At 37.9% G+C, this 57671-nt stretch carries 52 protein-coding genes and 1 tRNA gene (2 of these 53 only partly in view); 11 read left to right on the plus strand and 42 right to left on the minus strand.

Annotated features, from left to right (window positions below; genetic code table 11):
- The 17 genes from ACKXGF_RS11295 to ACKXGF_RS11375 all read right to left on the minus strand — a co-directional run.
- Positions 1–6221: the 5' portion of a Cna B-type domain-containing protein gene (locus ACKXGF_RS11295; RefSeq protein ID WP_411953818.1), read on the minus strand. 2473 nt of this gene lie to the left of the window's left edge; 6221 of the gene's 8694 nt are visible here — the first part of the coding sequence; its start codon is at positions 6219–6221; the stop codon falls past the left edge of the window.
- Between the two features lie 372 nt (positions 6222–6593).
- Positions 6594–11876 carry a SpaA isopeptide-forming pilin-related protein gene (locus ACKXGF_RS11300; protein ID WP_411953819.1) on the minus strand — a complete coding sequence of 1761 codons (5283 nt, stop codon included), beginning with the start codon at positions 11874–11876 and terminating at the stop codon, positions 6594–6596.
- 466 nt (positions 11877–12342) lie between these two features.
- Positions 12343–12714: a DUF2200 domain-containing protein gene (locus tag ACKXGF_RS11305; protein WP_411953820.1), complete on the minus strand. Its 372-nt coding sequence runs from the start codon at positions 12712–12714 to the stop codon at positions 12343–12345.
- A gap of 117 nt (positions 12715–12831) precedes the next feature.
- Positions 12832–13896 (minus strand): pseudaminic acid synthase, encoded by a 1065-nt coding sequence (pseI, locus tag ACKXGF_RS11310; RefSeq protein ID WP_411953821.1) that lies wholly within the window; start codon positions 13894–13896, stop codon positions 12832–12834.
- Positions 13896–14609: a PIG-L deacetylase family protein gene (locus ACKXGF_RS11315; protein WP_411953822.1), complete on the minus strand. Its 714-nt coding sequence runs from the start codon at positions 14607–14609 to the stop codon at positions 13896–13898. The genes pseI and ACKXGF_RS11315 overlap by 1 nt, the downstream gene beginning before the upstream one ends.
- The gene (locus ACKXGF_RS11320) at positions 14602–15297 is read right to left on the minus strand and encodes a methionyl-tRNA formyltransferase (RefSeq protein ID WP_411953823.1); all 696 of its coding nucleotides are present in this window, start codon (positions 15295–15297) and stop codon (positions 14602–14604) included. The genes ACKXGF_RS11315 and ACKXGF_RS11320 overlap by 8 nt, the downstream gene beginning before the upstream one ends.
- Positions 15298–15300: 3 nt before the next feature.
- On the minus strand, positions 15301–15762 hold the full coding sequence (locus ACKXGF_RS11325; protein ID WP_411953824.1) for a GNAT family N-acetyltransferase: 462 nt from the start codon (positions 15760–15762) through the stop codon (positions 15301–15303).
- Between the two features lie 82 nt (positions 15763–15844).
- The gene (locus tag ACKXGF_RS11330) at positions 15845–16810 is read right to left on the minus strand and encodes a hypothetical protein (RefSeq protein WP_411953825.1); all 966 of its coding nucleotides are present in this window, start codon (positions 16808–16810) and stop codon (positions 15845–15847) included.
- A gap of 13 nt (positions 16811–16823) precedes the next feature.
- Positions 16824–17561 (minus strand): cytidylyltransferase domain-containing protein, encoded by a 738-nt coding sequence (locus ACKXGF_RS11335; RefSeq protein WP_411953826.1) that lies wholly within the window; start codon positions 17559–17561, stop codon positions 16824–16826.
- A 7-nt stretch (positions 17562–17568) separates the two neighbouring features.
- The gene (gene pseC / locus ACKXGF_RS11340) at positions 17569–18741 is read right to left on the minus strand and encodes a UDP-4-amino-4,6-dideoxy-N-acetyl-beta-L-altrosamine transaminase (RefSeq protein WP_411953827.1); all 1173 of its coding nucleotides are present in this window, start codon (positions 18739–18741) and stop codon (positions 17569–17571) included.
- A 13-nt stretch (positions 18742–18754) separates the two neighbouring features.
- Complete coding sequence (locus tag ACKXGF_RS11345) at positions 18755–18940, minus strand: hypothetical protein (protein WP_411953828.1); 186 nt, start codon at positions 18938–18940, stop codon at positions 18755–18757.
- A 131-nt stretch (positions 18941–19071) separates the two neighbouring features.
- On the minus strand, positions 19072–20016 hold the full coding sequence (locus ACKXGF_RS11350) for a dTDP-glucose 4,6-dehydratase (RefSeq protein ID WP_411953829.1): 945 nt from the start codon (positions 20014–20016) through the stop codon (positions 19072–19074).
- Positions 20017–20056: 40 nt separating this feature from the next.
- Entirely contained in the window at positions 20057–20545 is a 489-nt protein-coding gene (locus ACKXGF_RS11355; protein WP_411953830.1) for a hypothetical protein, read from the minus strand.
- Positions 20546–20648: 103 nt separating this feature from the next.
- Positions 20649–20918, minus strand: coding sequence for a hypothetical protein (locus ACKXGF_RS11360; protein ID WP_411953831.1), 270 nt, complete (start codon positions 20916–20918; stop codon positions 20649–20651).
- Positions 20919–21464, minus strand: a complete 546-nt coding sequence (locus ACKXGF_RS11365) for a hypothetical protein (RefSeq protein ID WP_411953832.1) — start codon at positions 21462–21464, stop codon at positions 20919–20921. It lies immediately after the preceding gene.
- A gap of 16 nt (positions 21465–21480) precedes the next feature.
- Positions 21481–22842 (minus strand): CDP-glycerol glycerophosphotransferase family protein, encoded by a 1362-nt coding sequence (locus ACKXGF_RS11370; protein WP_411953833.1) that lies wholly within the window; start codon positions 22840–22842, stop codon positions 21481–21483.
- Positions 22843–23022: 180 nt separating this feature from the next.
- Positions 23023–24024, minus strand: a complete 1002-nt coding sequence (locus ACKXGF_RS11375; protein WP_411953834.1) for an SDR family NAD(P)-dependent oxidoreductase — start codon at positions 24022–24024, stop codon at positions 23023–23025.
- Positions 24025–24380: 356 nt separating this feature from the next.
- On the opposite strand from ACKXGF_RS11375, the gene ACKXGF_RS11380 reads away from it, so the two are divergent.
- Positions 24381–24827: a hypothetical protein gene (locus ACKXGF_RS11380; RefSeq protein ID WP_411953835.1), complete on the plus strand. Its 447-nt coding sequence runs from the start codon at positions 24381–24383 to the stop codon at positions 24825–24827.
- Positions 24828–25311: 484 nt separating this feature from the next.
- On the opposite strand, the gene ACKXGF_RS11385 is transcribed toward ACKXGF_RS11380, so the two are convergent.
- Together ACKXGF_RS11385 and ACKXGF_RS11390 are read right to left on the minus strand one after the other, a co-directional pair.
- Complete coding sequence (locus ACKXGF_RS11385) at positions 25312–26580, minus strand: surface carbohydrate biosynthesis protein (protein ID WP_411953836.1); 1269 nt, start codon at positions 26578–26580, stop codon at positions 25312–25314.
- Between the two features lie 89 nt (positions 26581–26669).
- Positions 26670–27356, minus strand: coding sequence for a hypothetical protein (locus tag ACKXGF_RS11390; RefSeq protein ID WP_411953837.1), 687 nt, complete (start codon positions 27354–27356; stop codon positions 26670–26672).
- A gap of 276 nt (positions 27357–27632) precedes the next feature.
- Here ACKXGF_RS11390 and ACKXGF_RS11395 point away from each other — a divergent pair, with 276 nt between their 5' ends.
- The 5 genes from ACKXGF_RS11395 to ACKXGF_RS11415 all read left to right on the plus strand — a co-directional run bounded on the left by ACKXGF_RS11395 (position 27633) and on the right by ACKXGF_RS11415 (position 31136).
- Positions 27633–28670 (plus strand): hypothetical protein, encoded by a 1038-nt coding sequence (locus tag ACKXGF_RS11395; protein WP_411953838.1) that lies wholly within the window; start codon positions 27633–27635, stop codon positions 28668–28670.
- A gap of 7 nt (positions 28671–28677) precedes the next feature.
- Entirely contained in the window at positions 28678–29094 is a 417-nt protein-coding gene (locus ACKXGF_RS11400; protein WP_411953839.1) for a Mov34/MPN/PAD-1 family protein, read from the plus strand.
- A 126-nt stretch (positions 29095–29220) separates the two neighbouring features.
- Positions 29221–29892: a collagen-like protein gene (locus ACKXGF_RS11405; protein WP_411953840.1), complete on the plus strand. Its 672-nt coding sequence runs from the start codon at positions 29221–29223 to the stop codon at positions 29890–29892.
- Positions 29893–30293: 401 nt separating this feature from the next.
- The gene (locus tag ACKXGF_RS11410) at positions 30294–30839 is read left to right on the plus strand and encodes a hypothetical protein (RefSeq protein ID WP_411953841.1); all 546 of its coding nucleotides are present in this window, start codon (positions 30294–30296) and stop codon (positions 30837–30839) included.
- A gap of 18 nt (positions 30840–30857) precedes the next feature.
- Positions 30858–31136: a hypothetical protein gene (locus tag ACKXGF_RS11415; RefSeq protein ID WP_411953842.1), complete on the plus strand. Its 279-nt coding sequence runs from the start codon at positions 30858–30860 to the stop codon at positions 31134–31136.
- Positions 31137–31188: 52 nt separating this feature from the next.
- Here ACKXGF_RS11415 and ACKXGF_RS11420 read toward each other — a convergent pair whose 3' ends face one another.
- From ACKXGF_RS11420 to ACKXGF_RS11430, 3 genes are all read right to left on the minus strand, one after another.
- Complete coding sequence (locus tag ACKXGF_RS11420) at positions 31189–32016, minus strand: NAD(P)-dependent oxidoreductase (RefSeq protein WP_411953843.1); 828 nt, start codon at positions 32014–32016, stop codon at positions 31189–31191.
- 216 nt (positions 32017–32232) lie between these two features.
- Positions 32233–32592 (minus strand): class I SAM-dependent methyltransferase, encoded by a 360-nt coding sequence (locus ACKXGF_RS11425; protein WP_411955584.1) that lies wholly within the window; start codon positions 32590–32592, stop codon positions 32233–32235.
- A gap of 6 nt (positions 32593–32598) precedes the next feature.
- Positions 32599–32841 (minus strand): class I SAM-dependent methyltransferase, encoded by a 243-nt coding sequence (locus ACKXGF_RS11430; RefSeq protein WP_411953844.1) that lies wholly within the window; start codon positions 32839–32841, stop codon positions 32599–32601.
- Positions 32842–33042: 201 nt separating this feature from the next.
- Between ACKXGF_RS11430 and ACKXGF_RS11435 the strand changes: the two genes are divergently transcribed.
- Positions 33043–33396 (plus strand): ASCH domain-containing protein, encoded by a 354-nt coding sequence (locus tag ACKXGF_RS11435; protein ID WP_411953845.1) that lies wholly within the window; start codon positions 33043–33045, stop codon positions 33394–33396.
- A gap of 88 nt (positions 33397–33484) precedes the next feature.
- Here the strand turns inward: ACKXGF_RS11435 and mscL are convergent, their stop codons facing one another.
- The 4 genes from mscL to istA form a co-directional block, all read right to left on the minus strand.
- Positions 33485–33910, minus strand: a complete 426-nt coding sequence (gene mscL / locus ACKXGF_RS11440) for a large conductance mechanosensitive channel protein MscL (RefSeq protein ID WP_411953846.1) — start codon at positions 33908–33910, stop codon at positions 33485–33487.
- 168 nt (positions 33911–34078) lie between these two features.
- A complete protein-coding gene (locus ACKXGF_RS11445; protein ID WP_411953847.1) occupies positions 34079–34636 on the minus strand; it encodes a GNAT family N-acetyltransferase in 558 nt (185 codons plus the stop codon).
- A 515-nt stretch (positions 34637–35151) separates the two neighbouring features.
- Entirely contained in the window at positions 35152–35910 is a 759-nt protein-coding gene (istB, locus tag ACKXGF_RS11450) for an IS21-like element helper ATPase IstB (protein WP_411953848.1), read from the minus strand.
- A complete protein-coding gene (gene istA / locus ACKXGF_RS11455; protein ID WP_411953849.1) occupies positions 35907–37439 on the minus strand; it encodes an IS21 family transposase in 1533 nt (510 codons plus the stop codon). The genes istB and istA overlap by 4 nt, the downstream gene beginning before the upstream one ends.
- A 163-nt stretch (positions 37440–37602) precedes the next feature.
- Here istA and ACKXGF_RS11460 point away from each other — a divergent pair, with 163 nt between their 5' ends.
- Positions 37603–38010, plus strand: coding sequence for a YkvA family protein (locus ACKXGF_RS11460; RefSeq protein ID WP_411953850.1), 408 nt, complete (start codon positions 37603–37605; stop codon positions 38008–38010).
- 973 nt (positions 38011–38983) lie between these two features.
- Here the strand turns inward: ACKXGF_RS11460 and ACKXGF_RS11465 are convergent.
- Positions 38984–39055 (minus strand) — tRNA-Arg (locus tag ACKXGF_RS11465).
- Positions 39056–39262: 207 nt separating this feature from the next.
- On the opposite strand from ACKXGF_RS11465, the gene clpP reads away from it, so the two are divergent.
- From clpP to ACKXGF_RS11480, 3 genes are all read left to right on the plus strand, one after another.
- Positions 39263–39841 carry an ATP-dependent Clp endopeptidase proteolytic subunit ClpP gene (gene clpP / locus ACKXGF_RS11470; protein WP_411953851.1) on the plus strand — a complete coding sequence of 193 codons (579 nt, stop codon included), beginning with the start codon at positions 39263–39265 and terminating at the stop codon, positions 39839–39841.
- Positions 39842–40657: 816 nt separating this feature from the next.
- Positions 40658–41530, plus strand: coding sequence for an AAA family ATPase (locus tag ACKXGF_RS11475; RefSeq protein WP_411953852.1), 873 nt, complete (start codon positions 40658–40660; stop codon positions 41528–41530).
- Between the two features lie 9 nt (positions 41531–41539).
- Positions 41540–43441 (plus strand): vWA domain-containing protein, encoded by a 1902-nt coding sequence (locus ACKXGF_RS11480; protein ID WP_411953853.1) that lies wholly within the window; start codon positions 41540–41542, stop codon positions 43439–43441.
- A 38-nt stretch (positions 43442–43479) separates the two neighbouring features.
- Here ACKXGF_RS11480 and ACKXGF_RS11485 read toward each other — a convergent pair whose 3' ends face one another.
- The 15 genes from ACKXGF_RS11485 to hprK all read right to left on the minus strand — a co-directional run.
- A complete protein-coding gene (locus tag ACKXGF_RS11485; RefSeq protein WP_411953854.1) occupies positions 43480–43737 on the minus strand; it encodes an HPr family phosphocarrier protein in 258 nt (85 codons plus the stop codon).
- 96 nt (positions 43738–43833) lie between these two features.
- Positions 43834–44781: a DNA-binding protein WhiA gene (gene whiA / locus ACKXGF_RS11490; RefSeq protein ID WP_411953855.1), complete on the minus strand. Its 948-nt coding sequence runs from the start codon at positions 44779–44781 to the stop codon at positions 43834–43836.
- Between the two features lie 36 nt (positions 44782–44817).
- Positions 44818–45774, minus strand: a complete 957-nt coding sequence (locus ACKXGF_RS11495) for a gluconeogenesis factor YvcK family protein (RefSeq protein ID WP_411953856.1) — start codon at positions 45772–45774, stop codon at positions 44818–44820.
- Entirely contained in the window at positions 45771–46658 is an 888-nt protein-coding gene (gene rapZ / locus ACKXGF_RS11500; RefSeq protein WP_411953857.1) for an RNase adapter RapZ, read from the minus strand. The genes ACKXGF_RS11495 and rapZ overlap by 4 nt, the downstream gene beginning before the upstream one ends.
- A 559-nt stretch (positions 46659–47217) precedes the next feature.
- Positions 47218–48171 (minus strand): thioredoxin-disulfide reductase, encoded by a 954-nt coding sequence (gene trxB / locus ACKXGF_RS11505; protein WP_411953858.1) that lies wholly within the window; start codon positions 48169–48171, stop codon positions 47218–47220.
- Between the two features lie 108 nt (positions 48172–48279).
- Positions 48280–49293 (minus strand): tetratricopeptide repeat protein, encoded by a 1014-nt coding sequence (locus ACKXGF_RS11510; protein WP_411953859.1) that lies wholly within the window; start codon positions 49291–49293, stop codon positions 48280–48282.
- A gap of 173 nt (positions 49294–49466) precedes the next feature.
- On the minus strand, positions 49467–51110 hold the full coding sequence (locus ACKXGF_RS11515) for a glycerol-3-phosphate dehydrogenase/oxidase (RefSeq protein ID WP_411953860.1): 1644 nt from the start codon (positions 51108–51110) through the stop codon (positions 49467–49469).
- 27 nt (positions 51111–51137) lie between these two features.
- Positions 51138–52631: a glycerol kinase GlpK gene (glpK, locus tag ACKXGF_RS11520; protein WP_411953861.1), complete on the minus strand. Its 1494-nt coding sequence runs from the start codon at positions 52629–52631 to the stop codon at positions 51138–51140.
- 22 nt (positions 52632–52653) lie between these two features.
- Positions 52654–53466 carry an MIP/aquaporin family protein gene (locus ACKXGF_RS11525; RefSeq protein WP_411953862.1) on the minus strand — a complete coding sequence of 271 codons (813 nt, stop codon included), beginning with the start codon at positions 53464–53466 and terminating at the stop codon, positions 52654–52656.
- A gap of 196 nt (positions 53467–53662) precedes the next feature.
- On the minus strand, positions 53663–54223 hold the full coding sequence (locus ACKXGF_RS11530; protein WP_411953863.1) for a glycerol-3-phosphate responsive antiterminator: 561 nt from the start codon (positions 54221–54223) through the stop codon (positions 53663–53665).
- Positions 54213–54743 carry an acyltransferase gene (locus ACKXGF_RS11535; RefSeq protein WP_411953864.1) on the minus strand — a complete coding sequence of 177 codons (531 nt, stop codon included), beginning with the start codon at positions 54741–54743 and terminating at the stop codon, positions 54213–54215. The genes ACKXGF_RS11530 and ACKXGF_RS11535 overlap by 11 nt, the downstream gene beginning before the upstream one ends.
- A 5-nt stretch (positions 54744–54748) precedes the next feature.
- Entirely contained in the window at positions 54749–55387 is a 639-nt protein-coding gene (gene ppaX, locus ACKXGF_RS11540; RefSeq protein WP_411953865.1) for a pyrophosphatase PpaX, read from the minus strand.
- The gene (locus ACKXGF_RS11545; RefSeq protein ID WP_411953866.1) at positions 55384–56337 is read right to left on the minus strand and encodes a nucleoside recognition domain-containing protein; all 954 of its coding nucleotides are present in this window, start codon (positions 56335–56337) and stop codon (positions 55384–55386) included. Before ACKXGF_RS11545 ends, ppaX begins: the two co-directional genes overlap by 4 nt.
- 18 nt (positions 56338–56355) lie before the next feature.
- Positions 56356–57258 (minus strand): prolipoprotein diacylglyceryl transferase, encoded by a 903-nt coding sequence (gene lgt / locus ACKXGF_RS11550; RefSeq protein ID WP_411953867.1) that lies wholly within the window; start codon positions 57256–57258, stop codon positions 56356–56358.
- 13 nt (positions 57259–57271) lie between these two features.
- On the minus strand, positions 57272–57671 hold the 3' portion of the coding sequence (gene hprK, locus ACKXGF_RS11555) for an HPr(Ser) kinase/phosphatase (RefSeq protein ID WP_411953868.1). It continues 533 nt past the right edge of the window; only the last 400 of its 933 coding nucleotides appear in the window; its start codon lies beyond the right edge, outside the window; its stop codon occupies positions 57272–57274.

The following is a 57671-nucleotide window of genomic DNA, read 5'->3' on the forward strand; positions in this document are numbered from 1 at the left end:
TGCCAATCGTTATCTTTATTTATTTTTGCTTGTACAATTGATTCTTCTTTACCTTCTCGGAACAAACTAACAGAAATTTCGTTCGGACGAGCATCAGAAGATTCTTGATCATTCCACTTCTTCGAAACATTTATATCTGTAGTACCTGTTCGAGTGTTGGTGAATGTAACTGTATCACCATCTTCGGATTTAGTTGATTGATAACCTTCAACTGCTTGTTCTTCTATTACATAAGTGTACTTGGCACCCTCATCATCATAGACCTCTAATTGTTCGAAGGTCGTTTGCCAATCATTTTCAGAAGATAACGTCGCTGTCTTATATGGATCACCTCCACCATTTCGGTATAATTCAACCGTTATTTCACTTGGTCGATCATTTGTTGCATCTTGTTGATCATTCCAAACTTTCTCAACGTTTATTGATGTCTGTTCATATCGTGTATTTGTTAAGTCATAACCATCTACAGTTGTTTCATAACCATCTACAGTATCTTCATTAATTGTATAATCGTAAGCTACGCCACGATCATCAAACTCAGGTAAGTTTTCAAATTGATAGGACCAATCATCACCTGATACTGTTTGTCGATTTATCTCTTCAGTTCCGCGTTTGAGAATAACTTCAATTTCCTCAGGTCGATCAGCTGTTTCAGGTGTATCTACCCATGTTTTGCTTCCTTCAATCGTTAAAGAACCTTCTCGAGTATTAGTAAGATCGTACCCATCAATCTCTTTATCGTAACCTTCTACGTCTACTTCATCAATTTGATATTGGTATCGTTCACCGTTGTTATTATAAGCTGATAAATCCGTGAACTCATAATACCAATTATCACCCGCTGAGACGGTCTTTTCTTTTAAGAAATCAGAATCATTCTTTCGTGTCAACTGTACTGTAATAGATTCAGGACGCTCTTCTGAATTGTCATCACGCCAAGTTTTTGTTCCCTCAATACTTGTGGTATCAGCGCGAGTGTTCGTTATTGTGACAGTATCACCATCACGTTCCTTATTTGAATCATAGCCTGTAACAGGTGCTTCCTCTACTTGATAATTGTATTCGACACCTTCTTCGTTAAACTGAGGTAATCCCTCAAATTGATGAGCCCATTCATCACTTGCATTCGGTGATACATCAGCTGTTTTATAAGCTTCTTCTGGATAGTCTTCATCACTATGAAGCTTTTGATATAAATTAAGCGTAATTTCATCTGGACGGTCCGCTGTGTCCTCTTGATCAACCCACTCTTTGGTTACAGAAATATCTTTCGTGTTAGTTAGAAGATTTTCGATTGTAAAACCATCATTCATATTTCCACTTTTATTATTTAAAACATAGTCATTTCCAGGGTCTACCTCTTCAAGTGTATAGTTATACTCCTGTCCACTTTCATCATAAACAGGCAAATTATCAAAGGTGTGTTGCCAATCAGACGTAAGATCAACCGTTCTAAATTGGTTGTTGTCTTGTAGTAAATTAATAGTTACTGTGTCTGGGCGATTCCCTAGACGGTCACCATCATCTAACCAATTCTTGGTCATATCAATTGATCGTTTGAGTTCATTTGTGATGGTAAAGCCATCTTCTACATTTCCTTCAATGTCATTTGCAAGTTGATAATCCTCAACATTCTGCTCCTTGACTGAATAAGTATATTTATCACCATTTGAATCTACTGCATCCAATCCAGTGAATAGATAAGTCCAATCATCTGCAGAAGTCATTTCTACTTCATCAACTTTTTCACCATTTTGCATAAGATTAACCATAATTGAATCAGGTCTTAAACTTTGTTCATCATTATTATCTATCCAGTTCTTGTTAGCCTCAAAATCAACTAACTGGTAATTTTGAATGTCTAGCTGAACTTGTTGATTAGAACCAAATTCAATATCAAACGTAATATCTCCCCAATAAGGTTGATAACCGTCTGGTGGACTGGTTTCCGTGAACTCATAAGTACCAGGACGTAGGTCTTGAACTGTGATAACACCATTCTCATTCGTTATGTGTGTTGTTTCAGTATAGGTTCCATCATTATCTAAAGATGTAGCTTTTAATGAGAATTCAACAGCCTCTAAAAGTTCATCAGTATCACCATCAACTTTTGTTAGTTCTACAGATCCTTTTATAATCTCGTTATTAATTTCACCAAGATCAATTGTTTCCGTAGTGGAGTTGTCTGAAATGGTAAACACTTCTGTTTTGCCATCACCTGAAATCTTATAACCGTTCGGTGCCTGTACTTCTTTTAAATAATAATCACCAGTAGGTAAGCCTGTGATACTTAATGCACCATTCTCATCTGTTGTTAAACCAGTAAAACCTTCTACGGAACTATCATTTACTGCATTTATCACATCGAACTCAGCACCTGATAACTTATAACCTGTCTCAGCATCTACCTTAGTTAATTGAACATCTGTATAAGGATCATTTTGTACCTCTTGCGTCACTGTCGTACCGTTATGCACATCATCTAAGGTTACATCAATTTCAATTGGTCCACTATTGGCTATATAACCCTCAGGGGAAGCAGTTTCTGTAACCTGGTATGTCCCTGGTTTTAGATTGTTGAAAGTGACTTTGCCATTTTCATTAGTTGTAGCTGTCTGTGTAGCTGCAGAATAATTGCCGCTACCATAGTTTAATTCAAAGGTTGCACCCGCTAGTGATTGACCATTAACCGAATCTGTTTTCGTCAATTCAATAGCAGTTGTTTTTACTTCATTTTCAATGGCACCTGTTCCGATATCCGCTGGTTGATCTTGGCTACGATCAATAGTGAAATCGATTGGATCATTTCCTAAAAGATTAAACCCTTTAGGTGCAGCCGTCTCTACAAGTTGATAGTCACCAGGGCGTAAGTCTCCAGTATCGACAACGCCTTCTGCATCAGAAGTTATTGTTTTAACTACTTCACCATCTGGGGACCTTTGAACTTCAAACTCTGCCCCTTCTAGGCCATCACTCAAATTATCTGCATCAACTTTTGTTGTCGTTGCACTTCCTGGAATCAAGTCATTTTCCACCGTTATTTCATCAATTTCAGTCTGTTTTTCTTCGATTGTAAAATCATACTCAGTAGTATTATCCTGATAATCTTGGGCTGGCTGAGTTTCTACAAAGTGATAATTACCAGGATCAAGATCTTGGATTGAAATCATGCCATCTTGTTCTGTCGTATAAGTGCCTTCAACGTTGTTATTATCATCTCTTAATTCAAATTCAACACCTGACAATGGATTACCATTAAAGCCATCTACTTTTGTCAATTCAACATGTCGCTTGATTTCTTTGTTAGATACTTGATGTTGAGTGGTTTCAGCATCAACTGTTACTTGTTCTTCACTTTCAATACCAGCAACATATCCTTCAGGTGCTTTAGCTTCTTTTAGAACATAATCACCGTACAATAAGTTATCAAATGTCACGATACCGTTCTCATTCGTTGTCTCCGTTTGTAATAGAACATCACCAGATTCATCGTATAGTTCAAATTCTGCCCCTGCTAATGTGGTCTCAGGATCATCATTGGCCACTTTCTCTACCTGTAACGACCCTACTTCACCACTTATTGATCCAGATATACTTGATAAATCAATAGCTTGAGAGTATTGATCACCTGTATCAATGTCACTCGTTTCATTAGCATTAAAGGTGAAATTATTAGCTAGATTTCCATTACCTTCATAAAGAATATAAGTATCATATTCTAAGACATAAGGTCGATTAATTTCTCCTTCGCCAAAATCAACCGTAAATGTCTCTTGACCATTATCATTTTCAGTGAATTCTATTGTATAGTCTTCACCTTCGTTTAATGTGTTATCAGATTTATTAATCTCCGATTCAGTCACATTAGTTTCATAGATTTTAATGGAATCTTTTAAAAGTTGTTGGTTTAAACTCGGTGTATCAGTAACTGTTAAATTGGTTACCGTTGATTGAGTAAAGTTAATATTAACATTCCAATTAACAACTCGCGGGTTCTCCGAGTTTTGAGATGCCTCTTTATTCGAGTATTCTCCACCATAATCAGGTGATAAAGAAGAATCTAAAGTAATCGTTTCTTTATTATCACTTTCTACTTCTGCTTCGTTAAGATACTCGTTCTGAATAAGTTGATCATTTAGATCAGTCGAATATTGAATGACATAGCCAGAATTAATATCTCCTAAAGCTACTTCAAAACCTTGGTCACCATTACTATTTTCACTAGAAGATATATTTGCATCTGTCACGTTATCTCCGAGTTCATAACCATTTTCCCCACCAGTTAATGTCATTTCATAGACATTAACGTTATCAATATTAAAATTCTGATCGCCTAAGATATAGTCATTAACGACGACATTGTTTAATGTCTCTAAGTTATAGTTCACACCAACTGTCCATGTAATTTCTTTTGTATCCATGTTATAAGAAGCATGCTTGAACCCATTATTCTGTGTATATTGGTCAGGGTTGAAAATAGCTGACCCTTCTTTCGTGTGAGACACACCCTCTCTCGTCCACTCTAATAGTGCATCATTAGTATATGGGGCTTGAGTAGCCTCGTCAAAATCAATTGCTGTTGTATAATCAATCATGACTTGCTGATCTATTGCTTGATTAAATTCTATTTGAATTTCTCGAGTGGATTCATCATAAGAATACGTATACTCAGAACCATCACTCCAAGCATCACCACCATGAGTAACGTTGACATCCTTAGGTGTGAAACCTTGTGGAAGTGTATCCGTAAACGTTACATCCTCCATTGTGTAACTATCACGATTAATTAAGACAGACCAACCAGTTTCTTTACTATCGTAGTTTGCAGCTTCATGAGATTTAATAAAAATCCCTTGGTTAATCGACTGGTTACCACTTTCTTCATGATTAAACTCATCACTAATCGTATTTTGTATATCCATATCATCAAATACACGTTCAGTAGCTGTTGTCTGGTAAGTAACCTTATAAGCTTGATTAATGTTATTATTAAACTCAAAATCGAATCCTTCAGAGTTTGGGTTTATTGTATATTCAGAAGAATCGACTTGATTCTCGGCCATTTCTTCACCAGTATTTTGATTAATGTCAATTTGCTGAACTTCAAAACTATCTTCTATTAATTCTTGATTCGCACCAAACTGATCATGCAATTTAGCATTTTCTTGGGTTACATCTTTTTCATCATAGTTATATTTGACTTCCCAAGTAATTGTTTGACTCGAGTTATCATAATTAATCGCTTCTTTTTCAAGGGGTTCACCTCGAACAACCGATACAGTTGAATCTGTTTTCATTTCATCTATGTTACTACCATTTAATGTAGCTTCATTCTTATAAGTTTCACCTGTTAAATCATTAACTTCCGTTTCGTATACGACACGATAAGCCGAGTCAATAGTCCCTAAGTTTAACGGAAACTCTTGACCGAAATTGTGGTCTGTTACTTCAGTTTTACCATTCACATCCCCATTCGCGTTCATATCTAATTCATATACTTTCAATGAACCATCTACAAAAGAATGATAACCTTCTGTAGGAGTGTCTGTTAATTCTGCATTCTCAATCGTATTTAAACCTTTATTAAAATCAATCGTCCATTCAATCGTTTCGGTGTTATATGATTTATTTGGATTAGCTTGCTTTTCAATACCAGAAGCTTCTGGGAAGAATTTAATCGGGAAATCAACACTTTCCCCGCCCGAAATTGGAAAATTTATTTCATCACCATCAGCAGGTCCTGAATAATGATCATCAAAACTCGATTCAAGCTGAATGTTACCTACAATGTCACTATTATTTTCGATATTTTCATTAAAATTTATAACAACTTGATTATCACTTGTATAATATGTTCCAAATGTAGTCCCGTCCGCTCTTTTTAACGGTTGTGCGTTTGTTTCTGATATGATCGGAACATTGAACATATCCGGAACATCAATATGATAGTAGTCGCCATCACCGTAATCATGGCTATTAGGTAATTCAAATTGATAGTCCAAACTTACTTTAAATTCTTCATATGGTTCAGTTACCTCAATTAGCTCACCTGGTGGTAGTTCAGTAGATCCACCATCCGAAGAAAGCTTATTAAGTGTGACATCTGTTATAATAGTTTCAGTTATTTCTTGACCATTGCTCTCTGCAGCCATTAAAGCAGGGCTAAGCAAGGATTGCATAGCCAATAGAACAATCAACCCTATACTAAATAATCGTTTCATTATTTTTATGATCCTCCTTGGAATTCTATATATTATTAATATCAAATTACACCATGATAGATAGTAGCAAATTCATGTATGCAAAATCTGTACAACAATAAGTTATGTAATTAGTAATCACTCTAATTAGATTGCTAAATAACTAAATTATGATTATCATAAAATCGCATAAGTGCTGGTTTAAAATAATAATAGCCAATTTAGAAACATGTTCCACAACCAGTAATACTAGTTCAAAAAATTTTTTAAATACATAATCGTCACTTTAATTTGATTTTCTAAAAACGAAAAAGACAGCTATTACAAATAAATGTAATAGCTGTCTTTTTTTAAAATGATTAATCTGAAAAATAGTTTACGGAACTAATAATTTTATTCTCTTTTTAACTTTCGTCTATAGTAAAAGTATAAAAAGATACTGCCTAATCCAATTAGTACAAAACCTATTAATGTGAAGTAATGGTTATATGCTTGATTAGTTTGTGGTAAAGAACCCTCTGAATCTGCAGGTGATGGTGGTATCTCATCACTTTTAGGTGAATTTTCTACCATTATACTATTGGAATTTTCATCCGAACCTACTTCATGTTCAATTGGTTCATCAAGTTTTTTATAACCTTCTGGTGCTTTCGTTTCGACAATTTTATAATCTCCAAATTTCAGTTCCTCAACAGTAGCAATTCCTTCTTCATTTGTTGTCACCGTATCTATCAGATTATCGTCTTGATCATAAATTTCGAATATCGCACCTTGTAGTGGTTGATTTGTTTCAGCATCTACTTTCTCGATTCCTAATTCCGTTCTTAACAGATTGTTAGTCATCTCTAAATTAATTCCAGTCTGTTGATTGACTCCAATCTCAAATTCGATTGGTGTTTCATCTAACTGATATCCATCTGGTGCTTTCGTTTCCACAAATGCATAATTGCCTGGTTTTAGATCCTCTACGACTAAGAGACCATCCTCATTTGTCGTTAGTCCTGTCTTCATTTCGTTTCCAGAGTCATCTAATAACATGAATTCAGCTCCTTCTAAGGTGTTTCCTCCTTCACCCAATTTCGTTAACTGAACTGAACCTGGACTTAATAAGTTCTCATGACTGATTTGGAGGGGTTCTTGCTGATTGAATACAATCTCGAAATCGATTGGTTCATCATTCAACTGATACCCTTCTGGCGCTTTAGTTTCCACAAATCTATAATTGCCTGGTTTTAGATTATCTACGACTAACACGCCGTTTTCATTGGTTGTTAAGCTTGTCTCGATTTCTTCACCGGCTTCATCTAATAAAGTGAATTCGGCTCCATCTAGTGTTCTACCTTCTTCACCAACTTTTGTTAGCTCAACTGAACCTGGACTTAGTGGGTTTTCAAAACTGACTTCTGTGGCATCTGATTGACCTAGTCCAATTTCAAATTCGATTGGTGTTGAATCAAGTTCGTATCCCGGTATAGTCTCTTGTTCAATCAACTGATAAGAACCTGGATCTAATCCATCGATGTAAAGTTCACCATTTTCATCTGTAGTGAGTTCTTCTCCTATCGTTTCGCCTGCCTCATTTTGAAGGTCAAATTCGACCCCTTCAAGAAGCTCGCCATCCTCACCTGTCTTCGTCAGATTGAAGGCACTTGGAATATATTGATTCTCGACTTCAACGGCTAAACGTTCTTGTTGATTAAATACAATTTCAAATTCAATTGGTGTTTCGTCTAACTGATACCCTTCTGGAGCCTTAGTTTCGATAAACGCGTAATTGCCTGGTTTTAGATCATCTACGACTAAAACTCCTTCTTCATCGGTCGTTAAGCCTGTCTCTATTTCGTTTTCAGAGTCATCTAATAAGGTGAATTCAGCTCCTTCTAAGGTGTCTCCTCCTTCACCCTCTTTCGTTAACTCAACGGATCCTGGGCTTAGTAAGTTCTCGTGACTAAGTTGAAGAGGTTCTTGCTGGTTAAAGACAACCTCAAACTCAATTGGTTTATCATTAAGTTGATACCCTTCTGGGGCCTGAGTTTCCACAAACGTGTAATTGCCTGGTTTTAGATCATCTACGACTAAGAGGCCATCCTCATTGGTCGTTAATCCTGTCTCCATTTCGTTTCCAGAGTCATCTAATAAAGTAAATTCGGCTCCTTCTAAGGTGTCTCCTCGTTCGCCCACTTTCGTCAGCTCTACGGACCCTGTGCTTAGTTCGTTCTGATAATTGATTTCAAGCGGTTCTTGTTGGTTAAATCCAATCTCAAATTCGATTGGGGTCTCATTTAACTGATACCCTTCTGGTGCTTGCGTTTCCACGAATTCATAATTGCCTGGCAGTAAATTTTCGACAGTTATTATCCCTTCTTCATTAGTCGTTAAACCTGTCTCAATTTCTTCACCAGCTTCATTGAACAATGAAAATTCTGCACCTTGTAGTGGTTCTTGATCCTCATCAACTTTATTCAGCTGAACTGAATTATCCATGTTCATATAAACACCGACTCGTGATGGTTCAACTGGTTGTCCTTGATCAGTAGCAATAGCAAATGAATTCCATGCCGCCCTATCATTAGGTTCAATATCTCGATCTAAGACATCTAAATTCACTTCCGAAGCCTCAGGGGCTTGCATTGAGAAATTAATTGTGATCTCTTCACCATCAATCCACTCTGCATCATCAGCCATTTCTATTTTGAAAGAGCGAATATTTGACCAATCTGTAACATTTTCAGCTAAAGTCCAATTTGGGTTTTCAGCTTCGCTTGGGTTAGATAATTCCTCTGTGGAATCTGGATAATCTGTGTTTCTTATGAGATCATCACGTTCTGGTGTCAAAGCAGTACTATAGTAAACTTCTACTTTATCTTCCCAAGATGACGGTAATTGAATTTCACCTGTTAAGTCCGGTGTAAATTGACTACCTCTCTCAGCATTATCTGTAATACCTAAATCGTCAACTGCAGGTAATACATCTATCATTGTCATACTAGAAATATCTTTTCCGGTGACATTAGTTAATGCTAATTTATAATCAATATTTCCACCCGGAGTTGTCTGACCGAAGCTCGAGAAATTTTCATCTAATTCACCTTGTACAAGTTTTTCAGTTTGGATATCATATTGTCCCGCTATATGATATTCATTTCCCGACTTAATTCTAGGCTCATCTGACACTCCGTTTTCATTAAGATCTCCATCATCTGTTTGTAAAACCGTATCCGTTAATCCTGGGTCATCTACATCAGGTACATCGAGACTCTCATCTCCTGAAAAGCCATAAACTTCAAAAGGCAACTCATTGGGAGCATCTTCTGCCACTTGCACATTAATCTCAGAATATAAAGACTTTCCTGGTCGAAGTATTGAGTCATTCCAACTGAACTGAACTAATTGACGACCACTTCCATTGTAATCATCACTTAAAACTTCAAAGTCTCCACCTTTAGCTGTATCTGTATCACTAGTTGATCTACCATCAGCATCAATAAATTCGGCTTCAGGTGATTGATCAATAGTTACTCCAGGAGGCATTAGTACAGCAGTTTCCATTGGTTCATTCATAGCAAGGGTGGAAGTGCTCTCTGTATTTAAATCTACTTGCATACGATTTTTTCCTGCTGTTATATAACTACCTTGTTGATCTAATAACTCTACCCCCACTGTTGCTATAGGTGGCTCATTATCAGGAGGCTCTACAATTTCCGCGGACCTTGGTCCCGCTAAGGGATCTGAATTGTATTGATTAGCAAAATCATTTCCGTTCCCATCTGTGCCATACACATCCCATGTATTGGTTACATCACCTGTATAACCTTCTTCTATTTCAAAATAATAGTTCGGTCTACCGACGTTTAACATGCCGCTAGGTGCAGTTGTGAAATTATAGAATATACTACTAACATCTGCTCCTTCATCAATTCCTAAATCAGCTCTGTTGTAAACAGCTCCCTTTTCCGCATCTTCAACGAGCAATTCACGTTGACCATCTACAACAGCCTCAATATTAAATACAGGTTCTTCATCAAGTGGGACACCTGCAGGCCAACTCCCCCCTGGACGATAGATGAAACCACCTGGTGTTTCTAATTCTTTAAATATTAAATTCTCATCTACATCATACCGAGTAGTATACTGTTGAAAATCACCAGCTTCCGATTCGTTCAAAGGGGCTATACCGTGAGAAAAAGCTAATAATGCATCATCATAAACTTGAGGATATGGGTTTTTATTTGAAAAAGCTCCTAAATCACCTTTTCCGTTCGAAGGACCTATGTGTACTGGGACATAACGGTCCCCATCTACATCCCCCGACCCCGTATCAGTTTGATAGATTGTAAGGTCTTCACTAGCATTCGTGTCATGTTCAACACCCCCAACGAACATTGAATTAACATCTACATTATTCGTTAGAGTTTGATCGGCAGTGTCAGAACCTGTCGTTAAGACGACTTCTAAATTAGTGTTAAACAAAGAATCGGTCGAATTACTTTGATCGTTAAAAGTCGGTGCATCAAATGTCCAAATTAATTGATTTCCATTTTGCTCTGGCTCCGGACCACTCTGCATAGAATCATAAGATAATCCATCGGGTAGAGTATCAACTACAGTGATCTGAGAATTTTCTTCCAAATATAACTGACCTGATTCACTATTTGGAATATCGACATTTATTTCCCAGAGTGTTTGGTCATCTGGGGTGGCAATATTTCTCTCGTTTCCTAAGACAGAGTTGAATTGTTTTGAAACACTTACGGGATTAGATGCTTCAACAGTAATTGACGCATCATTTTCAACCAAATCTTGTTGATCTGCTTCAAAAGAAGCATTTGCTAATAGTTCCGCCCCATTCGGAGCAATACCGTTACTCGTCTGCAATTTAATAACATTCTCATATGTCTGACCGGTCTCCAAAGTATCAAATTGATAAACTAAACGAGATTGGTCTTCTTGGTAAGTAGGTTGAACCCCTGCAATACTTAGTTCATTTAAGTTTTGATTAAATTCAGTATATTCTAGATCTGGTAAATTAACCATCACTTGAGCATTAGTGTATTCCATCATCGAACCCGTTGTTTTAAAAACCAGATCATATGCTGCATTATTGCCTGAAAGAATTTGACTATCTCGAGGCGATAAATCTATATCAACGTTGAGGTTCCCTGAAAAAGGAGTGATAACGGCCCCGTCATTCTGTTCACTCACTGACTGTTCCGTATCAGTTTGCTTACTTCCATCATCTTGTTTCTGTGAAGTATCATTTGAAGCAAACTCGAATGTGAATTGTTTCTGTGTAATGACTTCTTGATTTTTTAATCCCTCTACATCAATCACATTCTTCCCTTCTTTTAATCCTTCAAGTGCAAAATTAAATTCTTTAGTATTCCCTAAAGATTTAATACTCAGAATATGTGAATCTTTATTATTTACTATTTTAAATTCATCATTGTTGATACTGTTTTTAGAAAAACTCGCGTGATCAGGATATTTTATCTTTAATTCATCAATATCCTGATCCACCAAAACATTAAATACTGAGTGATCAATTGTCCCTCCTTCTTCTAACGACATTAACACCATGTCATCTGACTCTTTTTCTCCATTAGCAAAAACCATAGACTGACTAAATTGTGAAAACAACAATACTAAAATTAATGATTGCATCAATAGTTTCTTCACACTTACCCTCCTCACAATTTTTACAACAAAGACAAGAGAAAAATTTGAACAATTAATCAAAAGTCGAAATGTTTTGATATTTCGGATTAAAAAAATAATGAATAATATTCTTTTAATCTCATGATTTTACAATTATCTACAAGATACATCATTTGACTGTACAAAAACTGTACAACATGGAAATTTATCGTAATTTTATGAAATTATCAGATGTCAGTCATTTGTATATACTAAATTTTGCTAGGAAGACGAGACCTATTAATTAAAATATCTAGGAAAATTGTGTGTTGAGGAGGAGAAGGCTAATAATATATCTGTATTTAATTTTGAAGAATAAATAATTGATATCTTATTGATTTTTACTTCCTTAAAACAAAGCACCAATCATTTAAATTCATCCTTCATTAAAAAAGCCCACTTTATATCAAGTAGGCTAAAATAGACTCTATATTATTTATTTGTACTTCTAATTTAATAAAGCGAGTTCAGCTTGTCTAAAGATCTTTTCCATTGCTTTTCCTTTAGCTAATTCATCAATTAACTTATCTAAATAACGAATTTCTTGCATGGTTGGCTCTTCAATTTCTTCTACACGCACACCACAGATGACACCCTTAATCAAATGTCTTGAGGTGTTCATTTCAGGTGCCTCCGCAATAAAGGTTTCAAAATCTGTTTCTTTTTCCAGTTGAGCGTCAATTTCTTCTTGAGTGTACCCTGTTAACCAACGGATGATTTCATCAACTTCAGATTTTGTTCGCCCTTTTCTCTCCGCTTTTTTAATATAGTGAGGATAAACACTAGCGAAACTCATCGTATAAATTTCATGTTTAGCCATAGACCTTTTCCTTTGTCTTCATATCTATACTTTAACATATATTATCCACGTGCTGATTGAGGCTTAGTTAACGTATTACTACAGATCAAAATACAAAACAACCTCAATCCTTTTAATTTAGGGAGGAGTGAGGTTGTTAAGTTCATCCTTGATCATATTCCATTGAAGTGGTGTGCCTTTTTTAATTGCCTTGTTAGCCTTCTTCCCTAACACTTCGGGTAAATATTTCGGACTTAAGCCATAGCCAGGCCGAATTGACCGCACATGATCCTCAGTGAATATTTCACCTGGTCCAATATCTTCTACCACAAATAATGACCGTGCTAATTTTCGTGATGTAGCTTTTTGTTCAGTTATCGAATAATCGACTTGACCTAGTGCTTTTTCTGCTTGGCGCACATCATTTACCATTTCATGAAATTCATGCGGTTCCATCGAAAAAGTCGCGTCTGGTCCTCCAATGGCTTTATCTAAAATAAAATGCTTTTCAATAACTCTTGCTCCAAGTGAAACTGCCATAATCGGAACGACACTTCCATACGTATGATCAGATAAGCCGATCTCTGTGTTAAACGTGTTTTTAAAGTTCACCATGGTGTTAAGCTTGGCGTCTTCAATTTTAGCAGGATAAGCTGATGTACACTTTAATAAAGTGATATCATCATTTCCTACACGGCGACAAGCTTCAATGGCATCATGGATTTCTTGAATTGTCCCTATCCCTGTCGATAAAATCATCGGTTTGCCCTTCGATGCGGCATATCCTATTAACGGAATATCAGTTATTTCAAAGGAGGCGATTTTATATGCCGGCGTGTTCAATGTCTCTAATAAATCAACAGCAGTCGAATCAAACGGACTGGAAAAACAAATAAGACCTTGTTCATGAGCATAATCAAACAATTCCTGATGCCATTCCCAAGGCGTGTAAGCTTCTTCATATAAATCATAGAGCGTCCGTCCATCCCAAATCGTGTCATGGTTCAATTTAAAATAATCCTGTTCAGATTGAATCGTCATCGTATCAGGTGTGTAGGTTTGCAGTTTAATCGCATCGGCTCCTGATTTAGCTGCTGCTTTAATCGTCTGTTTGGCAATATCAATATCACGACCATGATTAGCGGACAACTCGGCAATGGTCAACACACGCTCTTTTAATAATCGATGGTCTTTGTTACGCATTACTGATTCTCCTCAATTTCATTGATCAAAATGTTTCTCCCCAATATGAAGGCTTCAGCATGATGAATCCCTATATTAGACCCTCTCCATTCAGATAATACTCGCACCCCTTCGATTGATCTTGGATGCGGCCAGTCGCGCATTTCAGACGTATAGGACTGGAGCGCTTTTAATTTTGTTTCGATGGAATGAGAAATATCGACATACCAGTTTGGATTAAAGCTTGGGGCAGATTGAGGTGGCATCCATTCAGTACTGGAAACTGTTTCGAAAAATAATAGTTGTTTAACTAAATGTTGACCTGGAATCGGACGACAAGCTGTGATAACGGCTTCGTGAATACGTCTGTGGTCAATATTAACATCACCAACATGATGCGTATAAACAATGTCAGGTTTAACTTGGGCTACTATTTGTTCAATCACTTTAATAATATCTAAACGGTCCAATTGATCCATACGATTATCTGGAAACTGATCCAAAATTAATTCATGCACACCTAAGACATCATTAGCTCGTTCCGCATCTTTTGCCAGTTGTGATAATTGATCATACCGCTCTTCTCGATCACGCTTTGGATCTCGACTTGTAATCCCTTCTACTAATATTACTGAATGGACCGTGTCTCCTTGCTTAACATGATTCACAATCGTTCCGCCACACCCGAGGATTTCATCATCAGGATGAGCGGCTATGACTAAGACATTACGCATCGCTGTCTTCCTTTCTCGTTATTTTCACATCAGCATGAATATATCCCTCTTTTAAGCTCGCCCGCTCAAATTCAAATAATAAATCAGCTGTTTCTAAATAGGCTCGTGGATAAGAAGTTGCATCTAACATCCTAATATAATCAAAGGCTTTTTCTAATGTGTCGATTCCTTTCAGATCACCATCCGTACTTTTTCGTCTTGAAAAAGAAACCACTTCCCCGACTTGTTCATAAGGGGTAGGTTCTGTTTCGATTATTTCTTGAATCATTTGCTCAATCGTTTGGGCTGCTCTCATGTAGATTTCTTCAGCTGATCCATGTAAATTAAAATCCTTTTTTAGATAAACCGGCCCAGCATCTATCTCCGCTTCACAACGTATAGCCGTCAGTTTTGTTTCATAAATGCCTCGACTGATTAAATTTTGTAACGGGGTGCCACCTCTTCCGTACGGTAAATCAGTCATATGAAAGACAATACATTCAAAGTTCTCATACACCTCTTGAGGAATGATGAATGACCAATGAGGGATAAAAATATAGCGAGGATTAATGGTAGATAAATAGTCGTATGTTAACGATTTGCGATTAGATATATAATAAAATTGATGGTCTAAAGTATTGGTTAAATTCTCGTAAACTTTATGATACCAGTCATGATTCGCAATAATAACGTTCTTAACTTCGATCACCACCTATTCATCTAATAATTCTTTATAAAATTCTTTATGCGTCTTATACTCTATCGAACTAAAATTCGCTTTTTCAAAAGCGTTAATCGACGCTTTATTTTGATATTTGACCTTCCCAATTAGTTTACTAATCGGTAAATCGTATTGATGAACGATACCTGATAAATACTTGATTAATTCACTACCATAGCCACGGCCACGATAGGCATGGTCTATACTATAATCAATCAATCCAACGCCTTGTTCTATATCTATTCTGAATTGACCGATTGGTTGATCGAATCGATATACCATAAACATTTTATGATCAGGTGATTTCAGTATATTCTTAAACCATTCTTGATGATCACTGTAGTGAATTTCACTAGAATCAAACGCGTTATTTCGAACACTTTCCTCATTAGCCCAAATATATAATTGATCACAGTCAGACTCATTTGCTTCCCTAATATAAAAATCCTCCACTCTAAACACCTCTATTCAATCATCAACTAGGCACTTATAAGTGATATATGAATCAACAAAGCTAATCGTGAAAACCATTTTATTAATCCTGACCACCGTTTATTAGTAATTGAATAACTCGTTTAGATCCGTTGCCATCAATCAAACCACTCAAATCATCTGATAACTTTTGTCTTTCTTGATAAGATAATAGTCTTTCAAACTGTTGGAGCACTTCTTGATAGAACATCGGTGAATCTAAATGAACGACTTTCATACTTAACCCACCATCAATTAAACCTGAAACATTATTTTGTTGATTATCTGCGGTTGCTATAGGAATGAATGGCGTTTGTGTCCGAATGATCTCTAATAAGGTTTGACCTGCTGCTGTAATCACCAGATCTGCTTGGATGATTTGTTCTATCATGTCTTTAGGCCAAAGTTGATCTAACCTATAAATATTATGTTGATCAAGGCTCTCAACTGATTCATCTCCAGCTAATAACACATAGAAATGAATGTGAGGATAATGACCTGCCAAACTTTCCATTAATGCTTGCGAAGACTGATTTCCTGCACTTCCTAGAGTGATAAAAACCCGCTCAACATCTTGATTAATAGTTTTGTGCCTTGATTCGGTAAATGGCTTTCTTAAAATGATATAGTCTTTACCACTATAATAATGGTCTCGAGACTCTGATGCCTCTAGTGACAAATTCACCACTGTCGCGTCATTTGGATAATCGATTCGATTGAGATCATCTAAAATCAAACAATGACCCGCTTGTTGTACTAATTGCTCATAAACCGTTTTACCAGCCAAATAAGAATCCACAATCAGATTATGATGATCCTTGATTTTATTTTGTATAAAACTACATTTACACCAGTCTACATATTGGACATCACTCTGCTCTAATAGCTGAATTGATTCATCTGAGGTGTTCACAATAAATTCAACCTCATAACCTTGGGCGACCGCTTCATCATAAAGCGCTTTACATCGGGCGACATGACCTAACCCAATATTAGATCCACCTTCTGTTAAAATCATAATCGATTTCAATTTAAACACAGCCTTAATCCGTTATATTTTTCTGATCAACGTTACTATTAACCTTGGCAATATAAGGTTGTTGTTTTAATAACATCAAAATCTCATCTAAATAAAAATCATGCTCGCCATGATATAAATGGACATAAATTAACTGAATAACTTCAAAATCTTCTGGAGTATCAAGTGTCAGGCGGTAGTGGGATAAATCTACATCTAGCTGATAGAAAGCAACATCATGTCTTTCTTCGTAAATATAGGGGGTAACATGTTCTTTTTGGTAGGTTTCTAGACTAAGTCGGTTAGTTGATTGCAATACATCATTTGAGAAAACTTCTATATCGAATCCTCTGGGGTAAGTTCGCTTTTCTTCATAAGGAGGTGCATTGGTGACTAGCGAAACAGAGTGATTTTGATAATACTCAATCAAATCATCCAAAACATGGGGGTCAATCAATGGACAATCAGATGTAATCCTGACAACCGTGTCTAATTGAAATGTATGCGCCGCTTCAGCATAACGACTTAACACGTTTTGTTCTGAACCTCGAAAAACCGAAGCATTCAACTTTTTAACCTCACTTACAATGGCATCATCTTCTACTAAATCAGTTGTAGCGACAATCACCTCATCCACGAGTATCGCTTGATTAACACGCTCCACCACATGGGCTAACACTGATTGCCCTTTTAGATTTTTCAATACTTTGCCTGGCAACCGTGTAGATCCCATTCTAGCTTGAATAATAACGCCAACTTTCATCTTACCCCTACTTTCTAAACGATTGAACTACGTGCCTAACAATTTCAATAACATCTTGAGCGTCACTATCTGTCATGGCAGGAAATAACGGTAATGTAATTATGGCGTCATATAAGGATTCAGCAACAGGATAATCCCCTTTTCGGTAGCTCATTTGTTGATAAAACGGTTGCATATGCACAGGAATATAGTGAACATTAACACCCAAATTGTGAGCTCTTAATGCATTAAAAATAGCTTCTCTTGTGCCTGTTAAGTTCGTTAAGTTTAATTGAATGACATATAGATGCCAGCTCGATGACACATCATGATGCACAAAAGGGGTTACGATTTCTGCTACATCTTGAAAAGCCTCATCATACATAGCTATAATTTCGCGACGTCTTTTGATAAAATCATCTAACTTCGATAATTGGCTCAACCCAAGGGCTGCTTGAATATCTGTCATACGATAGTTATAGCCTAAAAACTGCATCTCGTAGTACCAAGGGCCGTGATAATCTTCCATCTCATGTTGGTCACGCATCACCCCGTGAGATCGAAATTGTTTTAATTGTTGATAATACGATTCATCATTGGTTGTAATCATCCCGCCCTCACCCGTTGTGATATGTTTAACAGGGTGAAAACTGAACATCGTCATATCAGATAAACCACCGATTTTGTTCCCCTTGTAAGTAGCTCCAATGGCGTGAGCTGCATCTTCAATCACGATCAAATCATGTTTATCTGCAATAGCACGAATCGCATCTAGATTAGCAGGCTGACCTGTAAAATGGACTGGGATGATGGCTTTTGTGTTTTTCGTGATACGTTTTTCCACTTCAATAGGATCAATATTATAAGTTTTAGGATCAATATCTGCGAAAATAGGCGTCCCGTTTTGATATAAAACACAATTTGACGAAGCTATAAATGTCATAGGTGACGTAATCACTTCATCACCTTCACCGATTCCTGCCACAAAGCATGCTGCATGTAGTGCTGCTGTTCCACTTGAAAATGAAACAGCATATTTCGCCCCCACTTTATTCGCAACAGCTTCTTCAAACGCATCTACTTTAGGTCCTGTCGTTAGGAAATCACTCTTCAAAACATCTACCACTTGTTCAATATCATGACGACTAAGGCTTTGTTTGCCATAGGGTAACAATCTATCTCTCTTTGGATCATGAACCATCCTCTTCACCTTCTTATTTAATTGAAACGCTTTGTTTAAGTCCGTTGTTGATATTGTGATCCGCACTCGGTGGACGGTTTAGTTTCGCTGTATCGTGCGATGTTTTCGCTGTATAATTGTGAAATTTCGCTGTATCACAGCGGGTTCTCGAAGCATGTGCTGTTCCCATGACGACAAGGTCGCCACCTTTACTACTCACAATTCAACAACTCTCTGTTACATCAATTGAAAATCAACACTAAACTTTAACAGAGCCAAGTTAAAAGTTATACCAACAGTTTCAACTCGTTGATCCCAATCAAATTTTATTTATGATTTGGACTATTACATTTAAATCAAATTAGTCGATTTAATCCAACTTTCCGTCTTTTTTATACCTTCTTTTAGGCTGTATGACGGTTTCCAATCAAGCAATCTCTTGGCTTTTTGGTAATCACACACTAATCTAGGAATCTCACTTTGAGGGTGAATATGTTCAATATGCTTAATACGACTCTGATCATCCACGATTAACTCAGCTAATTTATTAATGCTAATATCCTCACCCAATCCAGCATTAACAATTTCACCATTTACTTGATCTGAGTAACCCGCTTTTACAATAAAACGCGCACAATCTTCCACATAAAGTAAATCTCTTGTTTGCTTCCCATCCCCATAGATCTCAAGTTGCTGACCCGCCAGTTTATTCTTTAGAAAAATAGCAACTACACCACCTTCTCCTCCCGTTTTCTGATAAGGTCCATAGGTATTAAAGGGCCGTATCACTGAAACAGGAAGCCCATAGCTATAATAGTAAGATAGACACATATTTTCCGCTGCTAGTTTTGAACCTGCATAAGGGGAAGCTGGGTTCACTGGATTTTTCTCACTGATCCCTTCTGATCCATAAGCTTGTTGATAGACCATACACGTGCTCATGAATATCATCTTAACGCTATGGATTCTGCACTGCTCGAGCACATTAAAGGTCCCGATTACATCGTTTTCAAATGTAGTTTTAGCATCATCTATACTATCCTGGACATTGATACTTGCCGCTAAATGAAAGCAAATATCAAACTTTTGATTAAACAATAGATTCAATATATGCTGATCTTTAATGTCTCCGACGACTAAGTCCATAAAATGTCTGTCTGAATAAAAAGCTTCCAAGTTTTCTTTTCTACCATTAGATAAATCATCCAATACCCACACCTGATGGTGATCCTTCAATAACTGGTGGACGACCCATCTCCCAATAAATCCTGCACCACCTGTTACGAGAATTTTCAATTTAATCGCCCTCCTTTCTCCTTTGCATATGTTTCATAGATTATTTTGAGACCTTGTTAATTAACGCGAGCAATCGATCACTTGATAAGCCTAAATCAGGATAAGCGTATTCGATAAACTTTACCCTTATTTCACTTACTTCTTTAGTCCATTTAGGTTCGTTGAAAAATTTTATAATTAAATCTGCTAACTTTTCAGGGTCTTTTTGAACTAACTCACCTAATCGATCAAAGTAACCCGTATAGCTTAATAACTTATTTTGCATAATGAATAGGGGTTTATGGACCAACATAGCCTCTAGCCCTACCGTAGATGGATATGAAACCACACAATCCACATGTGGAAGGGCTTCATATAAGCCATATGACTGGGTCGATTTAATGAATGTGAATTTCTTTTCAAGCTCATAGGTATCTGTATTCGTAAAATCTTTTAATAAAATATTGAATTCGAATTCTTTCGAAGCTGAAATCTTTTCAAGTAACGTTTCCCATTTGCTAATATGGCGCTCACCTCTAACAACGACCAACAATGTTTGCTTGTTATGATCTAACCCTAAATTTTTATCAAAAGTAGCGCGTGATATTGGACTTGGATGAAATGCCTGATCAAACCTGGGATGCCCTATAATCTCAAGCGCTTCTTCTTTTACCCCCTAAACTCTTATACCAATCCATTTCATACTGACCGTAAACAGCGTCTACATCTGCAATTTTCGGAATATAGCCAAATTCATTACCGATGATTCCGTGTTGCGTGCAAATGGTTGGAATACCACGTTTGGTTGCCACAAACGTCAGGACACGGCTGAAATGGTTCGGACTCGAGATTACGATACAAGATGTAGGAATATCCTTTAGCATATTGTTGGAAATTTCAATTTGATTAATGGCAGTGGACATTCAATTAAACAGCATTTTTTGGAAATCAGGCTTTTGATATAAGTGGTGATCTTTATAGCTTTCCAGCAACTTCTTCACCTGAAGTCTCATATGAGTTGTGGCCGTATTCATATTGGGCAAATAATCATTCACATAATGAACGGGCATATTGAGTGAAGGTTCATGCGGCAACTTTTTATCATTCGTTTTTACGACTACGGTTTTGGAAGGATCAAAATATTTGTTTAATATCTTCGGTGGAATGCGAAGTAGCTGGTCATCAACGAAGAGTACTTTACCTGATTTATTTGCGACTCTGTTTCCTTTACGCTTTGACTGTATATATTGATCGAATAGCTGTTGGACTTCAGACTGATCATCAATTCTTCTTGTTAGTTTTTTAGCAAAAGCATCCGTATCTAATTGTCTCCATACTTCAGGATTATTTCGAATCAAAGCCGGAAAATGAACAAGATAAGACAAAGCAATGCCGTTATATGTGACACTCTGAAAATCACGAATAAACTCAAGATATAACGACCAATAATTTTGGACATACGTATTCATGATATCCACCTTCAATTTATTTTCTTGTTAATCTAGCAATTGATCGTTTTAGTCTCTGACCTGAGTGACTCATATCTGGGTAAGCGATACGCAGGAATTTATTCCTTTTCCTAAAGACATAGGCTTTAAATTCTGGATCGGTGAAATATTTAATAATTAATTCACCTAATCGTTTGGGATCTTTCTGAACCAACTGACCCATCGCCTGATAATAACCAGAGTAACCACCAAAGTCCCTATTGAGAATGAACACAGGTTTGTTTGTGAGAGCCGCTTCTAAACCTACCGTAGAAGCGTAAGAAACAACTGCATCAACGTGAGGAAAGATGTCGTAAATAGAATAATCAGCTGTCGATTGTACGAAAGAAAACTCTTTTGTTAACTGATGAGGGTTCTTACTAGGATAGTTTTTTATAATGATATTCAAATTAAGCTTTTTAATCGTTTGTATAAGCTTTCTCCATCGATTAATATCCTCATTATTTCTAATGACAATCAATAAGGTTCGTTTGTTATTATTTAAACCTAACCGTCGATTAAATTGTGACCGTTTAGTTGTTGGTCTCTCAAATGCCTGATCAAACCTAGGGTGACCAATGATCTCTATTGCGGATCGTGGCACGCCTAACTGGTTATACCACTTGACTTCATAGTTACCGTAAACAGCATCTACTGTTGCTATTTTAGGAATGTAGCCGAATTCACTAGCGATAATGCCATGTTGCATACAAATTGATGGAATACCTTTAGTAGCAGCGACGACAGCTAATATTCTATTAATATAAGAATGTGTAGTTGAAACAATGACACAGGAGATTGGTCTTTCACTCAGAAAATGTTTAGCCTGCTCAATTCGTTCAACAATTGCAGAGATCATATTCAAAAAGTACCGTTGAAAACTCTTGTTTTGGTATAATGGATGGTTTTTATGAGCTGCAAAAATTTCTCGAGCCCTATTTTGTAAATGGAGGACAGCTTTTTTAGTATTAATGGAATAGTCACTTAAATAATCCGTGTTGAAGTTTTGTTGGGATTGAGTGCTTGGTATGGTTGGTTTGGGTGGTTTTATCTTCTTAATATGGTTACCAGAGTTGACATTTGCTTTATCTCCCCTTTTTTTCTTACTGGATCGCTTCTTGATTTGATGGGGTCTTTTTATATTCGCTTGCAGCATAAGGGTTCTGGATGGATGAAAATGCTTTGAAATGGTAGGTCTTGAGATTCGTAATAATTTATCGTTGTGGAATACGACTAATCCATTTTCCTTTTTCACTTGTGAGTTCCGTTGGTGTTGAGCCATGAATTGGTCAAAGACTTCTTGTATTTCTTTATGTTCGTTCACTTGGCTTCTTAAATGTTTATGGAATTTTTTACTCAATAACTGTTTCCATAAAGATGGGTTTTTGCTGACTTGACTATAAAAGTTACAAAACAAGTATGATATGGAATATCCATCATATTTGAGGTTTTCAAAATCGTTCAGAAAATCCATATATAAAGACCAGTAATTTCTTGTAAGAGTATTCATGATAGCCTCCTCACTTTGATCAGCTATTTTTTAAAGAAACTTCGCTTTTTTAAACAATGAGCGTAGTTCTTCATGATTTAAAGGTTGTTGACCCTCAGATGTATAAGTTCCATTTAAAACTTCCTTCGTATTAGGGTAAGTCACGTCACTCGATCGTCTAGGTATAATATACATCTCAGATAATTCTCTCGCGTAAGTGGATTCTTCATAGGACATTAACTCTTCAAACATCTTTTCACCTGGTCTTACCCCTATTGACTCAATATCTATTTCTGATTGGTTGATGTTATATTGTCTAGCGATTTCGTCTATTAACACATCGACCAAGTTCCCTAATTTAATCACAGGCATTTTTAAGACGAAAATTTCTCCACCTTTTGCTTCTTGTAATGCCTTAATCGTTAATTCTGTTGCCTGATCTGGTGTCATCATAAAACGAGTCATGTCTAAATCAGTCACTTTGACCTTTCTTTCCTTCAGTATTTGCTCCTTAAAAAGCGGAATCACAGATCCTCTCGATCCCATGACATTACCAAACCGAACACTAGAAAATATAGTTTGATTGTCAGTTCGATTGAGTTCTGTAGCCGAAATCATTCTTTCGCCGATTAACTTAGTTGCACCGTACGTATTAGGAGGAGAGATCGCTTTATCTGAACTTGTGAAAATCACTCTTTTCACCTGGTGGTCAAGCGCTGCACGAATGACATTATTCGTGCCCTGAACATTAGTCTTAACCGCTTCATAGGGGTTATGTTCACATGAATCTACTCGCTTCATTGCAGCTAAATGAAATACATAATCAATACCTTCCATAGCTGTTGCAATACTGTCATAATCCCTAACATCACCAATAATGAAATGAAACACTTGGTTGAAGCCTAGCTCTTCTTGTAATTGTTGCTGCTTAAACTCATCACGACTAAATATATAAATAGAATCTGGATTTTCCTTAATTAAACGCCTGGCTATACTCTTCCCGATCGTTCCAGTGCCACCAGTAATTAGGACCTTTTTTCCTTTGAAAAACACTGCATCCTCTCCTCCTTTTGACGTTCTAAATCATTGATAACTTTTTATAGTGTCACTAATTATTTATATTAAAAAACGTCAAGCCGGTTAAAGTCGCAGGCCTATCCATTCAACCCATTTTTAAACCTGTGTATAACACTCGTATAAAGCCCAATTCTATTTAATAGAAATAACTAATTAATAGGCTTGATTCAGAAGCAAATTATTTAGAATTGTAAACATTCAAATCATCCGTATCCAATTTCTCTGCGATTGGTGTTAAGGTGCATCAATCAAGCACAGATGTCACGGATTTTTTGCTTCACAATAAGATGTTAGTAAGATGTGCGTAATAATAAATAAAGGAGTTATGACCTATGGAGGAAAAGAATTATCAAGAAGAAGAAAATACACATTCAGAGAAGACAGATGAATCCATTTCTGAATCCATCAATAAGTTGAAACAAGAAGTGGATTCGCTTAAAGAAGAAGTTGGGGAAATGCGTATTCAAGAGTTGCTCACAAAAATGTACCATATGATGGAGCATATTGATTGTCAATTACAAACGTTAGAGGATGAAGTCATTTTTCATAGAACCAACATTCAAAAATCAGAAGAAAGTGCAAATACACCTCCTAATACTAAACCGAAACCAAGATTATCTGAGTACAAAATGTTACAAAATATGTTGCAATCATCTAACGTGGCAGGACCATCCTCAAACCAAAGAAATAACTTAACAAACAATGGGGAATATAGAGGGCAACCATCCAATCAGAATATGTTTAATAAAAATATCATTACACGGAAATCTACAAGATAAAACCCGATTCTTATAGACAACTTAATAGTTCAAAAAACACAATGTCAGTCACACTTTCTTTGTAATAATTAAACAAATCACGATCATATAAGCCAAACAAATTATTAGAGAGTCACCCATTTTCATAGATTTGCTCTTTTTGCCCAAGCTTTTTTTGATTGTTTAGCTTATAATATATTATTCAGAAAGGAGATGATGTTTTGAAAGCACGGGAAATTAGCAATGCTCCAAATAATTCCGCGTCTTCAAATGAAAAGAAGCCGATTACAATCGATACTCCACCTATTCAGCAGAATAGAATTACGCTTGGAGGGTGTGGTTGCGGTAAAAATAAGGATTGATGACATTTAGCAACATCTGTAACAAATAAAAATGTATAATTAAAAAGTATCAGTTCAAGTTATGGGCTATTCACTAATCAAAAAATGTCATCAGCACTCAGAGTCACTGAGTACTGATGACATTTAAATAATGACTAACTTATTTAAAATCCATTTCCATTAATTCTAAACAAATTCTTTGCAATTTGCCTTGTGTTTACAGATTTATGATCTCCTTCAACTTCATCTAATTTCCCAAAGAAGGATTTTACTTCTGATTCAGTCAAATTAAATCGTCGCTTTTTTTCTTTTTTACTTTGTTTAAGTAATAACTGTTGTTGGATCGAATATTGATTTTCATCAGCGCAAAGTTTTGGAACATGGTCGATTAATCGTAAGATAGATTCATAGGCATACTGATTATTGGACCACTCATAGTGATATAACATGATTTCTGAATTCACATCATTCTTTAACTGGACATACCCCCTGTCATTTAAATTAACAACATCACTGATTATTTCGTGCACTTCTTCTATCTGAGACACTTTAACACCTAATTGATTAGGAAAGTTTTGCTCCTGGTCAGACATTATTCGAGGAACGTATGAAATAACACATTTACCAAGTAAAGAAGCTTCAAGCCCGGATGTACAGCCATTGTGTATAATCACCTTAGCAGCCAATAACCACTTGGTTATATTTTCTTCGTGAATCACATGAACATTACGATACCCCGACAACTCTTGCAGATATGATCTGACATTCTCTCCTGGATGTGGTCGAATCACAAAGTTGATATCTGGGAATCGCTCGCAGGTTTGTTTAATCAAATCGATAAAGCGATAATATAATTGTTTAATATCCTTAAAATGAGGATGATCCTTTTTTCCTTTAGCTGTATTATAACGTGCAAACCGAGTGTTAATTAGAACAAATTCTCCAAACTGTCTTTTAAATTGTTCAGCTTCTTCTTGATAAATTGTTATAAATTTAGGCTTTAATAAATCGAGCCTAGGATTACCAGTAACATGGCACCTTTCCTTCAAATCAGGATAAGCACCTGTAATCAAATCCATTTGGGATTGTCCCCAACAATATTCCTGAGTAACCAATTCCAACATGTCTTTCTTCATTCGACTTTGCAAATACTTATGATCATTAAAAATAAACCCTTCTTCATCCAATTCCACAACTCTATGATCATGACTCGTCGCATCTGTGATGACTCTCTTTCTAACACCGCGGGAATAACCTTTTGAGACGAAAATACCTTGTGGTAATTGATGGGACGCTTTTTGTACCATATAGTGATCGCCAATTACGACTTCATAGCCTTTCTTAGCGGCAAAATAAGCTAATAAAAGTTTGGCATCAGACTCTCGTACTTTTATTTCAATCGGTAAGTATAACCAATTTTTAATTTTGCTCAAAGTTATACAACCTCTCTTCTTCATCCATTAAATCATGAATAGAAATAAAAGAGAGGAGTGAGGTCCTCTCTTTATTCCTATATTACCTTTTACCCTTCATCTCCATTGTTTCCGTTCCCATTAGGAAATACTACTGGACATTGTGGTGGAATTGTTGGTGATGGGCAAGGAGGGAATGGAAGGATATCTCTTGGTTGACAGAAGTCAGCTACAATTTCTAGCGTTACATCAAATGTTGACTGAATGCTCTGACATAGACGAACTGAAACCGTAACATCTAGTTCGTCGACCTCAGTCGTTGTCCCTGTGTCACATGTTGCCGAACACACAAAGCAGTCTAAATCCGTATAGGTGACATCAATGTCTGTACCAGTCGGAGCACATAGAATAACTTGCTCACAACGCGTGAATTCTGCTGAACCAACTTCTACTGTTGCTCCTCCAAGTCCTGGAACTAAATCTACGAAAATAAATACCTCAAAATTCTTACGGATATTCACAAGTTGTAATGTGACCTCTGCTCCATCAACTACAAATTCCTGATCCACTCTATCTAATACCACAATCGGATCTACTTCAGCGGGTGCAACCGTACATGTAACGTTATCAAGATCAACATCGTCACATTCCAATTGTTCACCAGTCATAGGGTTCAATGGTAAATCTAAGTCACTTAGACTAAGGTCGAAATTTGCTTCATTTACGATCCAGTCATACACCTTCTCTGTATTAATACACAGAAGCTCCTGTCCCCCAGTTAAATTTTCAGCTTGCATATTACTTACACCTCCAAAAGTTTGATATCACTTTTAACATATGTTGATAAGGATAAACGAGTTAATGAATTAGCGGAGATCCTATTATATTTAATAACTTATGTGAATATAATACACACAATAGTGATCCACTTTAAAACCACTAAAGTACATTTTATAAGTGTGTATAAATCATTCAACTCCTAAACCATCTTAAATCTCATAATAAGTTAAACCCTTTCACGAATCTGGGTTTTAACAATATTATATTAATGTGTAATCAAAGGGTGACTAAGTGTGCAACAGTACAAATTATATGACGCTACAGAAATTGAACACTTAAAACACGAGTTACAAATATACAAACAATCATTAGAAGCAACAAACTCCCATAATGCATTAGATCATTTTGTCAGATTACAACGTGAATTACATGAACTGAAGGTTGAATTTTCGATGTTTAAAGGAGAAGTGAAGAATATGAAGGAACATTTTCAAGATAAAACGGAAGAATTTGAAGAGCAAAACAAAGATAACTCTTCACAAATTCAAACCATGAACGAATCCTTGAATCAGATAAAACAAGATGCGACCTCCAATCATCAAGACGATTATAAGACACAAGTAACCGATTTGCTGAATAAAATGGAACTCGTTATTAACAGAACAGAAGAAAATATGACCACACTTAAAAAACACACGAATACAACAAAAGAAAGTCGAACAGAAGTAGCAGATCATGAAAATGAAAGTGGTTCAAAAAAAGCTCCTCGACAGGTCTCGGAATACAGAAGACTACACAATATGTTGCAATCTCATAATCAAGTAACACAACAAAATGCTAATTGTTCACCTTCCTACAATCAAAGGTTAATGCAAAATAAACCTTTGAATAAACATGGGGGAACAATCAACACAAGCAATCAGAACAAATCCGCTAAATATAACAATCTTGAGTTTAATAAGAACATTATTACTCGAGTATCAAAGCCTGAAAACAATATTATGAATACAGAATCTTCAACAGACCATAAAAACAACGGAGATTCTCATGTAAATGACAGCCCTTCACACAACAACAGAATAAATCATCGTGAACCAAAACAAGACGAGGATATTGAGCATTCTCTAGAGGAAGTCACCACAACAAGTCAACAAAATGCAAAAACGCCAATGATAGATGATTCATATCGTGAAGAGAGCTATGAGAATAATGAAATGACGCATGTCACTAATAGTAATCATAATGACGAACCAAAGTCGCGACTTAATAGAAAAAATAATAAAAAGAATCTCAGCTCACTTTGGGCATTTTTAGTTGAAAAGCTTCGGTGATACGGTTATGAAACAAAACCTATTGATTATGCCACAATTAATTTACAGCAAATTGGTTGAACATTGTAGAGATAGCTTGCCTCACGAGTCATGTGGCCTATTATCTGGGCACCATAACCATGTTAATAGGTTTTGGCCATTAGATAATGAGTTACAATCTGCAAAACGATACTTTGTTAGTAAACGTTCATTAGAAAAAGTGTTGAAAAAAATAAATCAAACGGGAGAACAGGTGCTGGCAATCTACCATACACACCCTACCACAGCCCCTGTTCCCTCTTATTATGATTTGCAAAATCATCCAGACGAAACCGTTCATATGATGATTATCTCTTTCAAGACAGATCCTCCTATAACTAAAACCTACACCATTAATAATCATCTTCATTCAGAAGGCTTAATTATAATCGAATTTAAGGAATAGTATTTGTAACGATCTCCAATATGTGATCACCTACTTAGTTATCTAGATTTGTGTAATCTTTCAAACGTCCAATCAATTATATTTTTCTATACATACACTAAATTAATGATATGGAGGTGATCATTTTTGGCTGTTAAAATCACCAGCTCAAAAAAATCTTCTTTAGGATGCTGTCCTGCATATAAAATCCCAAAAGAAAAAGACAAAAAATGTAAATGCCCACCAGGACCACGTGGACCAGCAGGCCCAGAAGGACCACCAGGACCACAAGGGGCAACTGGACCTGAGGGACCTCAAGGTGAAACCGGACCTGAGGGGCCTCAAGGACCTCAAGGCGAAACTGGTGAAACCGGACCTGCGGGGCCAGCAGGAGGCGTATTATCATTCGCTGATTTTTATGCTTTGATGCCACCTGATAATGCAGCAACCGTAGCACCGGCTACAGACGTAAGCTTCCCTCAAGATGGCCCAACAAGTGGCACAGATATTCTTCGTGTCAATGATACTACGTTTAACCTAGCTGAAATAGGTATATATCAAGTACTCTTCCAGGCGAGTATCGCAGAAGCTGGACAATTAATACTGACACTTAACGGGGCTGATTTAGCATACACAGTAGTTGGGCGTGCAACAGGTACGTCTCAAATCGTAGGTACGGCTCTAGTCGAAACTTCTGTCATTGACTCGTTATTAACAGTGAGAAATCCTGCTGGGAATGCAACAGCGTTAACCCTTACACCTTTAGCTGGAGGAACACGACCAGTGTCAGCACACTTAGTTATTACAAGATATCAATAATAATATTTTAAAACCGTTAGACGATCATTTAGGTCAGGATTAAAATCACAAGTACTGCTTCATACAATCAGATTATTCTTCCTAAATTTAGGTTAATGGTTCCTGCTATATTTGGGGAATTATTTTAGTGAGAAGAATAAATTAACCCGAACTCTCTACCTTAAGGAGGCTTCGGGTTAAAAAATTTATGATCAATTATTTGAACAATTTAAATGGACTTCATAAATGGACATGCTTAAATGAAATGTTTTTAATGTAGCAAAATTAATAAATCAATACGTGTGATTGTTCAAATTGAAACCAGCTTGGATTGTTCATGTAGGTTATCTATTAATAATCATCTTGCACTTAGCATAGTTATAAACAGGCGTTAAATACTCGCATTTTAGGAGTGAAGTTAATTGGAGAACGAAATTAAGAAAAAATTGGAGGAACTGAACAATCAAACGGATCGTTTTGTTGAGGAATTCAAAGACTATTTAACGAATAAACATGTAGCAGATCAACCATCCCCTCCGTTCATGAGCTATTTCACACATTCAATCAATGCAGCAACTGACTTTCAAGATGAAAACTTATTATTCGGCGGATTTCACATTAAAAATCTCAGCTCAACCACAATTGAAGATCTGTACATATGTTTACGCATTGATACTTCCGATCCGTTCAGCTTTTCGGGAAAATTCAGTAATGAACCCTCTACAATAAATGCTCAAACAGTGCCGGCTACTTGGGAACAATTCAACCACAGTGACGACGACAAGGAACATTGGTTCAAACTCGGTCAAGGACATCATTTAGAACCCTTTGGTGATATTTCATTGTCTGACTTCCAAATTACTTGGGAAAATCACGTTCCATTGTCTTGTTCGATCACTGGATTTGTATACACTGAATCAGAAAATGACGGTATAACTTCTCTTAACACCGTTAACATAAGAATGTAGAGACAAGGAGGGCTTTAGTTGGTTGATGAAAAATTTTGGTCGCTTACCTATAAGATGGTGAACGATTATGTCTCTCATATCGATGAACATGCAACAAATGATGAGAAACTAGAATATTCCATCTTACTGCTTTTACTCAAATTAAAAACGCAGACTATTAACGATTCAGAAGAACACCATTTGAACATGCCAAGTGAATCATCCAGCGAACTTCTAAAAGAAATAGACAAAACAATCGAACACAATCAAAGCCAATTCGATCATTTATTTGAGTTAGTGACGAATGGTGATTCCTAATAAATACCCCCACTTAATGGATTCTATATCCGCTAAGTGGGGGTATTTATGATTATCGTTTCTCTACATTCATAGCATCAAATAACTGTGTGGTCGATAAAGCCGTAAACGGTAAGGAAACATTATGTTTGATGCCTTCCTTATGAGCAGCGGTTAAATCGTTAAGCAAAATATTCAATGCCGTTTCTGGTGTCCATTCTGAAACATCATGCCAATGTCTAGCTACCCAACTATCACCTGTGCTGACGTGCAACAAGTTTAATAACTCATCTTGTGGCAAATTATAATGTTCAGCTAATTTAAGTCCTTCTGCCACAGCATTGACGTTAACACCGAGAATCATATTGTTAATTAATTTAGCGATTTGGCTATTACCCGTTTCAGGCCCATAGTAAAATATATTCGTACCAACCGCTTGGAAATATGGGTCAGCCTTTTTGACAGCTTCTTCAGGCCCCGAGACCATAATCGATAACGTCCCCTCTTCTGCTCCTATTGCGCCTCCACTGACACCTGCATCAATTAACGTTAAGTTGCTTTCTTCTTCTACTTTTTGATTTAATTGTTTCATCGTGTCAGGATCCAAAGTACTCATACAAATCACGATTTTATTTTGAGGGTCAGATGCCAATAAGCCGTTCTCACCAAAAATGACATCCACATTTTGATCATAGTCACGAACCATGGATATGACCGCTTCATCAGCTCGCTCGCCCACTTCTATCAGCGTTTCTACCATCGTGATCCCAGCCGCTTCAGCTTTTTCATAGACACCTTTAAAAGCGTCATAACCAATCACTTCAAAGCCAGCCTTATTTAAATTAATCGCCATCGGAAAGCCCATCGTTCCTAGTCCTACAAGTCCAATTTTTTTCGTCACTAAACAATCCTCCATTTTGGGTTCGTTTTTTAACCGCTTTCACAAAACACTTTGGTGCTATGTTCATTAATTTCTTCAGCATGAGCTGCGGTTTAATCAAACATGGCATCAAATGTACTGCTCTTTTATACGTATACACGAAAGAACAGATTAATAAACATGATCATTCTAGAAATATATTTCCGGAGTAATCCAGTAGAAAATCAACATCCAAATTCAATAAAGATTATTTTTTCGACAAGTTGCCATAAACAACGATGCATCTTGATTCATAAGGAGATTCTTGCCATGATGAAACGTTTGGATATCAATTGATTGAAAACCGACATCAGCTAAAAGCGTTTTCAATTCATTATGCTTAAACCCATTATGCACTTTAGGAGGATCAATGTTTTCGTTTTTGTCAAAATCAACAATCACCAATTCCCCTCCGTCATTCAGAGTATCGTATAAAGTCTGCAGAATCGTTTTGGTTTCAGGAATATGAATGAGAACGAGTGACATGAAAATCGTATCAACTTTTTCTGAAGGCTTTTCCTGCATAAAATCAGCTTGAATCACACGAGCATTTTCAATGTTTCGCTAGTGAACTTTTTCCTTCGCAACGCCTACCATTTGTGATGATGCATCTACTAGTAACACTGACTCAACTAAATCCGTTAACTCAAGACTGACAAGCCCCGTTCCACCTCCATAATCCAAGAATGATCTGGAAGTATGTTGATGTAATACGGGCCTTACTTGTTCAATAATGACTTGCGCTAGCGCTTGCATTTTGTCGTTATCATATCGTTTAGCTATTTGTTCAAATGGTTGATCTGTCATCGTGTTTCGTTCACCCTTTCTTTGAATTCGAACTCTATTAACTATAACATTTTGCATTTGTCTGAAGTTGGACTGAATATAGGATATATGAAAATTATCGTGAAACAGAGGATTTTATAAGGTTTAATAAAAAGGGATGCATTTTATGGTAGAATGAACGAAATAATACACTTGCAATCTATTGATGGGAGAGTTGAGATCATGGAACACAACATGGGCCTTTATGAATCGCCTTTTAATTCAATCAAGACGGGTAAAAAGAAAGTGGAAGTAAGATTAAATGATGAGAAAAGAAGAATACTTAATCCAGGAGACACGATCAAGTTTTCAAAAGTTCCACATAACAAGGAGACATTAACTGTCGAGATTATTGAACTAAGGCACTTTTCTACATTTAAGGAAATGTACGAAAACGTTTCAGCAAGTGATCTTGATGCTGTCGGTCAGTCAATTGATGAAATGGTAGAACGAACTTATCAGATTTATACGCCAGAACAAGAAAATGAATGGGGTACTGTTGCGATTAAGATTAAATTATTAGGAGAGAACCTTTAAGATCGTATGTAGCTATAAAATTATTTTTAAGAAGCTAAAGAATAAAATTTTATGCGTGGAGAAATTAACGTGCTTTTATTAACTTCTCCTATTTTATACGAACCTTTATCTCTTCCTTTTTATCGGATGACTTTCCTTTGGCAGATTGCTCTTCTTTTAAAATATCTCGAATTTCAGTTAGAACTTCTTTGTTAGGATGAGGCGATTCCTTTAAAGGTACGCTTTCACCTCCCCTTAGATAATTAAATAATTTAATAAAAAGATAGATTGAGAATGAAATGATAAGGAAATCAACAGCCGTTTGAAGAAATGAACCGTACCTAATAATAACCCCATTAAGGTCTAACACAAGAAATTGAAAGCTCGTCCCACCTGCCAACGCTCCAAATATAGGCATAATAATATCCTCAACTAGTGAATCGACAATTTTGCTAAAAGCCGTTCCAACGATAACCGCAATAGCTAATTCAAAAACATTTCCGCGCAAGGCGAATTGCCTAAACTCATTCCACATCGAATCACTCCTGATCTATTGCTAATAATAAATCTTATTCATAACGAGTGATTCATATTAAATATTTAAGACTTAGCATTGGCATGATGTAGAATGGTTTTAATTAATGAAAAAAGATATGGATTGTGGTCACAAGGTATGTATTATTACATTATTAGCAGACGGGAGTTACCTCTTTGATTGCGAAATCTCTATGGTATCAACATACTCTTCCGCTAAAATACCCATATGTATAATGTCGTGCCATTGACCATTTCTAAATAACGACTGACGACTTTTCCCTTCTTCTTTAAAACCTAACTTTTGATACAACCTTATTGCCTTCTCATTAAACGAGAAAACCTTCAACGATACTCGATGTAAATTGAGTTCTTGAAAGGCGTAATTTAATAATAAATTTAGTGCTTCAGTTCCATACCCTTGACCCCAATATTCTTTTTCACCTATATCAATAATTGATTCAGCATTTCTGTTTTTGTAATCAATGTTTATTAGCGATGTAACTCCGATAGTAATTTCATTCTTCCGATCAATAATGATATAACTTTTCGATGAACTATTATCCATAAGTACGTTTTCAACAAAATCTTTTGTATCCTCAAATGAATATAAATCTAATGATGGGTTTGTAGAAAACATTACATCCGTGTCATTTCTCCACTTATGATATTTTTCGGCATCGTTCTTTTCTACTTTTCGTAAGCTAATTCTTTGCGTTGAGAACAAATGAAGCTTCCCCCTTTTGAGGTATTTTCCTTCCTTAAGGTAATCTTGCTTTTAAATATTTTAATCTTTATACCATTAATAAATTCTGTTTCTTTTACTCTTTCTATTTGTTTGCTATATCTCTTTTTTGCCTGATCAACTTCTTTCGACTCCTTACAGGATTCAGAATGTTTATGCGTGAACTCGGATTCCATCTCCTATCCAGTAATAATCCAGAAATAATTATTAATTATACACCTAAATAATCAATAAGACAGAAAACTTTGTCAAAATTCTGAAATAGTTTATACTAAAATGGTAATATAAGCAGTTATTTTAAGGGGGGAAGTACTTTGTTAAAGAAGCTCAAAAAGTATAGCAGTGAAATGCTTAATGCAGAAAAGAGTTTAAAGGAATTAAATATTGATGAAAGTGAACTTGAAAAGTTAAAAGATGATGCACTGTAACCGTCAAGTAGAATTAAACAATTTTCCACAAATAAGATTAAACAGTCTAACTAACTGACGAGTGTTCATTTACTCCTCGAAAATAGATTGTCGATACTTCATACGAATACTTTCGGCCTCCTCGCTAAATGTAATCACTTCACTTCTGTGAAGCAATCGATCCAATATCGCTGTTGTAAATGTGGAATCGCCTAAGAATTTTCCCCAATCACCCGGTCCTTTATTAGACGTCAGAATAAACGCAGCCTTATCATACTTATCATAAATAAACTGAAAAAACAGATTGGCTTCTTGTGACTCGTAAGTCATATACATGACATCATCAATAATGATTAGGTCAGAATCCATAATACGTTTGTAACGTGTTTTGGATTTTTTGATATAGTCACGTGTTTTTAAAACATACATGAGATGGTTCATCGAGATAAACGAGACTTGATAACCTTGTTCGACAGCGTGAACACCCAATGCAATAGATAAATGCGATTTCCCAGCTCCGGTTGGGCCCATCATCATAATCGTAAAACATTGTTCAACCCAGTTTAGTTCTTTTAAAATGTTGAGTTGTTTGTCGCCAATCGCTGATTGCTCTTGAAGATTATACTGATCAAAGGTCATATGCTCAGGAAATTCAGCCCATTTCATCAAACGTTCAATATTTTTCTGTTCACGACAAGCCATTTCATACGTCAGAACCTTATCCATTAATTCATAATAAGTCCAACCGGACAATTCAGCTTCCCTTAGTAATTCAGGTAACGCTTTGGCTGTTTCTGCTAGCCGAAGGGTACGACACATATCTTGTAACGATTTATAGGCCTCGCTCATGATAGCCCACCTCCTGATAAGAGATGCGTATAAATATCACTCGGTCGTTCCGGAACCTCATAGTGATCATATGCTGAATGAGATTCGCCGTGAACGGGTTGCTTCTGTTGGGCTTGCACAGACAATGAGTGTGCAATGTCTCTGAAGTCATTCCCGCTTGTTAAATTTAAGTGCTTCATTTGACTTAGAGCCTGATTAATATAATTCGGATATTGCCGAACCGCTTGGTTCACCACCCTTAATTGATCAACGATATGACGCGGATATCGTTCATCAAGACATTGAACCAACCACTGAAATGCCTCTTCATCATGAAACAGATCGCTTAATTGTTGAACGAGTCGATCACGTTTAGATGTTTGATTGTCACGATGCGCTGGATCAGAGATGACTAAGCCCTTGCCATCAGACAATGCATGCTGGGCTAAAATACTGCCATCGGGTTTTAACCGAATATATAACCAACCCGAACGGGTTTCAATATACGCCAGATTAGGTGATTCAGCGTGATAAGTGCCACGTGGAACACTATAGCGATTACCTTCAAATCGAATCACATTGTCCTTTTGAATAATCCTTGTTATACTATCATGAGTAACATCATTCATGATGTTGTGCGTTGAGACCTTCTGTAAATGCGGCTTTTCCAGGGCGTGCATATCGGAAGGTCTCTTTTTTGTATTGTGATGAACTTTGTGATTCCCTGTCCTCTCAAGCCAAGATAAGCATGATGCGTTCCATGTCTTGATATCATGGAACGTGCGATTGTGACTAAAATTTACTTTGACAAATTTAACGGTTTGTTCCACTTTCCCTTTCGTTTCAGGATCACTTTTTCGACATAAATAAATCTTAAACCCTTTCGAATCTTGGTAGGCCGAAAAAATCGACGTTAAAATCAGATCACCTGCATTCTCACTCACAGCGAGTAACGCATCTTGATCATAGACCATTTCAGTGGGCATACCTCCGAAATAATGAAAGGCATGATCATGCATTCGAATAACATCTGCTGTACGAAATGGCCGATCCAACCATTCAACATATTTAAAACGTGAATGCGATAATAGAAAGGCTATAAAATATAATCGGACGCTTCGTCCGTCCTTGTCCTGAACCACATCATAACCAAAATCGACTTGCCCTTGTTGTCCCATGGGTAACTCAGGAACAGATACGTAGGGGCGTTGAGCTGTTTGTTTAGGAATATGATAATGGTCACGCATGTCATTCACATAATTCCTAACAGTATTTTCTGCGATATCTGATATGTCTAACGTTTCTTGTAACCAATCCACGATTTGAGCAGCCGTTAAATCGTGATGCATTTTTAACCATTCAAGTATCTGTTGGTGATAAGGATCCAATTTCTTAGATCGCGTTTTTAATGTGTGCGTATATACCTCCATTTCTTCGAATGACCTATTCAAACAATCAATCACCCGGTTACGCGATATCTGTAACTTGCGAGCTATCGCACTTTTAGAAAATCCTTCCTGATACAAACGATGAATCTCCATGTAATCCATTAAACGGTTCACTCCTAATCGCCTCACTTTCTATAAAACTTACATTAAGTATATAGAAAAGGCGTGTATTTTTGGTGACCTGTTTAATCTTATTTGTAGAAATCTGTTGATTTCTATTTGTGGAAAACTGTTGAATCTAGTTTAGCGTTTACATGCACACAGTATGGATGAACAAGACATTCAAAAAAACCAAAAACATTTTTCTGAAAAGAATTTTTGGAAAAAGGTGAAGAACATTTCAATTAAATCTGGTTCTTCTATTATCTATGTGGTTCTTCTAATGTATTATACTATGAACAAACCCGAAGTGCCTTTATCAATTAAGGCTACAATAGCTGGAGCATTAGGTTATTTTATTTTACCATTCGATTTAATTCCTGACGTAGCTGCCGGTGTTGGTTATGCTGATGATTTAACTGTTCTTACTGCTGCTCTATTTCAAGTAGTAATGTATATTGACGAAGATATCAAACAACAAGCGAAAGACAAGCTCAATGTTTTGTTCGGTGACGATATTGATACTACAGAAGTAGATGAAAAATTAAGTAACTCTAATAAGTCTGTAGAATAAGTTTATAATTTCAACATATCTGTAAATATTAAACTGAAATAATTAAAGAATAAGAATTAACGCCTTCTATTCTCGATCGGTGGATCAAGAAGCACCGTGATAGCGGGTCCTTTGAAGAAAAAACAACGGGACACCTGAACAAGAAGAACAAATTTAACTACGCATTGGCTATAAAGCTGATGAATGGCGCATTCCATGAAGTCCGCGGACCGATTAGGTGTTGTAATTGCCGTATAGCATCTTGCCTTTCGTTCGACAGAGGTAGCTAGGCAACCTTTACTGTGACCTCGGATACAAACAAAACTATCGAGTTCCCGATGACCAAATGTTTCTCGTTTTCGGACTTCTTTAGGGCGATGTTTAATGGATGTTCCGACATTAAATCGTCCTCTTGTTTCGCGGGGTTTTTTGTCTTTTTGACGAAGCATTGGTAATGTGGCGTTATATAACCACCCTTGATACAACCAACGATAGATGGTTTTGAAACTGATGTCGCCTTTTATTCACCGTGAACGATTTGTTCAGTCGACCAAGTTTAGCATGAATGCGGTCGGCAAGGTTTTGTGACCATTTAACCGATCGACAACAATTTAAACGACACTTTTTTAGTGGTCTTGTGCTTGTTCAGCGTAATACGTATCACCGATGGCATTGTGTTTAACTTCTCGTGAAATCGTTGATACTGCTCGATTTATTTACTTTCCAATATGGCTCAAAACTAATTCTTGTCTAACATCATTTTATCCTTTTCCACTCAAATGTGGGAAGATATTGGTAGCTCATAACAGGACCTCCGTTTATATGTTTGATGTGATTATCTACATTTTACACGAAACTGTTATAAGCTGCTTTTTTAGGTGTTGCACTTAATATTACAATTGGTCTATTAAAAATAAATTGGCTGAACCTTATCGCACCAACGGTTTAAGTAAGGTTCAGCCACATTCAATCTCATACAATATAATACTCAATATGCCCTCGAAGGGAATCGAACCCCTATCGCAAGAACCGGAATCTTGTGTGTTATCCGTTACACCACGAGGGCTAAAAAAGAACTGCATTAGTCATTATAATTCGTTCTGGTTTCTTTTGCAAGATGTCTTTGTTATTTGATCGATCAACGTTTAATCGGTCGTCAAATTGGGAAGATGGATAATGGTCAAAAGGATTGAGTTTTTCGTTTGACCTTTCTTGACCAAACAGGTATGATAAACATATAACATAAAAACATGTAATTAAGGAGTGACACGATATGAATTTAATTCCTACAGTCATTGAATCAACAAACCGTGGGGAACGTGCTTATGATATTTATTCGCGTCTATTAAAAGACCGCATCATTATGTTAGGTGGACCAGTTGACGACAACATTTCAAACTCAGTTGTTGCACAGATGTTATTCTTAGCAGCTGAAGATCCTGACAAAGATATTTCCCTATACATCAACTCACCAGGTGGTTCAATCACAGCTGGTATGGCGATTTATGACACAATGCAATTCATTAAGCCAGATGTATCAACAATCTGTGTTGGTATGGCAGCATCAATGGGTGCATTCTTACTAGCTGCAGGTGCAGATGGTAAGCGTTATGGCCTACCAAACAGTGAAGTAATGATTCACCAACCATTAGGTGGTACGCAAGGTCAGGCTTCTGACATCCAAATTCATGCTAAGCGTATTGTTGAAATGCGCGAGAAACTGAACCAAATCCTATCTGAACGTACAGGTCAGCCGTACGAAGTAGTTGAACGTGACACTGATCGTGACAACTTCATGTCAGCAAATGAAGCGAAAGAATATGGCTTGATCGACGAAGTGATGGAAAAATAAGCAGATATTTAGGAGCGCCCGCTAATTGCGGGCGTTTTTTATTGCGGATGAATTGAGAAAAGTCCTTGTAACTATCACACTAAAAATACTACAATTAGCACCTAAAATAACTGTATAAGTAGCAACCAACAAACGCTTGAGCATTTTTATGCCCAAGCGTTTGTTTTATTATATAGCTTTGTTCAATTAAAGCCACACCTTAGCTCTATAGCAAAAATGGAATTATTCTTTTTCCTTCTTGTTAATTTCATCCACTAATTTATCAAACTCATTTTCATCGTCGCTGTCATTATAAAAATTATTATCACGTTTGTTGAATAGCCGATCTGCTTTTTTTGTATATCCATATACATAGTAAACCAATTACAATTGCCGAAAAAGGAATTATTATATACATCCCTTTTGCAATTAACGAAGCTATAAGGCCAATAATTCCTACTATTAATATCAACCAACCTATAATTAAAATAAGACTCAAACTGAATTCAATTAAACTCTTCAAATAATCCCCCCCAGAGAATATTTTATCTCTCTGTTATTCAATAATCCTGTGTCATCAGCACGTTAAGTATGATTATTCACAAACTGTATTTTTATATTAACATAAAATAACAATTATCTTCTTAGTTTATAAAAATCAACATCGCAATTAGCCTACTAACAATAGCTATAGTCAGTAGGCTAATTGATGTGCGATTTGGTATGCTATTAAGGATCCAGTTCACCTCCCCCTTCATTCAACTGTAAACTCCCTTGCAATTTCATCTTAACGCTTAACATGATACGATTAAGGCAGTGAGACAAGGAGTGACTGAGATGACGATCGAATTACCGAATGAAATAGAAGCTAAATTACAAGCAAAGCAACCCAATCCAAGTGAGTTTGATTACTTAAAAACAGAAGCGAGTTATCTACCTTATGATCAAACGATTTTAACGGATGCGCTCGTGGCGTTAATGCAAGGAAAAAATGTGTTGCTTAAAGGGCCAACTGGTTCGGGTAAGACGAAGCTAGCTGAAACGTTAGCCAATTACTTGAAGCAGCCGATGTTTAGTGTGAATTGTTCCGTTGATTTGGATGCGGAAAGTTTTTTAGGGTTTAAGACGATTAATTATGATGAAGACGGCAAACAACAAATCGACTTTGTGCCTGGACCGCTTGTTCAAGCTATGGAAAATGGGCATCTTCTTTATATAGATGAGATTAATATGGCGAAACCAGAAACTTTGCCGCTAATCAATGGGGCACTGGACTACCGCCGTACCGTAACTAATCCTTTAACCAATAATCGGATTCAAGCGCAAGAAGGATTTAATGTCATTGCTGCGATTAATGAGGGGTATATCGGCACGACTCGACTAAATGAAGCGCTGAAAAACCGTTTTATCGTGTTTGATATTTCCTATATTGGTGGCGATCAGTTAAAATCGTTGATTCAATCAGAAACGAACTTATCAGATAAAGAAAAAATTAATGCGTTCGTCCAATTGTCGGCTGATTTAATTGAAGCGGCTGAGCAAGGTAAGATTGCTGAGGATGCTGCGAGTATTCGTGCGCTGATTGATGCGTGTGATTTAGCTCATATGATTCCAGCTAAACGTGCGATCCAACGGGCGATCGTGGATAAATTGGAAGATGACCGTGAGAAGGAAAATGTCCGTAACTTAGCGGATACGTTGTTTGAATGAGGTGGTTCGGTGAAATTTAATGATAAAGTGGTTGATACACAACAATTGGCGACTTTGCGTGACTTTGTGAATGTTTTAGCCAAAGAAGCGGATTTAGAATTTGACTATCATTTTGGGGCAACAGTTCATATTGACGACCGGCAGATTACGGCGAGTCATTTTTGGGATCATCGGTTTAACGTGCAACAGACGGGTTATAAAACGGATATCTTGTTACGTGTCTTAGGAACATTGCACGAGACATCTGTATCTGAATTTTTGCGTCTAAAAAAAGAAACGAATCGCAGTCATATGCCCTATTTTATCGAGCAATTATTTACGTTGCTTGAAGACATTCGCTTAGAACGGTTAATTCGTAGGCGTCGGCCTGGTACGAAATCATGGTTTGATATGAGGAGGAAGGCGTATCATCACTATTTTGAAACGCAACGACAAACAGCCATAACACGTAGCTATTTTACGGATGAGCTATTTTGTCTTATTTATCTAACCTTAACATCTGAATCACCTTTTGAAACCTTTAAATCAAGCAAGTCGACGCAGAATCGGACATTACAAGGAATTAAACCTCTTCTCCAACGTGTCTATGAATCAAAATCAACGCGTAATGTCGTGCGCATTGTTTTGGAAATCCAAGAGGCGCTTGAAGAAGACTATAGTGACATGATCAATCGTTATTTCGTTTACCCGATTCAACATCAATCCGAACTCCAAGAAGAACGTGTCATTGAGGAATTGAAGCGTGTCGATCCACTGAATAATGACGATGAGGATGACACGTCGAGCGACGATGTCATCAATGAACGATTTCAAACATGGCATCAAGAGAATGAAAATGACGATGAGAATCAAACGTTTATGCAATTTGAATTGGATCAAGGAACGAAGACGACGATGATTGGTGATGGTGCTCATCAAACTGAAGAAGGCGATCAGGCGATGGCAAGCGTTCAAGGGATGTCTGCGCAGACGGATCAGAGCGAGTATGAGCATCTTGAAGATTTAGACGAGAAGAAAAGTGAGCAAGAAGCGGGTGACGAACAAAATTACGGGAAAGAAAATGCGAACGCCGTTGTCTATGATCGTTATCCTGAAAAACCGAGTGAAGCTGACGATGATGCCTATCGTGATTTATTGCGGACAATCGATCCACTTCGTCGCCAACTATCCCAAACGATCTTTAAAGCATTAGATCAGAAACAAAATGCCGAACGATCGCATTTATTAACGGGGCGTCTTGATAAAAAACAATTGCTGCCGCTTTCAATCGAAAACGAATCGCGTGTCTTTTATAAAAATGATTTAGAAAGCGATGAAATTGATGCTGTATTTACATTGCTCATTGATTGCTCGGCCTCAATGTTTAATAAAATGGAAGAAACGAAGACAGCGGCAATTTTATTCCATGAAGTCTTAAAAGAGTTGAAGATTCCTCACAATGTGATTGGGTTCTGGGAAGATGGTTTTGCGACGAAGGAGAATGAACAACCGAACTATTTTCATCGTGTGATGACATTCGACAACGCGTTGCAAACTAATGTTGGTCCAGAGCTATTGCAGCTTGATGCTGAAGAAGATAATCGTGACGGCTTCACGATTCGTGTTGCGACAGAAGAGTTATTAGAACGCACGGAAAAAGACCAATTTTTGCTCGTATTTTCAGATGGTGAGCCTTCTGCGTTTAATTATAGTGAAAACGGCATTATTGACACGAATGAAGCGGTGATCGAGGCGCGGAAGAAAGGCATAGAAGTTGTTGGTGTCTTTCTAGGTGACGGTGAGATTGCCGAACACGAAGCGATGCTCATGCGTAACATTTACGGACGTGAACATATGCTTATACCTGATTTAAGCGAATTACCTGGTTCGTTTTCGGGCATATTGAAGCGGCTGTTATTAAAGTCGATCTAATATAAAAAGACCACAGCTTCCGCGCTGTGGTCTTTAGTTTATTCAGTTGATTCCATTAAGGATGCCAGTGTACTGAGAGCGGTTTCTTCATCAACACCGTCAGCTTTTAAGGTCACTTCTTCTCCTGAACCAATCGCAAGACTCATGACCCCCATAATACTTTTGGCGTTCACTTGTTTTTCGCCTTTTTCTAAAAAGACATCAGCGGAAAATCGATTCGCTTCTTGCACAAATTTAGCAGCTGGCCTTGCTTGTAATCCTGATTCTAATTGAACGACAACGTTCTGTTCAGCCAAAGCAATTCTCCTCTCTATATCCCATAATTTCTTCATCGTTTTTTATAGATTATTACCCGATATTATACCACAACTACAAATTTTAGAATAGTTTGTTTATTTCTCGAGAAGGTCACCTTTACGCAGTTTTTCAGCGTAGTCATCAATTTTTTTGAAGCGATGATTAAGGCCTGATTTACTGATCGTACTCGATTCCGCTAAGTCCACTAATTCTTTTAATGACACTTCCTGATGCTGCATTCTAAGTTCAGCCGCTTCGCGAAGTTTATCGGGCAGTGAATCAATGCCGACGACTTCATCGATATAGCGAATGTTCTCAACTTGGCGAAACGAAGCGCCGATCGTTTTGTTTAAGTTAGCTGTTTCACAATTGACTAAGCGATTCACTGAATTTCTCATATCCCGCATAATGCGAACATCTTCGAATTTCAGCAGAGCCTGGTGAGCGCCGATTAGTATTAAAAATTCGGTAATTTTCTCAGCCTCTTTTAGATAATTAATATATCCTTTTTTACGTTCATGTGTTTTTGCATGTAAATCAAAATCATTCATCAATTCGACCAGTGCATCATTATGTTCTTGATACAATGTAAAAATTTCTAAATGATAAGATGACGTTTCAGGATTATTAACAGAACCGCCTGCTAAAAATGCTCCACGTAAATAAGACTTTTTACAACACTCGCGCTGTAAATAATTATCTGGAATGCTGCGGTTGAACGAAAACGGTCCATCCATAATACCTAAATCTTTCAACACGTGTTCAACACCCTCGACAAGTCGAACGATGTAAATATTATTTTTCTTTAAACGCATCTTTTTACGGACTAAGAGCTCGACTGGATAATCATAAACATGCTTAATCAATGTATAAATGCGACGAGCAATAGCGGCATTTTCCGTTTGGACGTCTAATATATATTTTCGATTGGAAAAGGATAATGATCCATTCATACGAACCAAGGCTGATAATTCCGACTGCTTACAACATTGGTCCGTCTCGATGCTTGTCAGTTCTTTTTTCGTTTCTGATGCAAATGACATAGCGATTCCCCTTCACTTCTTTAACTCTAGAATCCATTATAACAATTCGTAGAGTAAATTTGCGATTTTATGCTCATGGTGTTTTAATGTCCCGTCACTATGTAAGTCAGCAATATCTCCTTGGATGACGCGAACGCCCATCTTTTCTAGTTCATCTCGGTCACAAATAACAGGTTCAGCATGTTCTTTTTCGTATTCGTACTTGATTGTCTGTTCGATCTGTTCACCATGCATCACAATTGAATCGACAAATGGATTGTCGACATGTCGATGCAAGGCTTCTATATGATCAGACGCTGTGTAGTCAGCTGTCTCGCCTTCCTGCGTCATAACATTACAGACATATACGGTTTCTGCGTTCGTTTGACGTAATGCGTCTTTTATTTCCCAGGAAATAAGGTTAGGTACGATACTCGTATACAAACTTCCCGGTGCTATGACAATTAATTCTGCTTGTTTAATCGCCCTAACAGCTTCGGGCAATGGTTGCACATGAGGAGGATCAAAAAACACTCGCTTAATTGGTTTATTAACTTCAGGAATTTTCGACTCGCCTCTAACCACTGTGCCATCTTCGAATTCTGCTTTTAAATACATATTTTCATTAGCAATCGGATAAATTCGACCTTTGACATTAAACACACGGGAAATTTCTTTAATTCCTTGGTAGAAATCACCTGTAATTGATGTCATACCTGCCAATATTAAATTACCAAGTGCGTGACCCGATAGTCCATTTCCGTCTTCAAACCGATGTTGAAACAAACTGAGTAACGTCGGCTCAACATCTGACATCGAAGCAATCACTTTACGAATATCGCCTGGTGCCGGCATGCTTAAATCTTCACGCAATCGTCCAGTACTACCACCATCATCTGATACTGTCACAATTGCTGATAAGTTAACCGGGAATTTCCGTAAACCACGTAATAAGACAGGTAATCCTGTCCCACCACCGATTACGACTACTTTTGGTCCATTAACATCTGTCATGAGGAAACTTCATGTCCTTTCTTAATATCGCGGTGGTAGACATGGGCTTGATAATCTTTGCCAATCATATCAGCGATTTTTTCGGCGATTGCTACAGATCGATGTTGGCCTCCCGTACAGCCAATGCCAATGACCAATTGGCTTTTTCCTTCACGTTCATAGTGTGGCAACATAAACGATAATAAATCCTGTAATTTACGTAAAAACTTGCGTGTGTCTTTCCATTTCAAAACATAAGAAGACACTTCTTGGTTTTGCCCGGTTAAATCACGCATCGACTCGACATAGTGTGGGTTCGGCAAGAAACGCACATCAAATATGAGATCGGCATCGATTGGAACCCCGTGTTTGTATCCAAATGAGACGAGTTGAACGGAGAATACGTGTTGTTTCCGCTCTTTAAACTGATTAATAATTTGCTCGCGTAATTCACGTGCTGATAATTCAGATGTATTAATTATTGTTTGTGCGCGCCCTTTTAACTCATCTAAGATTGCGCGTTCTTGGTTAATACCTGCTAGTGGTAAGCCATCTGGTGCTAATGGATGCGAGCGTCTTGATTCTTTATAACGCTGAACTAATGTTTCTTTATCAGCATCTAAGAATACGATATGCTCAGAGATCACCTCGTCACTAGTGAAATCGTTTAATGTGTCATATAAAGAATCGAAAAATTCGCGTCCACGTAAGTCCATCACAACGGCTAGACGTTTATTTTCTTTATTATCTTTCATGAGTTCAATGAATTTAGGTAATAAAGCAGGTGGTAAGTTGTCGACACAAAAATAACCTAAGTCTTCTAGGCTTTGAATGGCGACTGTCTTTCCTGCGCCTGACATACCAGTAATGATGACTAATTCAACTTTTTGAGGTTTTGGTTCCAATGACGTCACCCCTCACTTATATATTTAATTTCAATTATACACGGTAGAAGCGTTCCTGACTATTCACTGCAAAATTTCTTATAAAATGCTTCTTCAAAAGTCCGTTGTTGATATTGTGATCCGCTTTCGGCTGACGCTTTAGTTTCGCTGTATGGTTGAGGGATTTCGCTGTATCATGAGATGACTTCGCTGTATAATTGGAAATTTCGCTGTATATTTGAGAACTTTCGCTGTATGAAGCAATGTTTTCGCTGTATAATTGGAAATTTCGCTGTATCACTGTATCATCACAGTGGGTTTTCGTAGCGCATGCTGTTCCCGTGACGGCAATGTCGCCAACATCGCTCCTCACAATTCAACAACTAATCGCTATTTATGAAATTCTACACTAAACTTTAAAAAAGTCTATAAAACAGAAAAAACACAGGTAGATGAAAGGCGAATCTACCTGTGCTAATAGAAGCTCTATAGAATAAAGGGGGTCAATTATTAATTTCATTATAACACCCCAATATTGCACCCGTGTTACAACGGCATTAAAAACCGATTACGATTACGATTAAGATTGAGCGGCTTGTAATTCTTCCATTAAGTCTTCGATATAGTGTTGTGCCGCTTGTGCAGCGATACTTCCATCACCTGTTGCTGTAACGATTTGACGTAAATGAGTATCACGAATATCACCTGCTGCGAAGATCCCTGGAATCGACGTTTGCATTTTTTCATCAGTCTGCACCCAGCCTTCATCGTTCGTGATTCCTAATTCTGTGAAAGCATAGTTTAACGGTAACATGCCGATGTAAATGAACACGCCGTCAATGTCTTCTTCACGTTCTTCTCCTGTGACGTTGTCGTAAAGCACAGCACTTCCGACTTTGCCATCCGCTTCTTTAATTTCTTTTAGTTCTGTATTCCAGTAGAAATTAATTTTTTCGTTGTCGAAAGCACGATCTTGCAGAATTTTCTGAGCACGTAGCTCATCACGACGGTGCACGATTGTTACTTTATCCGCAAAGCGTGTTAGATAAATGCCTTCTTCAACGGCAGAATCGCCTCCACCAATTACGAATAGTTCTTTTTCTTTAAAGAATGCACCATCACACACAGCACAATATGAAACACCACGGCCAGAATACTCCGCTTCACCTGGTACGTCAATCGTCTTATATTGCGCTCCAGTTGCTAAAATCACTGCACGTGCTTTATATTCTTTTTTCCCAGCTATAACTGTTTTGTATTCTTTACCATCAATAATTTGTTTAATATCACCGTATGCATATTCAGCGCCAAATTTCTTCGAGTGTTCGAACATTTTGGTCGACAAATCCGGACCTATAATGTGCTCAAATCCAGGGAAATTTTCCACATCTTCTGTATTAGCCATTTGACCACCAGGCATACCGCGTTCTAACATTAATGTATCTAAATTCGCGCGCGAAGTGTATACAGCTGCTGTCATTCCAGCTGGCCCTGCGCCAGCGATAATTACGTCATAAATTTTTTCTTCACTCATACTGTCAACTCCTTTAAAACCCTCTAACTTTAACTACTCTTATCATATTATACTCCCCCGACTCGCGACAATAAATGTGCTCAGGGGGGTATTTTTTATTTCAGTTATCTATTCCCAACCATGTGCTTGTAATAAACGTTCAATCGTCGGATGCTGTTCCTTTGCTTCTTGCCATATGGTCGAAGCCTTTTCATCATCGTAATAGGCACGCAAGCTATAACCGAACCATAAATAATAACTTAAATAATTCGAGACCTGATCTGATTTAAGTTTCCGGAAACGTTTGATTGCTTCGGCGTGATCATTGACTTGAGCCATCACGATTGCTAATTTTAATTGTTTTTCAAAATAGGTCGGATACACTTTTTTAAGCTCATCTAAAAAGGCTTCACTAAGATCTGTTCGACCGATTTGATCATAAAAATACATCAGATTCATGCGACTGCTCAATGAATTAGGGTCTTGTTCTAACCATTTTTCTTCATATTGAATCGCCTCATCCGTTTGACCTTGCTGAAACAATGCGTAGGCATACTCATGCTTTGCCGGTAAATATTCTGGATAACGATCAGTTAGTTCTTCTAATACTGTTAAGGCATCGTCCCACTCTTCATGTTCAAGATGGTAAAATGCCGTTTCTTGATATAGCATAAACTCATCTTCTTCACTAAATGCAAGCTCATCGTCTTCTGAGTAGTCTGTTAATACTCGGTCCAGATTACTAATCAATTCTTCAGTCTCAGCTTTAAAATCACCTTCTGGGTCTAGCTCGAGATATTGTTCAGCACTCTTTTTCGCTTCGTAAAACAGACCTAAATGTGCATAGTTATTGGCCATCAAATAATAAGAATCGACATACGGCTCCCGATTGGAGTCGAGCACTTGTTGCAACATGTCGTTCGCTTTATGATATTGATGTAATTCAGTATATAATACAGACATCTGGCACAAGTACAGTGGATTCGTCGGATCTGTTTCCAATGCTTTTTGAAACCATTTTTCCGCTTTAGTAAAATCTTTTCGTTTAAATGCTTTAACGCCATATGAAAAATAAAAATCGCCATCATGTCGAAACGTTGCGACCTTATTTGGTATATCCGTCTTCCGAAACATCGTTTGCATAAAGGCCTCCTAGTCTTGCTAATCCATACCAAAGTATAACATAACACCCTTCGACAAGCGATGGGGAGTGGTTAATTTGTCGAGAGGACGTTGAATATTTGAGCTACTGCTTCAATTCTTGAGCGACGATACGTAAAAATCCTTGGCTTAGGCGCCAAGGATTTTTTGTCATATCACTGATTAAGTTCTGCTTCAGCAATTAATTGATCGACTTCTTTTACATAAGTCGCGTATTCATCATCTGTCCATGATAAGAAATGGTTCATTTCATCGATGACGCCTTGTTTATAAGTTTTAACGGCATCTATATCAAAGAAAAGATTGCCCGTGCGTCGGATTAAGAAGTCGACTGGTTTGTAAACGGCTTCGTTTTCAATTGCGTAATGCAATTCAGCTAAAAGAGTCCGCGGTAGTTCGTGTTCTGTCGTTAATTCATAATAACGATCGAGTACGAGACGGGTGTTGGCACCATATCGGTTCAACCATGTCAGCATGGTTGCTTTATCTATATCGTGTTGTTCCGCTTCGTGGATCATTTTTTGTGTCAGTTCTGCAAAGCCTTTCGAGCCACCGACCTCACCACCAGCGATTGGCATCTTTTGCGTTTTCGATTTCACATATGGGCGGCCATCGATCGTTTTTAATTTCGAACTGACTTGGTCTACAACTTGTTCTGCCATTTTGCGATAACCTGTTAACTTACCACCAGCGATCGACATTAAACCCGAATCAGATTCTAAAATTTCGTCTTTTCGCGAAATTTCAGATGGGTCCTTGCCTTCTTCATGAATGAGCGGGCGAATACCGGCCCACGTCGATTCAATATCGTCATCTGTTAAATTCACATCAGGGAACATAAACTGAATCGCGTCCAACACATATTGTTTATCCGCTTCAGTCGTTGTCGGGTTCGCTAAATCTGACTCGTACTTCGTATCCGTTGTGCCCACATATGTCTTGCCGTCACGTGGAATTGCAAACACCATGCGACCGTCTGGTGTATCAAAGTAGATCGCTTGATGGAGCGGAAAGCGTTCTTGGTCAAAGACGAGGTGAACACCTTTTGTATGGAACAATTGCTTGCCTTTTTTCGATTGGTCCATTTTACGAAGGTCATCTACCCAAGGACCGGTCGCGTTGACGATGTAATGGCTGTAAACATCTTGCGTTTCACCATTCGCTACATCGCGGACGCGTGCACCGATTACTTTACCGTCGTTATATAAAAGCTGTTCAACCTTCATGTAATTAAAAGCCTGCGCGCCGTATTCGACCGCTTTTTTCATCACTTCGATCGTAAGACGAGCGTCATCGGTTTTATATTCAACGTAATACCCTGCGCCTTTAAGTCCGTCGCGTTTTAATAACGGTTCACGTTTTAATGCTTCCTCAACTGAAAACATCTTCCGGCGTTCGCTCCGTTTGACGCCAGCTAAAAAGTCATAAACGCGCAAACCAATATTCGTTGAGAACGGACCGAAATTACCACCTTCATAAAACGGTAACATCATCCATTCCGGAGTCGTAATATGCGGGCCATTTTCATACACGATTTCTCGCTCTTTACCGACTTCAGCGACGAGCTTGATTTCGAAATTTTTCAAATAACGCAAGCCTCCGTGAACCAATTTCGTTGAGCGACTGGATGTGCCCGCTGCGAAGTCTTGCATTTCTAAAACCGCCACATTCATGCCGCGGCTTACGGCATCAAGCGCTATCCCAGCACCTGTAATACCGCCACCAATGACGAGCAAATCATAGGATTCATTTAATGCTTGTTTATTCGTTTGTCGATTTCTATTTGTAAACGTACTCATCTAGAAAACACCCTTCCTGACTAGCTTTTACGATGTAAAGGCTTGTGTCGCTTTTACGGCACGTTTCCATCCATCATATTTCTCTTCTCGGTCCTCTTTATCCATCTTCGGTTTAAACGTTTCATCTACGTTCCATTGCTTCGCGATTTCATCCTGACTGTTCCAGAATCCAACCGCTAATCCAGCTAAATACGCAGCACCTAAAGCAGTCGTTTCATTGACGATTGGGCGCTCAACACCGACATCTAACATATCGCTTTGAAACTGCACTAAGAAATTGTTTTTCACCGCACCACCATCAACACGTAACGTCTTCAACTGTAATCCAGCGTCTTCGATCATTGCGTTCACGACGTCTTTCGTTTGGTAAGCAAGCGATTCTAATGTGGCCCGGACGACGTGTTCTTTTTCAGAACCACGAGTTAAACCAAAGACAGCACCACGCGCTTGACTATCCCAATACGGCGTACCTAAGCCGACAAATGCTGGTACGACATAAACCCCATCTGTAGATGCAATCCGGTTCGCATAGTCTTCCGTTTTCGGAGCTGATTCAATCAAACGCAAACCGTCACGCAACCATTGAATCGCCGAACCTGCGACGAAAATACTGCCTTCTAATGCGTAATCGACACGACCATCAATCCCCCACGCTAACGTTGTTAACAAACCATGGTCGGACGCTACTGCTTCATTGCCCGTGTTCATCAACATAAAACAGCCTGTGCCATACGTGTTTTTCGCCATACCTTTTTCAAAACAAGCTTGGCCAAATAGCGCTGCTTGTTGATCGCCACAAGCACCCGCAATCGGAACTGACTCCCCTTGGAAATGATAATCGACTGTATAACCGTACACTTCTGACGAATTCGTCACAGTTGGTAACATGTTTTTCGGCACATCTAAATAATCTAAAAGCTCATCATCCCATTCTAGTTCATGAATGTTGTACATCAATGTACGAGACGCATTGGAATAATCCGTTACATGAACGTCACCACCTGTTAATTTGTAAATGAGCCACGTATCAATCGTCCCGAACATCAACTCACCGTTTTTCGCGCGGTCACGGGCACCGTCCACTTGATCCAAAATCCATTTCACTTTCGTCCCAGAAAAATACGGATCAAGCAATAAGCCTGTTTTTTCACGGAAACGCTCCTCTAAACCTTGATGGCGCAAGTCTGTACAAATATCTTCTGTTTGACGTGACTGCCATACAATTGCTTTATGAATCGGTTTGCCCGTTTCGCGGTCCCAAACAACTGTAGTTTCCCGCTGATTTGTAATCCCGATACTAACGACTTGTGATGCATCAACATCGGCTTTTCGCAATACTTCTGTCATACAATGTTGCGTCGATGTCCATATCTCATTCGCATCATGCTCGACCCAACCTGGCTTCGGGAAATACTGCTGAAATTCTTGTTGCGCGACGTCAACAATCTCACCGTCGTGGTTAAATAAAATAGCACGTGAACTTGTCGTGCCTTGGTCTAATGATAAAACGTATTGCTTCATACTCTCATCTCCTCACCGATTATTATGTTTGTAATGCTTTTGTAGCATATTGCCTTTCTTGTCTCACAGACGCGTAAAAAATAGCAGCAATTAAGACGCTTAATAACCAAAAAGCAAGCGTCATCGTATTGTTGAAAAATGCTATGTAAAATAAACCGCCATAAGCGCCACCGAGCATTGGTCCTAATCCAGGTACCCAGGCATAACCCCAATCAGACGTTCCTTTCCCTGGAATCGGCAAAAAGGTGTGAGCCAGTCTCGGTCCTAAATCACGCGCTGGATTAATCGCATAACCCGTCGTACCACCGAGCGACATACCAATCACCACAATTAACAAGCCGACAATGGCTGGATTCAATCCTTCTGTAAATTCATTCGCACCAATAAATAATATGCCCAAAACAAGCATGAAAGTCCCGATAATCTCACTCACTAAGTTCGATAATGGCATGCGAATCGCCGGGTCTGTTGCAAAAACTGCTAACTTGGCACCTTGATCATCCGTTTCACGCCAATGCGGCATATAGTGAAAATAGACTATGATAGCACCAATCACTGCGCCGATCATTTGGGCGACAATATAAAGTGGCACGTCATCCCAAGCAAAATCACCAGCCGATGCTAAACCAATCGTTACAGCTGGATTCAAATGAGCATCACTCACGGAACCGACTGCGTAGACGCCCATGGCAACACCTAAGCCCCAACCAATCGTTATAACGACCCAGCCGGCACCTTCCGCTTTTGTATTTTTCAATACGACGCCTCCTATAACACCCGCACCGAAAATAATTAAAATCATCGTGCCGATCAATTCACCCATGAATGCTGTCACATGATCTCCTCCTTATGTTATTCCTGTTTGTCATCGGTTTCAAACGTGTGACAGAACGTAATTCAACCATAAAAAAATCCACATGTAACTAAACTACCTCTTTACAAAGCAAATAGTTTAAATACATGTGGATCTCCATTACTCCGCCACGACATTATTAACTTATCTCATACTCTATCAAAGGGTGAAATCGCTGTCAAACATCGAAATCCCACAGTTCTCTAAGTGACGTCGATACTGCTGACACCCCTGCTTGACGGGCCAAATCGACGTCTTGTTGTTCACGAATTAAGCCGCCTGCAACAATACCGACAGCATCCGTTTGAAGCGCTTCATGCACATAAGCTATTACATGCGGCATAACACCTGGCAGTAACTCGACATAGTCAGGCTTTGTTTGTTTGATTAACTCTAGATTATGTTCAATCGCTTGGCTGTCAATTAAAAAGACCCGCTGAATGGTAATTAATTGATATTTTTTCGCTAATTGAATAATATTCGTCCGTGTCGAAATAATCCCGTCTGGTTTCACGTTATGGCCGATAAACTCCATACCATACTGATCGGTTTTTAATCCTTGAATCATATCGACGTGAATGATGACACGTTTTCCTGCTTGTTTTACTTTTTTGACGACTTGTTGAAGTGAGGATAGACGCGTCTCAAGTAGAATAATGACTTCGGTGTCACTGTCGATCAACCGGTCGATATCTTTCGGTTTTTTCACAGCTGGTAATACCGATTGCTTACTGAGCACGCCCATCACCTTCTTTCTTTATTTTTTCTTCGCGTTCTTCTTTCGTATAAATCAAATGCATCGGGTTGCCCCCGACGAATGCGCCAGCTGGTACATCTTCATGGACAAGCGTTGCTGCTGAAACAATCGCACCATCACCAATTGTCACACCTGGCAAAATCGTTGTGTTCGCTCCAATCATCACATCATCACCAATTTCAACGTCACCGAGACGATATTCATCAATGAGGTACTCATGCGCTAAAATCGTTGTGTTATAACCAATCACACAGTTTCGTCCAATCGAGATTTTTTCAGGAAACATGAGATCAGGCATAACCATTAAAGCCAGAGCTGATTCCCTTCCAATCGACATTCGTAAAAATGTACGGTAAAGCCAATTTTTCACACCTAACCATGGGGTGTAACGCCCCAATTGAATGGCGATGAAGTTCTTACACACTTTTAGAAATGAAACGGTTTTATACATCTGCCATAGTGAGTTTGCTTTCTTAACTGGATAGCGCGTTGTTTTGCGCATGGGCTTCACCCCTTTACGATATCGAGTAAATCACTCATATCATCTAAAATATAATCAGGATTGAACGATTTTACATAATCGTGTCCTTTAGCAGCCCAGCCAACAGCAGCCGTCTTGACACCAGCATTTTGGCCCGCTTCAATATCATGTGAATTATCGCCGATCATGATCGTTGATTCTACATCACCATTTAACGCACGCATTCCTCGAAGTACGGGATCAGCTGACGGCTTCGCTTCTTCAACATTATCGAGACCTATAATCACATCGAAAAATTTATCCAATCCTGTTAGTTCAAGCCCTTTTTGAGCCGAACTTTGAATTTTTGTCGTGACAATCGCCATTGGATAGCCATCTTCATGCAATTCACGAATTGCTTCATAAACGCCATCATACATTTTAATATAAGCATCATGATTCGATAAATTATGTTCACGATATGTCGCCATCAATTCATCGACCTGATTTGGATCAACCTTCTCCATCGTGTCACGTAAAGGTGGCCCAATAAACGGTAAGATTTCATCACGCGAATAATCGCGGTCTGTGTGTTTTTTTAACGTATAGCGAAAAGATTCGACGATAAGTTCATTCGAATCAATTAATGTGCCATCTAAATCAAATAATAAGGTTTTAATTGTCATGTTGGGACATCCTCTCTAACTGAATCCACTTGTTTATTTTTCTCAAGTCGGTTCCAAATATAAGCGACGAGCGCTGTTAACACAATGGCTGCTGTTAAACGAATGAGTAAGAGTGGCCAAACGGGTATACCGAGTGGAATAAACACAAGCGTATCCTCGACAACCGCGTGACACGTGACCAGAAAGATTAAGACGAGATACATATCTTTTTTCGAGACCCCATCTTCTTTAACGGCCTGAATCATCATGCCCGCACCATATGCTAATCCAATCGTCAGTCCAGCGACCAAAGTCATTGACGCATTACGTTGGACTCCGATTAAACGAGTCGCTGGCCCAATTTTATTCGACATCCAATCAAGCCATTTATTATCACGCAGCCACTGAATTCCGACCATAAGCGGAATGACAATGGCCGCCAACTGCACAATACTGAGTGCTGCGGTTTGAAAGGCGGTTAACGTAATATCGACCCATCCTGACGGTTCAGGTCCTTCATTCGATATAAGGCCGTATTGCGCTTGCTCACCGCCACCTTGCCAAAATAAGTTAATTAAGATAGCCGAAATGGTCGCTAAAAAGACGCGAACGCTCACAATCACCCAAAAGTTAACCCCCACTTTGGATGCGACAGCTGATTCGATAATCAAGTTGTGGGAAAAGGATAGCATGATGGCCAAAATAAAGACTTCTTTGACCGTGAAATCAAAACTAACAATAGCTCCAATCCCGGCGTATAAGTTAAGCAAATTTCCTAACACAATGGGCACAGCCGCTTCACCTGGTAACCCTAAAAATTTCATAACAGGTTCCAGCCAACTCATGAATAGCGGAAAAAGCGGTGTGTAACGTAAAATCATAACGATGACCGTAATTGGGAAGATGATTTTACTTAAAGCCCATGTGACAGAAAAGCCACTTTTAAAGCCGTTTTTTAATGTTTCTCCCAATATGGAAAACTCCCTTTTTTATTTCTTCTTTTTCTTATTCGACTTCTTCTTCGATTGTTGTTTATTTTGTGGTTTTGGATTGCCATGTTGATCCAATGGCGTACCATCGTATAAGACATTGTCATAACCATGTTTCCGGCGATAATATAGAACATAAAGACTGCCAACGATTAATAAAATCGAAATTAATTGAGCGACACGTAAATCGCCAACTAAGTATAAACTATCTGTTCGCATACCTTCAATAAAGAAACGTCCAAATGAATACCACATGACATAGGTTAAGAAAATCACTGCACGACGCGGGTTCACTTTATAGCGCAAGACAAGTAATAAGACGATGCCGAGTAAGCTCCACATCGATTCATATAAAAACGTCGGATGATGATAAAGCCCATCCACACACATATTATTCATGATCCAGTCCGGAATATATTGATGGAAGTTTTGATAAGCTGACTGAGAAATCGGTCCGCCGTAAGCTTCTTGATTCATGAAGTTACCCCAACGGCCAAGCATTTGTCCGAACAATATACTCGGAGCTGCAATATCCGTTACTTTCCAGAAAGACACATTCTTAATTTTCGTATAGAAATAAGCGACTAATACAGAAGCAATTAAAGCCCCGTGAATCGCCAATCCACCTTGACGAATATCAATGACTTCGATCAATGAATTATAGCTATCAAATTCAAAAGCCACATAATATAATCGTGCACCAACAATCGCTGCTGGAATCGCATAAACTAACAAATCAACGAAGAAATCCTTATGTAGATTCAGTCGTTTACCTTCTCGTGTCGCCATGATTAAACCAATAAGCGCGCCTAACATGATTAAAACGCCATACCAATAAATTGGAAAAGGCCCTAATTCAAGAAAGACACGATCATAGGGTTGTTGCGTACAAGCTTCGTACATAAATTAACGCTCCTTACTCTATTTCATTGTGATCCACATCAATAACGGAATTCAGGCGTTGTGAGAATTCTTCTGCTGTATTGACGCCCATACGTTTAAGTCGGAAATTCATTGCTGCGACTTCAATAATAACGGATAAGTTACGACCTGGCCTTACTGGAATAACCGATTTTGGTAAATCAACATCCATAATCTTCATCGTGTCTTCATCGAGCCCAAGTCGGTCATATTGCTTCTCTTCATCCCATAATTCTAAATGAGCAACCAAGGAAATTCGTTTAAAATTGCGAACAGCACCAGCACCAAATAAGGTCATGACGTTAATAATTCCTAGACCGCGAATTTCCAGTAAATGCTCGATTAAATTCGGGGGATTCCCAATTAGTGTATCATAATCTTCTTGGCGAATCTCA

It is taken from the genome of Alkalibacillus sp. S2W (genome assembly GCF_046764385.1).
Classification (GTDB): Bacteria; Bacillota; Bacilli; order Bacillales; family Alkalibacillaceae; genus Alkalibacillus; species Alkalibacillus almallahensis.

Excerpts from the sequence above, each read along its gene's own strand:
- glpK (WP_411953861.1), bottom strand. The coding sequence starts at position 52,631 with ATGAAGCAATACGTTTTATCATTAGACCAAGGCACGACAAGTTCACGT.
- lgt (WP_411953867.1), bottom strand. The coding sequence starts at position 57,258 with ATGTACGAAGCTTGTACGCAACAACCCTATGATCGTGTCTTTCTTGAA.
- mscL (WP_411953846.1), bottom strand. The coding sequence starts at position 33,910 with ATGTGGAATGAGTTTAGGCAATTCGCCTTGCGCGGAAATGTTTTTGAA.
- pseC (WP_411953827.1), bottom strand. The coding sequence starts at position 18,741 with ATGGTTCATGATCCAAAGAGAGATAGATTGTTACCCTATGGCAAACAA.
- ACKXGF_RS11460 (WP_411953850.1), top strand. The coding sequence starts at position 37,603 with ATGGATGAACAAGACATTCAAAAAAACCAAAAACATTTTTCTGAAAAG.
- ACKXGF_RS11390 (WP_411953837.1), bottom strand. The coding sequence starts at position 27,356 with ATGCAAGCTGAAAATTTAACTGGGGGACAGGAGCTTCTGTGTATTAAT.
- clpP (WP_411953851.1), top strand. The coding sequence starts at position 39,263 with ATGAATTTAATTCCTACAGTCATTGAATCAACAAACCGTGGGGAACGT.
- ACKXGF_RS11335 (WP_411953826.1), bottom strand. The coding sequence starts at position 17,561 with ATGAAAGTTGGCGTTATTATTCAAGCTAGAATGGGATCTACACGGTTG.
- ACKXGF_RS11315 (WP_411953822.1), bottom strand. The coding sequence starts at position 14,609 with ATGCGTAATGTCTTAGTCATAGCCGCTCATCCTGATGATGAAATCCTC.
- ACKXGF_RS11305 (WP_411953820.1), bottom strand. The coding sequence starts at position 12,714 with ATGGCTAAACATGAAATTTATACGATGAGTTTCGCTAGTGTTTATCCT.
- ACKXGF_RS11475 (WP_411953852.1), top strand. The coding sequence starts at position 40,658 with ATGACGATCGAATTACCGAATGAAATAGAAGCTAAATTACAAGCAAAG.
- pseI (WP_411953821.1), bottom strand. The coding sequence starts at position 13,896 with ATGCGTAACAAAGACCATCGATTATTAAAAGAGCGTGTGTTGACCATT.
- whiA (WP_411953855.1), bottom strand. The coding sequence starts at position 44,781 with ATGTCATTTGCATCAGAAACGAAAAAAGAACTGACAAGCATCGAGACG.
- ACKXGF_RS11380 (WP_411953835.1), top strand. The coding sequence starts at position 24,381 with ATGGAGGAAAAGAATTATCAAGAAGAAGAAAATACACATTCAGAGAAG.
- istB (WP_411953848.1), bottom strand. The coding sequence starts at position 35,910 with ATGAGCGAGGCCTATAAATCGTTACAAGATATGTGTCGTACCCTTCGG.
- ACKXGF_RS11400 (WP_411953839.1), top strand. The coding sequence starts at position 28,678 with ATGAAACAAAACCTATTGATTATGCCACAATTAATTTACAGCAAATTG.
- ACKXGF_RS11495 (WP_411953856.1), bottom strand. The coding sequence starts at position 45,774 with ATGACAGATGTTAATGGACCAAAAGTAGTCGTAATCGGTGGTGGGACA.
- ACKXGF_RS11360 (WP_411953831.1), bottom strand. The coding sequence starts at position 20,918 with ATGTCCACTGCCATTAATCAAATTGAAATTTCCAACAATATGCTAAAG.
- ACKXGF_RS11365 (WP_411953832.1), bottom strand. The coding sequence starts at position 21,464 with ATGAATACGTATGTCCAAAATTATTGGTCGTTATATCTTGAGTTTATT.
- ACKXGF_RS11535 (WP_411953864.1), bottom strand. The coding sequence starts at position 54,743 with ATGCGCAAAACAACGCGCTATCCAGTTAAGAAAGCAAACTCACTATGG.
- ACKXGF_RS11510 (WP_411953859.1), bottom strand. The coding sequence starts at position 49,293 with ATGCAAACGATGTTTCGGAAGACGGATATACCAAATAAGGTCGCAACG.
- ACKXGF_RS11435 (WP_411953845.1), top strand. The coding sequence starts at position 33,043 with ATGGAACACAACATGGGCCTTTATGAATCGCCTTTTAATTCAATCAAG.
- trxB (WP_411953858.1), bottom strand. The coding sequence starts at position 48,171 with ATGAGTGAAGAAAAAATTTATGACGTAATTATCGCTGGCGCAGGGCCA.
- istA (WP_411953849.1), bottom strand. The coding sequence starts at position 37,439 with ATGGATTACATGGAGATTCATCGTTTGTATCAGGAAGGATTTTCTAAA.
- ACKXGF_RS11430 (WP_411953844.1), bottom strand. The coding sequence starts at position 32,841 with ATGACAGATCAACCATTTGAACAAATAGCTAAACGATATGATAACGAC.
- ppaX (WP_411953865.1), bottom strand. The coding sequence starts at position 55,387 with ATGACAATTAAAACCTTATTATTTGATTTAGATGGCACATTAATTGAT.
- ACKXGF_RS11515 (WP_411953860.1), bottom strand. The coding sequence starts at position 51,110 with ATGAGTACGTTTACAAATAGAAATCGACAAACGAATAAACAAGCATTA.